The organism is Runella sp. MFBS21 (assembly GCF_029433105.1).
GTDB lineage: Bacteria > Bacteroidota > Bacteroidia > Cytophagales > Spirosomataceae > Runella.
In genome coordinates, this window is the sequence record NZ_JARNTW010000033.1 from 1 (window position 1) to 41,214 (window position 41,214).

Here is a 41,214-nt window from a genome sequence, read left to right on the forward strand (position 1 = left end):
GGGGGATTTGTGGCAGGGTCAAAGGGTGCAGGGGGTACTGCAAATAAGAATCGTTGTTGGAGTGGTCAAAAACGACGATAGACTTAGGGCAAACGGGACTCAAAAAAAACTCTTCGGCGAGCTGCATAGCCGTGAAGGTCTTACCCACGTCGCGGGAGCCAGTGACCAACCAAGTGTTACCTTTCAGGTTCATGGGTGTTTGGATTTAGGTTTGAACTTGGCAACGGCACCCGACATTTTTTCGGCGATGACCTCCTTCCCCGCGCTACCGATTTCGGCGACGGTGATGAGGGTCAAACTCCAAAAGAACTCGTTGGGGCTTTGGAGTTGGAGTTCGCCACGGAGGTTTTGTTCCCTCATTTGCTGAAAGATGATTTCCTCGTAAATGGCAATGACTTCAAGGTCAGAGAGGATCGCGGATTTGGCTTTTTCAATCTTACGACGTCGGTCGACGGCCTTTTGCATTCCCTGGGCCATCTCACGGTCGTGTTCAGAGAGGGCGGCATCGTTTGATTCGAGTCTTTCGACCATTTCGACCATGAGGTCAGAAGCGGCCATACCCCCCAACACGTCACGGGCAAAACGGGAAATGGTTTCGACGTATTTGAGGTTGACGGTGGCTTTCCACTTGGCCATGCTACGGAGCTTTTCTTCCTCGACTTGCGGTTTGACAACGGGAGCAGGAGGCAAGTAAGGAGCCAACAAGGGGTTGGGTACCGCCGTATCAGGCGGTGGCAGCTGGTGGGTAGTGGGGGTGGACGAAGCTTGAAAAGGTAAGGTCTCGACACGCGGGGGCGTTTGGGAGGGTAGTTCAGCTCTTTTTTGGGCGAGCGAACCTTCAAACATGCGTTTGGTGGCATTGGCGGCGGCTTGGGCGGCATCGTTAGCGATGATACCCAAATACTTTTGTTTAAGGTCAGGAAACATGGCAGTTAACGGGAGAGACGTTTGAGGAGATTGGAGAGCAGTCGGGATACCCCCGCGAAAGCATGGGATTTGAGCCAGTCGAAGACTTTTTCACGGTAGGCGTCGAGCGTATGGGCAGTTCGGGCAAGGAGTCCCTTTCGTTGCTGAAGTCGCATGATTTCCTCGGCGATGAAAGGCCGCATCCACAGTTGAATTGCTTGGGGGTTTTGGTGGAGCAGACCCATTTGGGCAAGGGTATCGGTGAGCAAACGGAGTTGGACTTCGTTTTGCACCATGATAGGGGGCAATTGCTGTTGGAATTCGAGGGCGGCGATGGCATCCACAAAAAAAGCCTTGGCTAAGTCAGGTTCAAACTCCCCAAAATCTTCCACAATGGTTAGGTTATCATCGATGATGACGAGTCTCATGGGATTTGAGGGATGAAGGTCATGAACTGATGAAGAATGGCTTCGGCATCAAGGTCGATGTCGGCGTTTTCGACGCGTTGGGCGATGTCGCGAATGGCTTCGATGACGGTTGGGTTACAGAAGGCATCGTAGGCGATTTGTTCAGCCGACAAGGGGGCAGGGATGAGCTGCCGAAGCTGTTGGTTTTCGGCTTCGAGGGCTTGCAATCGTTGGAGCAACTCGGGGGCGGTCGAATGAGCTTCTTGGGGATTGGCGACGAATTGGGCGAGGGCTTCGCGGAAAATGTTGTTGACGTGAGTGGCCCGCATTTGGGCGAGACGGAGGAACTTTTGTTCAAGGGAGATACCGATTTTGAGGGAGACTTGTTGGGTGTAAGACTCACGTGGAGCGTTGGGATTAGGGAGAGGGGGGAACATGGGCGTTAGGCTTGGTTTTGGGCGAAGTTGGGGAGGGGGAAATAAGCTTACAAAGGGGGATAGGGGGAAACATGGGAGAAGCGGGGGAATCCTAAGGAATCCAATGGGAACCGAAGGAATCCAAACAGGAATCGGATTCCTCAAGGAAATGGAGGATTCCTAGGAATCCAAGGAATCGGAATCCTCGAAAAAGGCAGGATTCCTTGAGGAATCCAAGGAATCCTAGGAATCCGAATCCAAAAAGGGGTATATATCAAACAGGAATCGGATTCCTAAATAAGTAGGTGTGTAGTAGGAATCGGATTCCAAAAACATAGTTAGGAATCCGCTAGAAATATGTAAGGTTATTAGTTGTAAATTACCCTAAAAGTAAGTTTTTTTGTTTGACAAATGTTAATGTAGCACAAAAGTAAACCTCCCTATAGTTCGATGAGACCGCTAGAAGAATTCCAGATACCTTATGAAGTAGAAGTGAATGCGAAGTTGTTAGACCGCAATGGTATATTCTCGACGAAGTATGCCGAATACAAGATGGCGAAAATACGTAGGGAGTTGGGGCTACGGTTGATTACGGTACGTACTTTCTGTGACTACTTCAAAATTGACCCTGTCAGGTTTAGTCGGTTGAAGTGAGGGGTATTTAAAAGTTTAGTAGTATTTTATCCCAGGCAATTTTAAAAAACAACTTAGGTTTTTTTTTATATTATTATAATTAAATTTACTAGCTGTAAATAATACTTGATTTTTAGCACGAGTGACAGCTACATAAAACACACTAAGTTCTTCAAGGAATTTTGTTTCATTTTCTTTGTCAATTGTAAAATTGCAATCTGTTCTATAATTACATGAACTACACATTCCATTATAATTAGGAAAAGAATCTTGTTCCATATCAGGTAAAATAATATAGTCCCACTCTAATCCCTTTGCACCATGTATCGTAGAAATAATAGTGTCAATATTTAAAGAACCAATATGTTGCTTTAATCCATAGTGTTCAAAAGTGTCTTTTATGTAGAAAATTTTTTCATCATTGTCAAATGATGAAAATTCATTAAATACCTTAAGCCAAAAAGCTTCCAAAAGTAAAATCATTGAGTCATAATTATTAGGCGAAGCAGGAGAGTATGATTTTTTGACAAAATTGATATGTTCTAAATATGATCTTTTTGATATTATATCTCTTGTAGATATTATGTCTATGAATTTTTCAAGACAAATGTTGTGGAATAAAATATAATCTGGGTCACTATCAGTAAATAGAGCATAAAAATAAGGGACGTTTTGATTGTCTAATTCTTCTATTATTAGATTAGTATTTTTGTTTCGTTGTTTAACTAATATGGCAATTTTTTTGTTTGGATACTTTTCAAGGATTTGTTTTGTGAAACGGGCAACATTCCATGCTTCGGTTTTTTGATCTGGGTATATTTTTAAGTGAATTTTGCATTCTTTATCTGTTGTTAATTTTTCTGTTTTTTTTGCATTTTCTCGTATAATGTTATCAAGTAATAACATTTCTTGATTAGATGAGAATCGGTAATTTTTTTCAAGTTTTATTGTTTCCATATTGAACTTGTGTGAAGATATATTTAATATGTTTTCTATTGCTCCAATAAAACCATATATTCTTTGAAGTGAATCTCCAAGTAAAACAACTTGTGTTTCTGATGTTATCAATAAGTTTAGTATTTCGAAACTTAAAATATTTGTGTCTTGAAATTCGTCAACTAATAGCGCTGAATAATATTTTGTGTAAAAAGATAGAACCTGAGGGTGTAGCTCAAATAAATATTTAGTTAGTGTTAATATAGAGTTGTGAGTTGTGTAGTTTTTAGGGGTTAAGTATTCTAAAACTATTTTACAGTAAACTGAAATATTCTCCTCTATATAAGTTTTGTTTTTTTTCTTTAACTCTTGGTTGAATTGAGCTAGTAATAATGCTTTTTCGTAAGGAATGGTTTCTATAATACTTTGTGTTTTTTGTTCCTCACTATCATCTATAGAATGAAACGTGTCAATATTGAAAAGATTAGGATTGAGTAGGTATCCATACTTTTTTAAAACGCCTCTGCAAAAACCATGATAATTTGATACAGTTACTTTGTTTGAAATAGATACCTCCTTTGTGGTTCCTAGTAAATGAGGTACCTGTTCTGTTACATCTCTTTTTATTTTATAGGCCGCATTAACACTAAACGTAAGAGCTAATAATTTCTTGGGAGTAGGTATTTTTCTTGTAGCAATCATGTATGCTATTTTACTTATCATCGTATTTGTTTTTCCGTAGCCTGCGGGAGCTTCTATAAGTAGCCTTTTTGAAGGAGAGAAAATGGCATTAAGTTGGTGAACATCACCTTGGTGCCTTTCTTTTATACGTTCTATTATAATTTCAAGATTGTGCATTTTTTGCTAAATTTTGGGCTTTTAATATAATTTCTTTATAAATAGACGGTATTGATTCTTTAGAAAGATGGTTTCCAATTAACAAACCCAAGGAATAAGATTTGTTAATAGAAAACCACGTAATATAATATGACTTTAAACTTTCTCTATCTGAATTTTTTATTTGAGATAATGTTAAATCATTTTTGTAGTTAGTTGTATTTAAATTGTATTTTTTGTTGCCACTTTTGTCTATTAATCTTTTATTAAGAGTTTCAGCTTCTATTTTTCTTTCTATGCCTTTTTCATCGTGTTCAATTATGATATTTTTTAAAACAACTTCCTTTTCAATGTCTATTAAAAATGATAATTCTTCTTCGAAGTCTCTCTTATTAGTAACATAATAATTTGCTTCTTCATTGCTTTGTTTTTTGCCATCGCTATCGCCTATTCCTATGCAGGGAATACTAAAATAACTTACAACTTGCATTAATTGTTGTATGCTATCTCCCCGCGCCTGAATTATAGAAATACCAAGGTCGTCTAACTCAACAGACATTGTGTTTGCAAATAGAGGAAAACTTGAAAATTCACTATCACCTTCAACAAAAATCACACATCTTGAAAAAAAAGCCTCTTTAATAAATGGAAAATTTATGTGAAGATGCTTATTTAGATGTGGAGGTATATGTATTTGAGTTCCTGATATAATGCAAGATTTTTTGTTTTCTGGAAAAAATCTTATTATTTGTTTGTAATTGTTGAGTAGAATATTGGGAGAGTGAGTGGCGATGATTATTTGTCCAATAAATTCATCTATATTAAATAGATCTTTAACTAACTCTTGAAATTCTTTATTCTCATTAAATATAATAGAGTTCAAGTATTTGATTAAAGATCTTTGCATGTAAGGGTGTAAATGAATCTCTGGTTCATCTAAGGCAATTACTAACGAAATGAATTTTTTTCCCTCTTTGTTTTCAAATATTCCTTTATCTCCTCTTTGGTTTTTTATGTACTGTAACTTTTCAAGGATTGATAGTGTAGCAAGTATTAAAAACTGAACACCATATCCTGCTCTTACTAAGTTACTACCCATGTCATCTTTAAATACTATGATTTTTGAGAGCATATTCTCTATGCTTTCATCTTTTGATGCTTCAATGTTAAAGTCTTTAAAAGATTTTATTTTGCTAATTACTTTATTAATTGATGCTAGTAGTTCATCTAATTTTTCGGTTTTTATAAAATCATATTCCTTGTTTTTGCCATTTTTGAAATGCTGAGATATTATATGTTTTAAGAATTTTCCAACACCTATACCTTTATCAAAATTTATTTCAGTTATAGGATTTCTTAAAGAATCGTAATATATGTAATTTATATTCCTAATTAAAGAATTGGGAATGTATAATCCTGTTTCTTTGTGGAAAAAATAGATTGAGTCCTCGACGGTTTCTTGTAAGGCATTTATGGTGATTCTTGAACACTCTTCTGGAGTAAACAAATCTTGAAAATGTCCTATTTCTTCTTGGTTGAGTTTTAGTTCTATTGTAAGGCTGATAGGAGATGAAATATCTTTGAAGTCATTTTCTTTGAAAGCTCTTTGAGTAAACAAAGTATTTAACAATAATATTAAGTTAGATTTCCCGAGATTATTTTCCCCAACAATAAAATTGCAATTTTCTTCAAATTGTATGAAGCAATTATCTAGATTCCTATAGTTATATGTTTGTATGCTAATAATTTTCATTTTGTTGAGTATTTTTGATTGTTTTTTGTTAAATATATTTTTTATTATTCTTCTGTTTTATTTGAAATGGTATTATTGTGCCATCATTGAAAACTTTATTTAATAAACAGAAGGAGAGCAGAGTTTTTTGCATGGTTCAATTTTTTTGAATTCTCTGTATTTACTGAAAATTTACATCTAGTAGATTTGTTTTGAGTTATTGTAAACTATAGTTGCAATTGCTATTAATTGTATTAGAACTATTTTAGTTCTTTTCATAAATTATACAACAAGTTTAACTTAAGTGGCTTTTCACTCAACTTATCAATAGTATGTGTTAGCTCACCACAGATTTCCTAGTACCGTCATAAATATTGCGGACTAACTATAATACTCACTACTAGCTTGGAAGCAAACAAAATCATGGTAAAGAGGTTTTAAAACAGCTGTGTTGTGTACTTTTCAAAGAATCGGGCTTGGTGGGTTTGCACCACTGGTGAAAACCCACCAAAAAATAGTTACAAAAGTAACAAGTTACAAGATAGCAATTTGTAACTAATTGTAACTTTTTGTAACTATTTTTTTTAAAAAAGTTACATGGCTAATAAAGTGATTATCTGCTACTTACTACTCATTGTAACTTTGTAACTTTTTTAGAGGTACTTTTTTGAAAATCTCACTTTCAGTCCTGCAACACCCCCTTTTGGCTTGTAACTTTGTAACTTTTCTTTTTGGGGATTTAGTTACAAAGTAGTTACACAAAAAAGCCAAGTATCTCATTTTGTGATACTTGGCTTTTTTCGTTGGCTTAAAACGGTAATTCTGGTGGTGGTTCTGGAATTTGTACTTTTCCAATTTCCCAAATTTCCCGATGGATGCAGTAACATTTACCCACCCGCGATACGGGAGAAAAATCATCGGGAACAATCGAAAAGGCTTTCAAACTGTAAAACTGGTACCGTGTAGATGTTGGGGTAGGCGTATATTCTAAGTCGTTTTTCAGACTCCTGACCAATGCTACACGGTCAATGAATTTGGAGTTGTCTTTTAGCTCATCGGCAAGGTCTTTGGCCGTAAAAGATAATTCCTTCAGATAAGGCCATGTATCGAAACAATCTTGAATGTAGTTTCTGATTTCACGCTCAACCACCGAAATGTTGGCATCAATGGCCTCGTCTAGCTCATTGGTTTTGTACACCTCAAAATCAAAGTACATACGCCCTTTTTGGGGGTAGTGTAACTCACGGTTCAAAAGAAAATGCAAAAAAGCGGGAATCTCCTCCCTGAGTTTTTGTTGCATGTGGGGGTCTTTTTTCTCCTTGGGGAAAGGTGGTACCGTAAACACGGCGTAGCGCGTTTCCCCCTTTCCGATGTAGAGCGAAGTACCCACGTTGTTGGTACAAAACACAAACTTACCAATCCAGTCCGTTTCGTACTCAGCTACGCTTTTCTTCTTGACGATGACCTTTCCCACTTCGGTCGACATGCGTTTGATAGCCTCGGAAGTGGCCTTCTTTTCCAAACTCGTTTCATCGACCACAATCAACAATTTTTCCACAAAAGCACTGTTGAAATCCCCCTGTAAATCGGCATTGCCAAGCTTGACGCTGTTGGACTCGAAAATATCCCTAAGCCACTGACCAAAAGTACTTTTACCCGTTTCGCGTTCCTTGGATTGGAGCAGCAAAATGGGTAACAATTGGGCGGGACGTTGGTAGAGAAGTTGCATGTAGTCCAGGGCAAATTCAAGCTTATCGCCAAAGATGTGTTTGAGCAGGTTGAGCGAGTTTTCGTAGCTACCCGCTTGGGGCTGATGACTCAACGGATAGTAAGTGTTGTAGCACTGGTTGATTTCGCGTCGGTAGTTGTGGTGAGAGGGAACGAGGCAAAATCCTTTGTAGCGTTTGATGAACAAATGGGCATCTTTACCGTAATCGTCGGTAATGGTGACTTTCTTTCGTTTGTCAAAGACGGTTTCCATTCGTTCCTCTTTGTTGGGCTTTTGGTAGGCTTCGTAGTAATCATCCCCAATGCGCACGAAGTTGTTGATAGCATCCGATACGAGCCGTTTAAGTTCGAGGCCGTTGTATTGGTAGAAATAGCCATTGAAGCGAAATTTTTTGTCGGTCAAAACCTCTTCGTACTTGGAATAGAAGGATTCGGCGTTGTCGATACCAAAGTAACTTTTGAGCTTTTTGAGGCTTTTATCCGTCACATTTTCGATGAAAAAGTAAGGATTTTTGAGCTTGAATTTGAGGAGTTCTTCGACGATTTGGGGGACTTTATCGGCTTGCTCACAAAACAAATCATCAATGCCCTTTTCGGGCCTTTCGGGGTTGAGATGCGCAAAGTAAACGTCACATTCGAGGTGTTTGGTGTACTCACGAAAATTGCGGACGGCACTGTAAAACAAGGTAGGTCTTTTGGCGAGGTCTTTATCTTCGTCATACTCGACGGTAAGGCAGTCATTATCAAGGAGAAAAATCAGGTTTTTGACCTGACATTGACGAATCACGGCTTGTAGTTCGGTGTTGAGGGTGTTTCCTCCATTGGGGTCTTTTTCGTGGGTGTTGTGAATACCTTGTACGCCCACGCAAGCGAGTCCGTGCATACAGGCTTTGAAGGCTTTGAACTCCCCTTCGGTGACGACGAGGGTTTTAAGCTCGGTAGCCTGATGATATGCCTCCAAAATCGTGGGCGGGAAGAAAACCTCCGTACCTGCCCCGCGTGGGGTGAGGTATTTGGGCATTCCGTTGGTGCATCGAGAGGGGTGTAAACGGGTACGTACATACGCGGCCTCTTGTGATTTTCCTTTGAAGAAGCTCTTCCAACCATTGATACCCGCGTATCGAATGAGAATATCGCCGCTTAGGTTTTCGGAGAAAATGGGGAAAGTTTGTCGGGCGTAGTCGTCGGTAAAAGAAGCGGCTGTCAACTCATTGAGTTCGGGGGTGATGGCCAATTGAGTCAACCGCTGTTGGAAATAGGAGGGGACAGACTCAGGAATAGGAGTAGATTCTATGGGCATTTTAGTATCTTTGAGGGGGGAGAAAGTCACTTCCCACTTTTTAGCTAGATTGATAAGATAAAGCCGATGCGTTACCATCGGCTTTATTGTTGTCCAGTACCTACTTAGATGGTGGTACTGGAGTGCAATGACAGTGGAAACGGTCTTGGTTTTTCTGAAGCTTCTCAAAGAAATCAATCAGGGACTCATAGGAGAAATAAAGCCCCGACCTTTCGGTGGCAAGTTTACCATTGATGTCTTCGGATTCAATCCAAACCCTCATGAAAGTTTTGAGCAAATAGAGGGCATCTTTGGGTTCAATGTCGGTCATTAATTGGTCAAGGATTTCGAGGTCAGTATGGTCGAGGGGAGGGGCGATAAAGTTTTGCATGGTATATATTGGTATTAGAGGTTATCATAGATTTTTTGTAGCTGTTGGGTATGTTTAGCTTCCCATAGCTCGACGATAGTTTTGAGTCCTTTAGCGAGTTCGTGAGCGTCAAAGCGATGGTCTGATTTGGAGCGCATGGCGGCCAAGTTGAGACAGGTTTTGAACTCTTGGGCATCGAGGTGAACCTGTCGGATTTGGTCTTGCAGGTTTTGGGCTTTACGCAGGGTATCAGGAGTCATGTTAGCAACTGATTGGAGGCTTAGGCAGGGGTGAGGGAGTTGGGAGCGGGAAGGGAGTAGCCAAACTCTTCAGGCATAGCGTTGAGGGTTCTAATGAAGAGGGTACGGAAGTGGAGCGGGTCAAATTTTGGGATAAGGTTGTCAATAACCCAATCGGCATCGGCTTCGGAGAGTTTAGCACCTTGATTCTCCATTTTACGAAGTAAGGTTCGTTCATGGCCGTATTTTTGGGTTTCGTAGGCTTGTTTAAGCCAAGTTCTGGTCGGGTGTCGGTCGCCGAAGTAGGAGAATAGAGCAGCGGCGAGCTGACGTTTTTGGTTAGGTGTAAGTTGGTTCATCATGGATTTAAACCGTTTGATAATAAATTAGATTTTACTTGACATTTTTTGTCGGTTTTTACGTTAATTTGTCAACGTTTGGCACTTAATGTCTTTAAATGTCGAACAAATGTAAGATTATAGGAGTTAAAAAGTCAAGTAATAGGAATAAATATATTTTCAATGGAAACACAAACTAAAAGTATAGGACTTATTATCAAGCAGTTAGCTAAGGAGAAGAACCTTTCTGCTATAGAATTGGCTGAACGTATGCAGATAACTAGACAAGGCGTTTATGACACTTGGAATAAACAAAACATGTCTATTGATAAAATTAGCCAATGGGCTACAGCTTTAGGAGTTACTTCAAAGTTTATTCTTGACAAATTGAATCAAGATGACAAGTTATATGCTGAAAAAGTGTATGAAGTAGCACAGCCAGATGGCTATTTAATGAGATACTTAGCAGAATTGGAAGCAACTGTAAAGGAACTTAGGGAAACTGTAAGGAGTCAAGCCCATACAATTGAAGTATTGGCGGGAAAGTCGGATAGTGTATCCTTAGCCAGATTTGCTATTTTTTTTATTGCTACAATGAGCAAATTTGGGTACACTATGTTAAGCTAAGGGCTTAAAATGGCTAGTAAACAAGAATATTAGCGTTGGTTCGAATCCTTGTCCGCCAACCAAAAGTTTAGTATAACTTATAGTGTTACCAAATAAGCCCTCATTAGAGGGCTTATTTGTTTTAAGGCCTATACGAATTCAGGTTATCTACTAAATTTCGTCAACACTAAATTAACGTTTCGATTGCTTGCTGAAAAATTTTGAACTTGTCTTAAGCTTTTCAAGTCGAGAGGAAAATTTGCTATCAAATACTCCTTAGGGTAGGTTGTGATGGTTTTTAAAATTCCTTGTTAGCAGTTGGGGTATTTTATTCAAGTCCCTTTTTGTCTGGATTCCAAAATGGTTTCGTTTTTATTAGTTTCGTGTCCCAATTTAACTCTCGTCTGAAGAATTGGTTTAGTGCAACACAAACTCTGCTGTCGCCACCAACATAAACTATCGTTTTCCCTTTCAATTTTGGAATAATTTCTTTGATTTTATTGATAATTTCTTCTGTCGGATTTTGAGGCAATTCGTAAAATTCAAAAGGTGTTGTTCCGTCAATGTCGGCGTATACTTCATTTTTGTGTTGGCTGTATAAAATGCTTTCAATTTGTCTGTCTTTGGGCAAGTTTCGTCTAATCATATACAAGTGAGATAATGCCGATAAGTCGCCAACCATTAAATAACTGTCTGCGCTTTTGTCTACAATGAAGTTTCCTTTTTTCCAAGTGAAGTAAACTTTGTCGCCTACTTTTCGTTGTTCAATCCATTTAGCACCTGAACCGTTGCTGTGTGTTGCGATTGCCAAGTCAAGCGTTCCGTTAGTTTGGTCAATCTCCCAAACAGAATAACTTCTCACAAAGTCCTGCATTGTCAAACTTTCTTCTGTCAAACCGATACCAACACGCAAAAAATAACCTGCAACAAATTCAGCGTTTTTTATGTCTTCACTTTTTACACGAATTTTGTAGGCCGTTTCCGATATTTTTTGTTTTTCAACGATTATGCTCTCTTTGAGGACCCGTTTCAATATGTTTTTAATAATTCCCATTTCTGTTTGTTTTAAGATGTATCATTTTTGCCTTCTGACTAACAGTGGGCGACTTGCCGAAGGCAGAGATTTTAGTGCAAATGATTATCCGAAGTCACCCTTCCTTACGCAAAACCGCTATTAGCCGCTGCCCTTGTTTCCATTCAGTCGGGCAATTCTGCACATTCATAGTCATTGTCTTCAAGTAGTTTTATGGTTGTTTCTCGTATTTCAAACTGGCTGTCAATACGAAGAATTTTGTCGCAGTCTTCCAGGTCAAAATTCCATTTAGAATTTGGAATAAGATGCTTAAATTTTGACACCAGTCCTTTTATGGCCTTTTTTGTTTTAACCGAGGTTTTAAATACATAAATCATATTTCATAATTTTAGTAGTTATAACCCTTTTTTACCTTCAAGCCAATATCCTTGAGAATAGACATTCCCTTGGGTTTTGTTTTTTAGCACTTTTCTGAATACCTGAACAGATTTGACGTTTCCTACTAACGCAAAATTGGCATTAGTCCATTCGTCAGTTTTGAACAAAGGCAAATTGCCTATCCATTTTTCGTTTCTGAATGAACCGTTTTTTTGGAAAACAGTGAAGTTTTCTAACCCCAAAAGTTCGGGAACGTTTTTGTTTTCTTCATCCAATTCAAAATAGAATTGAAATTGATGATTATTGTTTTTCAATAGGGGTAATAACGAACAAGCAAGACCCAACGAAGTTTCATCGCCAAAAAAGAATTGGTTTTCTACGCTGGGATCGTACAACTTTTTTCCCCTTGAGGGACCAATATAAGTTTCATCGCCTGCTTTTAGGGAATCAAAATAGTTACTTCCAACGCCATTGGTATGTATATGAAAGATGATATCTATTATTCCTTTTGCCTTGTCGTGATAAGCTGCCGTATAATTCCTGTATTCAGTTTCTGAAACACGAAGCACATTGGCATAGCCAATCTGAAAATTCATTTTTGATATATCTCCTTGAAAACGAATTTTCTTAATCTGTGAACTGATATAGGAAGTTTCTAAAACTTTTGCGTTTGTTCGAAGCGTGCCTTCGAACAAATTACTTACCCATTTTGGTATGCTTGAAATCATTGTTTATTGCATTTTAATTCAATGCAAAGGAACAGTGATTGAAAGTTTAGAACAATGCAAGAATAAGGTAAGTATTGGACTAATCGTGGTTTTTGTTTCGGAACGCCAAAGCGGTCATTCCGGAAACTTTGGTAAACAACCTTGAAAAATAAGGGTAGTCGTCATAGCCTAATTCTGTGGCAATTTCTTTTACCGATATATCAGAATGGTAAAGCAAGCGTTTGGCTTCTAAAATGATACGTTGCTGTATATGATGCGAAACAGAATGCCCTGTGGTGTTTTTCACGCATTCGTTCAAATAAGGTGAAGAAATATTTAATTGCTGGGCATATTCTGTCGGTCGTTTGGCAGTAGCAAAATTTCGTTCCAACAACGCTTTAAAGGCTTTGGTTACGATTTCATACCGTGAAAGCTTGTCAAATGGTTTTGATTGGACTAAATACTGTGAAATAACAAGTCCGGTTAAGGTATTGCAACTACCTTTTAGCAAAGAGTAATATAGCTTTTCGTTTTTTCGGTCAGATAGATTGATGCAAAGTGATACAGCTTTGGAAATAATAGAGAATGTATCTTGCTTTAATGCCAAAGGTTTTGCTGGTGTGATGTCTCCCAATAATTTTAGATATTCAGGATTCAAGTTTTCGTTACTAATTGCCCAAATACATACAGTTGCGTTCTTGAACTCCAAAATTCTATGCACTTGATTTTGGTGAACGAAAAGTACCGATGAGGGTTTTACGGTATGTTTTTTAAAGTCAATTTCAATAGTAGTAGTTCCTTTTTCTTGCAAGAAAAACAAGTGGTATTCGTCTCTGTGCGATTGTTTTATGCTGTTGAACTCCTCAAACTGTTCGTATAAATGAATATCCTTGCTCGCCATTTTTTCAATGAATATGCCTGTGCCGAATTCGGCTGTCATAGGATTTACAAGTATAGAATTTGTTTTCTTTGGCATTGTCTAATTTTCGTTTCAAATTTAAAGCAAATTTTCTTAGGCCTGTCAGATTTTGGAATGGTAGGCGGTCGGATTGAGTATCGTCTCACCATTACCGCCAACGGTTTGTGTATTGGCGCTGCTGAGACATTTGAAAACTTCAGCCCAACCCTGAAAGCTTTCGGGAGACAAATGCCCGATAAAATCATAGAAAGCGCTCCCATGTCCGCCTCACTATTGCCACTACGATGTTGGGGTTAGTTTTTATTTTGAAAGCACCACTTTGTTCAACCACTCTGACATTGCTTCAAAATAACCATCGCATGGCGGTTGAGATTTATTACTGTTTTCAATAGTTTCTTTCATTCCGCCTGTTTTACAACTTTTAAGGTTATGGTTACAATTAGGAAAAGTCTTTATTGTTAGCTTAGCTTTTGTCTTTTTTCCTATTGTTTCTTTATATAGAGCAATAGTTTGCCTCCAATTGACATTAGCGTCCTTTTCTCCAAAAATGGCTAATACAGGGCATTGGATTTTCATAAGCGTTTTTCGAAAATTGGGCACATATATCATTAGCCCTGTTCTTTTGTCAAACATATGACCTTCACTGATAAATTGTTTTTGCTTGGATAGATAGGACTCTTTAGTTTCTGAAGAACTGTTTAAAAAAATCCAAAATGGGTCTCTCCTTAGATTTTGTGTCGCTTTTTCATGCTCAGTAAATGTTCCACCTTTTCTAAATATATCATTACCTCGCTTCCATTCTGAGATCAATAGTTGTATATCGGTTTCACTTCTGCCTTCAATTCTAAGATTAGTTTCAAGCAAGTAGCCAAAACTCTCCTTGTCGTCTGTTCCACTCGCAGAAATCCAATAAGAAATTTTTGGGTATTGTTCAATAACCAACGGGCAAATCCATCCTGCACGGCTAATTCCCCAAAGTCCAATATTGTTAGCTCCTGCAATATTTTTACCTTCTATTTCTTTAATTGCAGCAAGAACCTCATCGGCACTACTTTGCACGGTTTGATTTATGTCAAAGTCGCCTTCACTTTTTCCACAACCGGGTTTATCCCAAATAACACAGGCAAGTCCAAGTTTTACAAAGTTTGACCGTAAATTGTAATACCCATTACCTTCTACAATATTACTTTTTCCATAACCTTGAATAATTAAAATTATTGAAGTAGGCGTTTGCCCAATTGGTAAATCCAGAAGCCCACTAAGTTTTTTACCATTATGAATAAACTCAAAACTTTCTGTTTTAATCTGTCCAAATGCAGAGTTGCAGACGAACATCATCAGGATAGTGAAGAATCGAAATGATATATTTTTTTTCATTTGTTAAGTGTTTTTTCTGCCGGAACTGTGCTACTAAAATTACCACCAACGTTTTGGCGCTTGGCGTTCGGGCGGTTGTACGAAGTTGAGGTGTAAGAAGAGAGGCCTTAAGCTCTTTGAAGCCGAAATGAGAAAAATATTTTGCAAATTTTAGATTTGAGAAGTCTTTTTCTCATGGTTTTTGGCTAACCTCGCCGCGCTTGAAAGCTCTGATTCCCACACCGCGTGGATTAGCTAAAAACCGGCTACTTGCTCTCGGCCTACTGCTGGCCCCACCTCAATTTTGTTCAACAAAATACAGACTAAACCCTTTCGCCTACACCCCAAATGTACCTACTTTCTATAAAATGCACCTAATTGTTTTATAAGATATGATGTAAATTTTTTCCCGAAGTGGGAAAAGTAGCGCATTTTACTTTCATTTTGTAGTTGAATAAACCTAGCTTCAGTTGAAGATTTGGGGGAATTATTAATCTAGGTATACAAGCTTTTTAAATCTGATTTCAATGCTTTATCATCATATCTATTAATACCCCCAAAAGTATTGCTAATAAGCAAAAAGTTAACAATCCCAAAATGTATGCAAAGAATGCCTTCACATAATTGATGATTTTGCCTTTTCCAAAAAATTGACCAATTGCCCAAGTGCAATATACAACTCCTACAATTCCGCCAATATTCATTAAGTTTATATTGGATATACCTTGAAGGAGAGAAAATAGCGCAAAAATCAGCATCGCCATCCCCATTACAAAACATAACAAGATTAATATTTCAAAAAAATTGTAGTGGAATTTCCTGAAAAAGATTTTTAGCCAAGCCGTAATGAATACACCCATTATGATATTTGCATATCCATAATGTTCTTGTATCCACTTGAAAATTTTAACGGGGGTGCTTAGTTTGTCGCCTTCAAATTTCACATAATTGTCTTCTATGTGAAAAAAGTTGGTCAAAATTGAATATATTAAGGAAGTTATAATTATAAAAATAATTGGCTTTACCAGTCTACTTCTATTTTCAGAAAGATAGCTTCGTATATTGTGACCAGGGTTTGTTATGAGTTCTCTAATAGTAAATAAAATCCCACGTTCAAAATGTAGAACGTGTTCAACTTCATGGATTATATAGTGCCCGTCAATTCTTTTTAGATTTTTAGGCTGTCCACAATTTGGACAATAGTTTAAAGTTACTTCAGTGTTGCAGTTTTTACAATTCATTTTTGTGAATATTTTTTTAGTGGGTTTTTATTTGTTTGTTGGTGATTGAATATAGTTTCTACTAATGGGTTGTAGGTGTGACGTTTATAGTAGTCTGAAAGCTTTTGGATATGGAATAAACGCATTCCGAAAACTAAGGGAACTGAGCTTATTACTTTACGTTCGGGCGGATTTCGGAGTATAAAGTTTCCATTTATTACTAAAGTTTAATAGTAGCATACATATCCAAGTGTTGTACATCACCCGGCCTGAAGCAGAACCCGTGTTAGTGGCAGTATATTTTCTTCTCATACTTTAATCGTTCCATTTGTCCACCACTCAATGAACTTTGTCAGGTTTGGAGCAACCCAGCTTCTACTGTCATCATCATGATTCCATATGAAAATGTCGAACCGGTCACACTTACCATTGAGCGTAACGAATCCGAACAAATCTCCATTTCCCGCGTCTGAAAAGAAAAGTAGTTGGTCAAATGACATATACAGTTCCTTAAAGTCTGGATAATTGCGATATTCCGTATTCGTTTCAATCACTCTCTCAACTGTCCAAATAAGTTCTCCAATTTTTTCTCCATTCAGATTCTCATTTATCCCATTTGTCTGTCTGTATAATTCAACGAGTTCGTTTGGTAACTCAGCAAGATTGAATTTTACTTTTAAGTTATTAAGCGATTTTTCAGTTGCAGGTAACGCAAAGCCGAATTCAGTTGTCTTGTCAAGTTGTTTAAGTTCGTTACCTATGTATTCCTTCCAGTTCATTATTGGAGTCGTGTTATATTGCCACTAACGTGAGCATCTACGCATACCGCCGCCTGCGTTGGCTTTGTGCGTTGGGCTTTGGCGGCGGTTGGCGTAGATGCGTTGTTCCATGCTTTTTCTAATTTAGTCTTTCACCGACTTTTAGCAATCCTTGAACTAATTGACCGTTTGCGTTAATCCAAAAATTGTGATTACATACAATTATCAGTTCTTCTTTTGCTCTACTAACGGCTGTGTTGATTAAATTTATTCCTTTTGATGTTTTGTTTTGACTATTAGTGAACCACATATCACTTGTATCTGAAATACTCAAAATCACTGTCTTCCATTCACGACCTTGTGAACCATGTACAGTTGATATTTTGTGTTCTTTTCTTAGGTCTGGCAATAATTTCCCTATTAATTTTACTTGATTTGAATAAGGTGTTAGAACTATAAAATCTTTTGTATTTAATTTTCCAGACATAATAAAGTCATGTATTGCTTGTGCTTCTCCATGATTTTCTCTCTTATTCGTTGGGGGGATGCTATTTGTCACGTGAATAAATTTTATTTTTGTTGTTCCATTGAGTTGTGCCGAGGAAAAACCATTTCTATATACAAACTGATTTAACACTTTGGCTAAATTATCTCCAAAACGATGTGTCTTCTTTAAATCACTTTTACTAACCTTTGAAAATGTAGGTTCATTATTGTTTAAGTAATCTAAGAAAATTTCGCCTTTTGATTTTTTGAAAATATCTCCAATGAATATTGCTGATTGAGACCAAATAAAAACATCCTTATATTCTTCTTTTGTTGTCAATTTGTCATCATTTAGTTCGCAAACTGGGGGTAGTTGTAAGTGGTCACCTAAAAACGTTACTGGTTTTTTTGACCTAAACATTGTCAACGCTTTAATTGCACACGCATAACCTGCTTCATCAAGAAAAAAATGAGCAACGGGTAACTCCTCATCCGCAAACCTGCCAATATAACAGTCAAGTGTACAGGCTACTATATTTACACCTTTCAAACGCTCTTCTGTCGTTTGCGACTTTAAAAATTCTTTTTGTTGCTCAAAATCACTCAGGATTTTATGAAGTTGAGCAAAAGAGAATTTTGTATATTCTTGGGCGATAGAGTTTTTAATTGTAAGTTCTGTGTGCAATTGTTCTGCAAATTCATCAACCTTTTTCTTTTTAAGACTTCTATTCCCAAGATTAATATCTGAAAGAAAATTGAAAATTTCTGTGTTAAATGTTATGCTGTCTTTTATAGTATTGAAACACTGGTTAAAGGTGCTTTCGTTTTTGTGTTCAAGTAACAAGTTGTTATAATGAACCTCGATTTTTTGTGTTTCTTGTTCCAAAATACCTATCTGCTTTGCTATTTCAAATTCTTTTGATCTAAGGGTTTGATTTGATTTTTCAAGTTCTTTTTGTTTTGACGGTAAGGTTGTCAATATTTCTGATAGACGATTTTCCTCTCTTGTCAAATTTGCACTTGAAAACACTTTTTTAATCGAATGAAAAAACGATGCAATGCTTTTTTCTAAACTTTTCTGTTCAAAATTTAACTTTTCAATATCTTGCTTTATTTTTTCATAATTCAAGTTTAAAATATCAAGTTCCCGTTGAAATTTATCTTTTTCTATTTTTAAGTCATTCTGTGCGATTGATAACTTTTGCTTAGTGCTATCAATATTAACTTTAATTTGGTTCTTTTTTTCAATTTCCGCTTCAACTGTTGAAAAGGCATTTATTGCAACCTTTACTTTTTGATAATTCTTGCTAATTGCCTCGCTTTCCAACACTTTTTGGATTATTTCGATTTGCTTTTCAATCTCACTTATCTTTTTCAAAATGCCTTTTGCTTCACACACTTCGGGGTACTGCTCTGCAAATGCTTTGGAAGGATTGCCAAGCCTTATAATTTGTTTTCTATCCACACCTTTTTTATCTGTCATTCTAATTACCCCCCTCAGTACTTGCTCAATTGCATTATTTGTTGGTGCTAATATTGCAACCTTGTCCCCTTGCTCAATGTATTGGGCAATTACGTATGAAAGTACGAGTTGAGTTTTGCCTGTGCCTGGTGCGCCCCATACATAAGAAAAAGGAGAAATAAGTATATTTTGAATTGCTTGTTTCTGTTCTTCGTTTGGTTGCTCAGCAAAAAAACTCGATGGAATATTGTTGCTTTCAGTTGTAATTGGTAGCCCTACAAGAGTTCCGTTTTTTTTATACCAATCTATTACCCTTTGAACTAAAAATTTGAGGTCGGATACAATTAATATATCTCGATGATGCAAAGCGATGATATTAAACTCGCTTTCTTTTGGCACTTTGATAATCAAATAATTGCCGTCTATATCATACTCAATTACTTTGATTTGGTTTGTATCATATTGTTTATTAGAAGTTTTGTCAATAAAAACAACAGCATCTAAATCAAATAATTTTTTGGCTAACCTTAATTTATGGATATTCTCGTCTTCTTTAACGATTTCTTTGCCATAAACCTCGACCACAACTCTCCCTAATTCATTTTCATCGAGATAGTTATAATAGGTTTGCGAGGCTTTTACGCACAATTCTTGAATTTCTTCTGCTGTCATTCGAGATTATATTTTTTATTTATTTTCTTTTTTTGATTGCATGGAATATGGAATAGCCGAAGTTCCCTGAAATAAAGACCGATTAGGTCGAAATGTAAGGGAATTTTGGCTATTCCCTGTTGGACGAAGTTGAGGTGTAGGAAAAGAGGCCTTAAGCTCTCTAAAGCCGGAATGAGAAAAATATTTTGCAAATCTTAGATTTGAGAAGTCTTTTTCTCATGGTTTTTGGCTAACTTCGCGGTGTGGGAAGCAGAGCTTTCAAGCGCGGCGAAGTTAGCCAAAAACCGGCTACTTGCTCTCCAAATGGCCTACTGCTGGCCCCACCTCAATTTTGTTCAACACAATATAGACGCAACCATTGCGCCTATACCCCAAATATACCCAATAATTTTATAGGAAATTATGCTCATTTTTTCCCAAAATGAGCAACAACTAAACATACATAGCGCTTTTAGCGTAAAATCGCTCATTTTACTATTATTATTGTTTTTTGGGGAGCCTATTTGCTTTTTATGATTTTTCCTTGGTCGGTGATGAGGACGTAGCGGTAGAGAGGAAATTGTTTTAAGAATTGGATGCCTTCTTTTTCGCCAAGTACCATAACAGAGGTGCTGAGGCCGTTGGCAAATTCGGCAGAAGGGCCTATAATGGTAGCACTTACCAAACCCGTAGCAGGATAGCCCGTCTTGGGGTTGATGATATGCGAGTAGCGGACGTTGTTGATTTCAGCGTATTTCTCATAACTACCCGATGTAGCAGCAGCGCCAAGACCTAGCTTGAAAGTACGGACGATTTTGCCCGATTCAAAGGGGTTGTTGATACCGATAAGCCAAGCTTTTTGGCTGGGCTGTGTACCCCAGGTAGAAAGGTCGCCGGAGGCATTGACGATTCCGCCTGGTACGCCCAACGACTGCATAAGTTCCCGGCCTTTGTCGGCTGCATAGCCCTTTCCTATAGAGCCAAAGCCGATTTTCATGCCTTGAATGGGAAGGTAGATAGTGGAGTGAAGGCTGTCTAGCAGGATGTGCTGGTACCCAACATGCCTAATGGAGTTTTTGATAGCGTCTTCGGGAGGCATTTCGGTCATGCTTCCGTCAAATTTCCAGAGCCGATCAAGGGCCGCGATACTGATGTCAAAAGCACCGCCTGATAGCTTAGAAAACTCAATACCTCGGCGGGTAAGTTCAAATACTTCACGGTCTACTTTGACGGGTTTGATTCCGGCATTTTGATTGACTTGCGAAATTTGAGTTTCGGGTTTCCATTCCGAAATCAAGTTTTCGATGCGGGTTACTTCGGCTATTACTTGGTTGATGCGCTGCTGAGCCAGAACGGTGTCTTTTTCTACAATGGTAATATCAAATCGAGAGCCCATCAAAACGACATTGCGTTTGAGTAAAACTTGCGCCCAAGCACAAGAGCCACCCAATCCCCAAATAGTCAGCATGAGTAAGGACTGGCGGACTATTTTTTTGACACATTCGCTGTTCATACTAATAGCAATCCGTTAAGATTTGATTTTGGGCAATGTAGTGGCTGATATTCTTGTTGTTTCTCTCAAAACAAAGTTGGTCTAGTACTATTTCTACGTCTTTGTGCATGGCTAGTGAGCCACATATCATGATGACGCCGTTGTTTTCCAGTAAATCCGTAAAAAACTGACAATCTCGACGAATCAGATCCATTACGTATTGGGGAGTAGCCTCGCGCGAATACGCTATTTCAAATGTTTTGAGGTGTTTTTTGGCTATTTGGTCTTGTGCAAACTCTTGATATTGAATGGTTTGTTCGTTTTTTTGCCGAAATCCTGCGTACACGTGAATAGGTGTATGGGTGTGGTTGTTCATAATCATCCCCAAAAAAGGAGCGATGCCCGTACCATTGGCAATCATAGCTACGGCAGTAGCTTTTTCGGGAAAATGAAAACTTGAATTACTTACAATCCGTGCTTGAAGGGTCTGATTGGGAGAAAGCTCGTAAAGATAGCCCGATCCCAAGCCTTGAGGATGTAACTTGACGATGAGCTGAATACTATTGTTGTTTTGAGCGATAGAATAAAAACGCTCGCGGTTGTCGTTGGCGGGATAAATAGCCAGTAAATCACCCGACTGAAATGCGGTTTTAGATTCGGGTTTCAACACTATTTTGAAAGTGGAGTTGGTTTCACTCACTAGGGTTTTTTCCACCACTTTCAGTTTTTTCAAACCAGCGATTTTGGTACTGTAAAGTGCAGGGGCGGTGGCGAGTGCGATGAGGGATTTTTCGCTCCAAGCATGAACCCACTTCACAAACTCATCGACGGATTTGTCATTGACCATAAACATATCCAAATAACGCGACGCCCAGCTGTATTGTTGAAGTAGCTGGTCAACGTGCTTTGCATAGGCACAAAAATCTGGATAAGCTTTAGAGCCAAAACCTACCACGGCAAACTGTACGGCTTGCGAGGGTGAAAATGAGTGCAGAAGTTCCTCAAAATGAGTGGCGTTGGTGGGGGCAGTTCCTAGTCCATAAGTGGATGTAAAAACCAAAAGATGCTGAAGGCTAGGGTAGTGGCCAAATTTGTTCATCTCCGTAAGGTAAGAACGCTTGCCTGCTGCTAACAATTGCTGATGAATCTGATTGGCAAAAAACAACGTACTGCCATTTTCTGAACCCACCAGAAGGACGATTTCGGCGTTTTGGTGGTTGAACTTATTTTTGATTTTGGTGCGACTGCGCTTAAACGTAATCACAAAGCCTGTATAAATAAAGGCAAGGATGTTTAAAGAAGCAAATCCCAAAATAATAGCCCAAAGGGCATTGGTTCTGCCGGTGTGGATGTCGAGACTCAATTTTTCGAGTATCACTGTGAAGGGATAACGCGTCTCTTCTACAATAGCACCCGTAAGTTGGTTGACCGAAATTTCCCGATCTTTTAGTTTCAACACAAAAAACTCCTCGGGGTCGTCTTCCATAAATGGAAACTCAATTTTTGAGACTTCGGCTAATTTTGTTTGTTGAAAAATAGAAAATTCACTGAGTTTTTTTAGGGGTAACTCCTCTGTGGATGGAGCCTGTTTGATTTTTTGCTCCGTTTGTTTGATGATTTCGATACGAACCAAAAACAAATGAGTACCCGTAAGGGCCAGTGCTAAGATAGGAATGAGGAGTAATCGCCCGCCTGCTACGTGAAAATACTGCGCAAAAAAATCACGGTTGATTTTGGCAAAAAAATGGCGTAATCCTTGCTGTCGTTTGGTAATAAGGATAATTCCACTAATACTAATCAGTAAAAGCAAAAAAGACGTAATACCAATGATAATCCGCCCCGCTTCGTGCAAAAACAAAGAGCGGTGCAAGGCGAGATTCCACTGAATGAAGGCGCTTTTGGGTTTTACGGGTCCTAAAATCTTTCCATTGTGAGGGTCGATATAGGCCTTTATGTTTTTGCCTTCTTCGTCGGTGGCATCTAGGATTACAAATTGGTTGTGATCAACTGATAGCTCGGTAATCTCGGGATAAACCTTACGCAAAGCGGGTAGGGATTGCGCAAGGTTTATGGAATTAAAGTTGTCTACTCGGTATGCGGGAATTTTTTCGTTGACAGCATCGACGGCCAAGATGACCCCCGTTATAGAGAGAATCAGTAAAAACAGGGATGAAACAATAGCTAACGTTAAGTGGGCATACCTCCAGATGGATAATGTCATCGCTAATTATTGTACTTTACTAAGTTTGACAAAGCGGATATAGCCATTTCCTACGGCACGTTCGGTAAGGGCGGTAGTGGTCAGAGGGATTTCAACGTCGGTTGTGTGGTATTTTTGGTCTTCCACGGCCGACTCAAAGCGGAGCTTATAACCTTTGTCTATTTTACTATCTTCTATTTCAATGGTTTTCATGGCTCTGTCTCCTCCTGATACCGAAGCGCCCGTAATAGCACTTAGTTTTTCTTTACTTTTGGTTTGGAATTTGTGCCAATCTTTGAGGGTTTTATACCATTGTTTGTCAGGGCCTAGTAGATAAAGCGTTTTTTCATAAGCACCTTGAGGGTTGATTAAAGAGATAACTATATAGGCACCTTCGCCTTCGTAGCTATTCATTTGTACTAGGCATTTGTATTTGCTCGACTGGGCGAAAGAATTTGTTGAGATGAATAGGGTGGTAATCGTCAAAAACAGAAGTTTAAAAGAAGTATTCATTGTGTTTGTTTTCTTACTAAAAAATTGATTGGGTGGATTGGTTAATTATGTAAAGAGCCCTCCTTTCTAAGACTTAAAATCTTCAAAAGGAGGACTTAAGAAATGGGTTTGTTTATTTTAAGAAATCCAATCCTACTTTATTCTTTGTTAAGAAGCCATTTTCTTTAGCTAAGTCGAAAGCGGTTTCGTCCAGCTCGGTTTTTAGCTCTTTTTTAGCTCCTAATTCAATCAAAGCCTTGAGGACTTTGTCGTCTTTAGCGATAAGAGCCGCTTTGTGCAAAGGTGTCATTCCTTCTTTGTCTTGGGCATTGATATTGACTCCAAGTTCTGAAGCTTTCTGAATCAATTTTGCACTTTCTTTCGCTACAGCTAAGTGGAAAAGCGTGTTGCCATTTTTCTGCGGCGCAGCTACATCTAAACCATTGCTTTTTAGTAGTTCTAGTTTTGCGTCAAAATCAGCATTAGGATTAAATCCACCAGAGCCACCACCTGGACGAGCTCCCGGACCTGCGCCTTGTGGTCCTCTTTCTCTGAATGATTCAAACCAGTAATAAGCCAAATTGTTGCCGTCTTTGCTAACTACTTTAACATCAGCACCATTTTTGAGAAGAAGAGAGACAGTTTCGGCTGAGCCATTCGCAACGGCTTGGGTAAGAGCTGATTCTCCTTTTTCATTTACCGCATTTATATTTTTAACTTGAGGTAATATGGCTTGAACAATCTGAATATCTCGGCCTCCCGAAGCTAAAATCAAAGCCGTATTGCCTTCATTATCAGCTTTATTGACATCTACACCTTTGCCTAAGAAATAATCAATAATTTCTTTGTTGGGGCGACGTACCAAAGAATGCAGAATTGTGGCGCCTTCATTATTAATGAACTTAGGGTCAAGTTTGAGGGTCTCGACTAGGTATTTGTAAGTCTCAATTCCCGCAGAACCTTGTCTTGAACCTTGAGCCGCAAAAAATAGGGCATTGCTAGTAGGTTTGATACCTTTGCTTATCAATTTATCGATGAGTTGCTGATTGGCAGAGCGGGCGGCATAATCAGCAACCGTACGGCCAAAATCATCTTTGTCTTTTAAAGATAAACCTTTGGACACAAAAAAATCGGTCAAAGTCAAGTCACTATCTGCTCCTACGGCTAGCATTAGCAAGGTAGCTCCATTGTCATAGCGTTGTTTGGGGTTGAGACCTGCTTTAAAAAGTGCCTCATACACTTGGGGGTTTTTGTTGCCACCTGCGGCAAAGGTAGCGGGCGTATTGCCACGGCTATCTTGGTCGTTGATATTTGCTCCTTTTGAAATTAGATATTCTACAATTTCCGAATTACCACTCGAAGCGGCCCAGTGAAGATAAATACGACTATCGTGGGTTTTTTTGTTGACATTATTGCCTTCTTGCTCAATTAAGTATTTGATAACATCGTTGGACGCCCGGTTGTTGATAGCGAGGGTCACAGGGTCAAAAGAGGCTGGATTAAACTGAGAAGGGCTATTTCCTTTTACAATTTCAGCCTTTACAGCTGCTAAATCAGGCTTACTTTTCCAAAACTCGGCACTTAATAGTGTATTGGTTTGCTGAGCATTTCCGACTAATGTATAAAACAAAAGGGCCGTCAAAAAGATTTTTTTCATAATATACTAGAAAATAAGTGGGATAAATCTTATTTGGACTAATTTTAAATTTTAAGCAAAAGTATAAAAAAAAGCTTTTCGTGTAAAGAAAATCCTGATTAATTGGGTGAAGAGTTTTCTAAGGAAGTAATAGTCAGAGAGGAGGGAAACACATTAGGAAAAGGCAATGCTACTTATTACCCTTTCCTAATGTGTTTGAGATTATACAAATTGATCAAGAATCAAAACCCCAACGAGCCCCACAATGGAGACGATAGTTTCCATTACTGTCCAAGTTTTGAGGGTGTCTTTGATGGAGAGATTAAAATATTCTTTGAAGAGCCAAAAGCCGCCGTCGTTGAGATGCGAGCAAATCAAACTTCCTGAGCCAATGGCCAATACCATCAACTCTGGTTTTACGCCTTGGCTTTGAACCAATGGTGCGATGATACCCACAGCAGTCAGCCCTGCAACTGTAGCTGAACCAACACATACTCTGATGACGCCCGCAATTGCCCAGCCCAATACCAAAGGAGAAATGTCAACCCCTGCCAATAATTCACCTATGTATTTGCTAACTCCTCCATCAGTGAGAATTTGTTTGAATCCTCCTGCGCCTGCCACAATAAGTAGAATGACCGAAACACTTTTGAATGCTTCTTCGAGTGATTTCATTACACTTTTGGTGCTACGTCCTCTCTTAATTCCTAAAAAATAAATAGCTACTAACACTGAAATAAGCATCGATATGGAGGGGTCGCCCAAAAAGGCAAAAAGTGTATGCAATGTAGCGCCTTCTTCAAAATGCCCTTTGATCCAAGGCATGAGTGTTAGTAATATCAAAGGCAATAACGCCACACTTAGACTTACTCCCAAAGAGGGCATTTCGGCTTCGGTAAATTGTTTGGTCTGAAAAAGCGTAATATCTGGTTTGGGATTGTATTTTTTGAGTGTTCTCCCAAAAATAGGTCCTGCTAAAATAATAGCTGGAATCGCCACTATGATGCCATAAAAAAGGGTTTGGCCTACATTGGCGTTGAATTGAGTAGCAATAGCAGTGGGAGAGGGGTGGGGAGGAAGATACCCATGAGCTACTGAAAGTGCCGACAACATCGGAATAGCTACGTACAACATTGGCAAGCCTGTGGAGGCAGCTATGGTAAAAATCAAGGGAATCACAATCACAAAACCTGCATTATAAAACAAAGGCAGTCCTATGATGAACCCCGCTAATGCCAATCCCCAAGGGAGATATTTGATACCAAAAATATTCATCAAAGTAGTAGTAATTCGCTGGGCAGCTCCACTATCCGCTACTAATTTTCCAAGCATAGAGCCAAACCCAATGATGATCACTAGGGAGCCTAAAGTGCTTCCGATTCCTTTTTCGAGAGATTGGCTTATGGCTGTCACATTCATGCCACAACTGAGCCCTAGCCCGATACTCACAATGACAAATGAAATAAAAGTATCTAAATGAAAATAAGCAACCAAAATTACTAGCGCCAATATACCTAGTAATACATAGAGAAGTAACATAAGGTTAATCAGGGTTTGAGGTTAAAAAAATGGTTAGGTTTTATAAAATCAAGGATAAGGCAAACTTTAAAAGAGGAATTCTTTTGCCACAATGATACTAACTAAATTAGAAGGATTTGTACAAAAACCGTAAATGAAAAATTTTACCCCTTTAAAGGGAGGCTTGAAAAGTAAGCGGCCGAATACTTTAATCTACTCCCATACCAACTAAACATCTCGCCATCTACCAGCAAAATTTGAGCGTGGGGGCATAGTATCTGCATTTCTGTTACGTGTTTTTCTTTAAAAGGGTAAGGTTCTGAAGAAAGAAAAATGATTTCTGGCTGAGCAAGTTGAAGCTGTTCGGGGGTGATTTCGGGGTAGCGATTAAAATCTTCAAAAACATTTTGGAAGCCCGCTTTTTCCATCATATCATCAATAAAAGTATCCCTAGCTGCGACCATATATGGTTTACGCCATATAAAATAGGCTGCTTTTTTTGATGAATAAGGGATGAGATTCTCAAATGATTGGAGAATTTGTTGAACTAGGGTATTGGCGAGGGGGCTTTTCCCAACTACTTTTCCAATACTATTTATCATGGCTAAAGCGTCGGAAAGATTGTAAATATCTGACATCCAAACTGGAAAAAGTTGTTGGAGATGCCTGATACCTGCTTGTTCGTTTTCTTCTTTATTCCCAATGATTAAGTCTGGTTTTAAAGATTTGATGAGTTCAATATCAAAGTTTTTGGTGCCTCCGACTTTTATTTTGTCCGTAATTTTGGTGGCGGGGCGAGTGCAAAACTTTGTAATACCCGCGATTTGCTCATCAAGGCCTAGATCAAACAATAGTTCTGTCTGAGAAGGCACCAGAGATACGATGCGTTGGGGTAGAGAAGGAAGTTTTATGACATTGCCAAGCTGATCTTGCTCGCTATACATATTCAAATATTGTTACCATCTCTTACTGATTCCAATGCGCGTACCGATTGAATTATGATAGAGTTGGCCATTGTCCATGGCAAAAGCCGCATTCCAGTATATATCTTGCCAACGCTTTATAGTGCCTGTAAATTGGAGTAAAGCAGAAAATTGTTTGGGAACTTCAGCGTAAGGAAAATTGTAGGTGCCATAATTATGACTTAAGGATAGTTTACTCAAAAACTGGATATTTTCTCCAATATTTCCTTGTAAGCCAAGATGATATACCCTGACACGGTTGTTGTTAGCAATCTCATAACCATTTTGCGGGTCAGTATTTTTAGTGTCTTTGGCATTAGTAAAAAAAGGCGTACCAATAATTTCCCCCTTGTAAGACCAGCCGTCGTAGTATTGTTGGTGGTTGAAGTAGTTATCGTTACCGATGGTAACAGTTGATACACCTGCCGCATCCCCTTGACTTAAAGTGTATAAAAATTCAAGCACTAAACGTTCAAAGTTAACTTTCCCTTTTTCCTTACTGGGGAACAAATTTCTTACAACTAATCCATTTAATCCGTCCGCAATATTGGTAAGATAATAAAGTGAGCCGTCTTCATAGATATTCTGTCTATAGAGGGTTAACTCATATTTTTTTAAATCGAAGGTAATCCCCATATCAATTGTTCCTAAGTGATTGCCAACTCTATTGAGCGAGTCAAAAGCATTTACTCCTTTAACATCTCCAATAAGAGCCCCCCACCCAGTAACTGCATAAACATAATCTCCAAAAGAACTGGGTAGTTTTCGATTTACTACTGTAGCTATATCAATATTAGTTTTACCGCCCCACTGAACTTGATGATTGAAGCCACCATATAAGTTGACCGCCCAATTTTCACGTCCCATCCTGATATAGAGCGATTTTTGATGAAGATAGTAATCATAAGCATATTGACTATTTCCAAACCATCCATGTGCATAAGTACCTTTGAATGCAAAAAGGTTTTTGAGGAACTTTAAGGGAATGTAATCAGTAATTTCAAATTGAATTTTAGGCATAGGAAGGGCATTCCCTGACCAGCTATAAGAGCCTGTCCCTAAGGTAGTATCTGAAAAACCAAATTGCTCTCGTTTGCGACCCACATATAGAGCGAGTTTTTTAAATTGGATTCCTGCATTTACTACCGGAATGAACAATTTGGTAGAGTTTCCGACGTTTCCCACTACTCTTGCTTCTCCAAAAGTTTTCCAATGAGTGTTTTTTTTTGATAAAATGCCTTCATATCCTATATAACCTTCTAACGATGCTGCGGAATGAGTGGGTACAACACTCATTTGATTGGCTTTTAGCCAGAAGGGTGTCTGAGCACTAGAAATGAATGCGTTGACTTTCACCTCACCTTTTATGGAATGTTTAGCGGTGCTATCTTGTGCGTGAACTATTTTTAAACTTAAAAATATGATAACACAATAATAGCCAAACCTTGAATGATTTTTCGATGTAGAGTAGCGCACTTAAATAATTTGATGATTCAATTAAAGGATTGGATATGTATTAGAAAAACAAAAATATTAAAAATTTCCTCGTTTCCGAAGACCTAGCTGTATCGCTACTGAAGATTTGTAGAGTCTACCAACATCTATACCGAGGGCTGTGCTCCATTCAATACCTCCTAGCCAAGAGAGTGATTTTTGAACTTGTAAAATGCTCGAAAATTGTTTAGGATTACCTATCAAGGGGTAATCATAAAGTCCGTAATTGATACTAAATGACGTTTTTAGGAACCAATGACAGTCTAAATACTGGCCACTAGCCCCTAAATGAAGTAATTTGACGCGATTGTTGTTTGTTAATGAATTCTTAAGATGTGGCCATCTGCTGTTCAAATCGCTTTGTGGGGCGATAAAAGGTGTTCCTATTGTTTTACGATTATATGACCAACCATTGGTATAAACATAATGATTGAAATAGTTGTCTTTCCCAAATACTCCTGTACTTAAATTAAAAACATCTCCTCCTTGGCTAGTAGTATTCAAAAATTCAAAAAGCATACTTTTGACTGAAAATGCATTTTCTGATTGTTGGACGGGACGGTACACGACTCCATTTAACCCATCGCCAATGTTTAAGAAGGCATAGAGAGAACCGTCCTCATATATATTTTGCCGATATAAAAACAACTCTCCTTGTTGAAGTTTCCATTTTAGGCCCATATCAATAGTGCCGAGGTGGTTCCCTACGCGACTTCCCATCCATGATTTACCCAAAACAACTCCCCACCAAGCTTCTGTAGGCGAAAGGCCATTGGGCCAGATTTGATTTTCACCACCCCACTGCACTTGATGGTTGAACCCTATAGTGGCCTGGAAGCGTGATTGGGGTTTGCCAATTGTAGCATATAAGTTTTTTTGATGAAATAGACCGTTGACTGAGGTCACTCCTTGGCCTCCATAGCCAACAGCCATTGAACCAAGCCACCCATAGGAAAAGCAGGCTTTTATTGCAATCAACTTATTGGTAAAAGGAACAACAAAATTACTGGTGAGTTTAATCTGAGGAATAGGTAGTGTATTACCTGACATAGCGAATGAGCCAGAAGTAAGTAGAGAATCACCTATGAGACCAATTACTTCGCGTTTTCTTCCAGCCAATATTCTAAAAATGCCATATTTGATTGAGGTATACCCTTCAACTAAAAAAGTTTCTGTGCCATTTTTATGAGTACTTAAATATGTTTCAACTCCATAATTGACGTTGATATTTCGCCAATTGGGTAAGAGAGAATCAGATGTTGGAGAATATAAAGAGACATTGAACAAGGCATTCGGCGCAGTTGTAGAAACAGTACCAAATGTATTAGCATATAACCAGAATGGGGCTCGCTGAGATGCTAATGTGGTTTTGACTTCAGCTTGATAATGAGGGCGACCAAAGGTAATAAGCTGAGCATGAGCCTTGTAAGAGTTAAGCTCAATGTAAAAAATAATAATAAGTATTGGGAGAGGTTGTAAAAATTTTATAGGCATGATTTATCTACCTAATCCAGAAAACACTACTTTGACAGTCTGTAATATTATTTTAAAATCAAACCAAAATGATTGATGTTTGATATAATACATGTCGTATTTGTGTTTCCACATACCATCTTCTATAGAAGCACCATAGGGGTATTTTACTTGTGCCCATCCAGTAAGACCAGGTTTGATTACATGTCTAAATTCATAGTAAGGAATAGCTGTCTTGAGCATGTCAATAAAAACTTGCCGCTCAGGACGAGGTCCAATCAGTGACATTTCGCCTTTCAGTATATTGAATAATTGAGGCATTTCGTCGATACGAGTTTTTCGAATAAACTTTCCGACCTTGGTGACGCGAGGATCGTTTTTGGAAGCCCATTGAGCGCCATTGGCTTCAGCATTAGTAGCCATTGATCTAAATTTGATGACTTCAAATTCAATATTATACAGGCCCACCCGCCTTTGACGATAAAAAATAGGTCCTTTTGATTCTAGTTTGATTGCAATTGCGGTAAGTATCATGACAGGAGCAAATACAACTAATAGAATGAGCGTATAAATGATATCAAAGATACGTTTGGTAGCTATTTTGGTTTTATTACGGAGCACTGAGAAGTCTTCCTTCGTTAGGAAATAGTCTCCATTGAGTAGACTCACTTCAGTAAAACGATTTTTGTTTTCCAAGAAATCAACTAGAGGCATTACTTCTACTCCATTTTCAATGTTTTTTAACAAAAACTCCCGACTTTCATCATTTAAATAAGCTGCATTGTAGTATGTGATGGTTTCATCCTTCCTAAAGATTCTACTGCAATTATTAAAGACAGGGTGCAAGGAGTATTCACTTAGCACTTTATCAATTAAAACAATACTTTTAGGAGGGCAGAAAATATAGAGAGGTTCGTATGCTTCAGCTGGCTGAGGTATTAGCTTATTAACGTAAGATACCAGAATAGAAAGTTCTTCATCCTCTTTTAAGAAATCGTCGTCAGTGGCTATTGAAAAATGATCTTTAGTAAATTTGTTCATACAGGTTTCCTGATGGTATTACTCTTATGCATTCAATTTTGCTAAACGGTATATATATATACTTGAATAGCATATAAATACATATTAATATAAATAAAGCAGTAAGCTGCTATAAAAGTAGGGGGCTTTTTTGGGAAAAACAAGCCCCAAAATGACCGTTTGATAAGTTTTAAAAAGATTGATTAGTAAGAGCTTGAGGTATCATCATTTTTTGAAGAAGCGGTTTTTGCATTTCATTTTTTTAAAATTACATTTGCACGCTATTGAGATGACGTTTTACAAAACAACTAAGGAATGAAAAGAGCAATTGTTTGTGGAGCCGGAGGATTTATTGGCGGCCACTTGGTAAAAAGATTAAAATCGCTTGGTTATTGGGTGAAAGGTATAGATGTAAAGTACAATGAGTTTGAGGAAAGCGTCGCAGATGAGTTTGTAATTGGAGATTTGCGGGACCCCCAAATATGTGAAAGAGAGATTGTGAAGGACATTGATGAAGTATATCAATTGGCTGCTGATATGGGAGGGGCAGGTTACATTTTTACGGGAGATCACGATGCAGTAGTGATGCACAACTCCGCCCTTTGTAATTTAAATGTTTTAGAGGCAAGTAGATTGGCAGGGGTAAAAAAGATATTTTACTCGTCTTCAGCTTGTATTTATCCTGAATACAATCAACTTGATCCTAATAATCCTAAGTGTTCGGAGGAGTCGGCGTATCCTGCTGCACCAGATAGCGAGTATGGGTGGGAGAAACTTTTTAGCGAGCGTTTGTATTTGTCATATGGGCGTAATTATGGAATGGAAGTCAGAGTTGCTAGATTTCATAATATTTTTGGTCCTCAAGGAACTTGGCGTGGAGGTAGAGAAAAAGCTCCGGCAGCAATCTGCCGTAAAGTAGCCGAAACCGAAGACAGTGGTGCTATTGAGATATGGGGTGATGGACTTCAAACAAGATCCTTTTTGTATATTGATGAGTGCTTGGATGGTGTATTAAGACTTATGGAATCTAACGAAACGGGTCCTTTTAACATTGGTTCAGAAGAAATGATATCACTCAATGACTTCGCAAAAATGGTAATTGGGATTTCGGGTAAAAATTTGTCAATTAATAATGTAAAAGGGCCTCAGGGTGTAAGAGGTAGAAATTCAGATAATGCTCTCATTAAGAAATCTCTTCAATGGGCCCCTTCTCTGCCGCTTAAAATAGGAGTAGAAAAAACTTATGAATGGATAAATAGTCAGGTCGAAAGCCTCAAGCTAATTTCGTTATAAAACTAAACAGAGGAGTTTTCATGAGGCAACAAAGAATCTTGGTTCTGTGCCAGCACTTTTACCCAGAAATGGTTTCAACTGGGTTGCACATGACTGAGTTATTTACTAATCTGGCTGAGTTTGAGCACAACAAAATAACTGTGTTCTGTACATATCCTTCGAAAGAGGAATTTGTTCAGAAGGATTTACTACCTACCCAAGAAAGGTATAAAAATGTAAAAATCTATAGGGTTTCTAACTTGGGCCAACAGCACGGCTCTATTTTTCAGCGGTTACTTTTTTCGATTTCTTATTTTTTAAAGGCTTTTTGGTTTAGTTTGAGATATAGAAAATCCTTTGATTTAATAATCATCTCCACTAATCCTCCATTCATCGGCTTTGTTGCGTATATACTAAAACGTTTTTTTTGTATTCCATATATTCTTATAGTATATGATATATACCCCGAAATAGCTATTTTGCTGGATGTTTTAAAACCTTCCTCTGTGACAGCTAAGATTTGGTCATGGTTTACAAAATTAATTTACAATCATGCAGATAGGCTAGTGGTGATTGGAGAGGACATGCGAAAGATTGTAATGGAAAAATTAAAGCTTCATTTGTGGGAGCGTATTGTGTTGATTCACAATTGGGCTGATTCGAGAGAGATACAACCTGTAGAGAAAGAAAAAAATAATTTCCTAAAGCAGTATCACTTACAAGACAAAATTGTATTACAATATTCTGGAACCATGGGCAGAACTCACAATATAGAACCTATTTTAGAAGCAGCATTGGAACTCAAAGCAGAGCAAGATATTGTATTTATGTTTGTGGGTGGAGGTAATAAGAAGAAGATAGTAGAGCAGTTTGTAAAAACACACGAACTAAACAATGTTATAGTACTACCTTATCAGCCTTTTGAAGTATTACCTCAGACTTTATCGGCAGCTACTTTTTCCTTTGTCTGCTTGGAAGATGAGTTTACGGGCTATTCTGTTCCTAGCAAATCCTACGGAATTATGGCGAGTAAGTCGCCTATCATAGGCTTACTAAGGGAAGACTCTGAAATTGCGGATACTATCCGTCAGTACGATTGCGGAGTACTTTATTCAAAGAATAATAATCAATCACTAAGTGATTTTTTGCTAGAGCTTCTTAAAAACAAAGAGAGAATTCAACAAATGGGCGAAAATGGTTATAAGGCTTTTCTACAGCATTTTGATTTACAGATTTCTGTGGGGAAGTATCAAAAGCTAATTGAGTCAGTGAGTACTAAGGCATAATATCGACTTCTTTGAAAAGCTTTTGGACTTTGTCATTAAACTTATCTATTGAGAAGTTTTGTACATGATTTAAAGCATTTTGACTCATGCGAGTATATTCTGTAGGGTTTTGGACAATCTCTGCAATGCGTTGTGCGATGGCTGTAGGGTTATTATAAGGTACCAAGATACCCGTTTCGTTATCAATGACCATATCTGGTATGGCTCGGTAAGATGTAGATATTACTACCGAACCATACGACATTGCTTCTAAGATGGAAACAGGTTGACCTTCACTGTTATAATTAGTTGGGAGTAGGAAGAAATCAGCTAGTTGAAGAAAATTCTGTTTTTTTTCTCCCGTTACAGATCCGTGATAGAATACAAATTCTTTTAATTGATGTTCATTAATATAAGATTCAAAAAGACTAAAGGCTTGTTTCTCATTATTAGTGTTTTGGTCATCACTGTGTGAGAAGAAGGTTCCACAGAAATCACACCTCACATTTAGCTTATAATCTTTGTGTAATATTGATACTGCCTTTAAAACATCGAAATACCCTTTACTCTCAATAAGATTGGATAAATATAGTAGTCGAATCGTTGGTTTGCTTGTATTGATAGTCCGTGGAAGCGCAAGAGGAAGGGGGATACCGCAAGGAATAGCTACTAATTTTTGAGGAGGGATACCTGGAATATCGAAGAGAGATCGTAAACTTTCGCCTAATATGATTATTTTGTCAGTATATTTAAATGAAAAACTGAGAATGTTTTGGATTATGTTAGGTTGATTTTGATAAAAATCAATATACTCGCCACAATGGAAGTGAAGGATTACTTTATGATTAAAAACACACTTTGACCATAGAATAATCGGTATATTTCTTAACGCCCCTAATTGGCTTCGTGCACCGCTTAAATAAATGATTTTGCAGCCAAATGCACTTTTATACATACATTTGATAATAAATAAAATGTACGATATAGTTTTTCGAAATTTATGAGTAATGTTTTTTGCGTATGATTCGTAAGGAAAAGCAAGTTTAATAATTTGCACTCTTTTGCTGATGAAGTCAGCGTAAATTTGCTCAGTGATAACTGATTGGCCTGTGATTGGGGGAGAAAATAAACCAATAAAAATAACTTTTCGATTTAACATAGTCTGTTTAAGAAAATGGTATTTAGCGGTTATTAGGTGAATAGTTAGATAGCAGCAGCAAAGTTTAATTATAATTGACTAGTAGCTTGAATAGCTTCTAATGCACCTTGGGCAAATCGTTCAGGAGTCCATTGTTGAATATGACTGAATGCTTCTTTGCCAATTTTAGCAGAAAGTGTAGTGTCGACTGCAAATTTTTGCATGATATTTGCTAATTCTTTTTTCTTTTGGGGATCAAAAATGAACCCTGTCTTAGAGTCAATTACCAAATCTTCTACACACCCAACATGTGATGATACAACGACAGGTGCTTCACATGACATTGCTTCGTTGATCACTAAACCCCACTCTTCTTGAAGGCTTGGAAGTATAAATGCCTCACAATAAGTAAAGAATAAGGGTGTAGTGTCAATTTGTTGAAAAGGGAAAAATACTATCTCTGCTTTGGGAATTGATGGGTTACTCGATTCAAGACCCTCGCGGATAGAAATGCCTAAATTGGTTGCGAGTGTGCGGAGCTTATCTTTTTCTGGGCCTTCTCCAACTAATACAAGAGCTATTTCAGTTGAAGGATGCTCACTAACATAAAGGGCGTATGATTCTATGAGAAAGCCTAAATTTTTCTTTTTAACAAATCTTCCTAAATTAAGGAAGTACTTCTTGGGTAAACCTGGGTGTGGGTGTGAGGGCTGAGTTAGATTTTTCCATTTGATAGCTTCACTGTGGAAATATTTAACATCTACGACATTGCTAGCTAAAAATACTTTTTGAGGTGAGATTCCATATTTTGTGATATATCTTATATGAGGTGCACCTGCCACTAATGCTGCGTCAAACATTTTGATAATTATACCTTTAATTTTACGACGTATTTTACCTTGCTTTTCTGTATGATCCCATGAGTCACACATTAATATTGTTTTACAGTTGCAAAGTTTAGAGACTAAAAGACACAAGAGGTAAGGTAAGGGAGAGTAGCTTGGTAAAAATATTACCTCAATTTCATGCTTTTTAAGGACTTTGTAGAAATAATATGCTAATTTAAGTGATTTTAGGATTGTAGCGGGCTGATTCTTACAGAAAGTAGTTACTGGTAACTGTGCTGGATAGGCGGGTTCCCAAGCGTATATATCACTAACTTTTGCAAACTGGTAGGCATGTAAAATGCATTTTTGATTTACTAATGCGTTGTTAAGAGCTTCTATTCGGGCAACATGGTAGGGGCCAAAATCAGCGTATAAAATTGATATTTTTAAATGTTTGTAACTCATTGGTAATAATGAATTTCAGCAAAAAGAAAAGTGGTTATATACTCATTCTTGGCCTGTTTTAGAGGTAAGGAAAAGTTATATATCTATGAGCTTTATCAGAGGTGTCATGAAAAAGATTACTAGAAATGCGACCATTATAGGGAATGATTCTGGGAGGGGTTTTACTTATACTTGCTGATTGATAAATAGTTACGTATTGATTTTATAAAATATGTAATTGAATACTTTGATAGGAGATATAATTTTTAAGTTCGAATATACAATGAAGAAGGGTAAACAACAAACCCACTAGTACTAATGAATTTACAATTTGGCTACTGGGGAATATAAATCTAAATCAAGTTTAAGATTATATATAAATAAAAGCTGTATATATAGAAATCAGAAAAAGAGTAGGGATATAAAGTAATAGAGCTAGGTATACACCTAGCTCTATTATAAATTAGCTAAATACCATTCTGAGTAATAGAAAATGAGTTGTTATTACCAGTTTGAGTGCTAGTGAAGGTGTTTCCGCCCCCGTTTTGAACAGCGAAGATAGAGTTCCCGTCACCATTTTGGGTAAATGTTGCGGTGTTGAGGCTCCCTAATTGTTCCAGCGATGCAGAGTTAGAATTACCAGTTTGTGTTATTTCAGCCATGTTTCCTTCTGCAAGTTGGGTAAGATAAGCAAAGTTTTCATTACCTGTTTGAGTAACCTTTCCAGTTTGGTTTATTCCAGCTTGGCCAATTTGAACACTGTTATCCATTCCTGTTTGTGTGATAGAGGCATCGTGACTAGGACCTTCTAATTGAGAAATATCAGCGCTGTTGCCAGTACCAATTTGTTTGATATAAGCTACGTGTTCATCATTGGATTGCGAAATAGAAGCCATATTAGGAGAGCCTAAAGCATCGGCATTTTGTTCGATAGTTGCCGTAGAACCATGTGAAGCAGCTTGTGCAATTGTGGCTTCATTGGCTCCTCCTCCGATTGCATTTTGGGTAATAGAAACCATACTATTAGCCCCGCCGGGGGTATTCTGGTCTACAGAAGCTTTGTTAGAAGAGCCTTCTCCATCCGCTGTTTGTTTTACAGTTACAGTTTCAAACCAGCCGTTTTGGACTACAGTAGCTTCGTTAGATGAAGCTGCTTTTGCATCTTGTGTAATATCAGCTGAAGCTTGGTAACTTCCCCCATTTTGAGTTACATTGGCTGTATTACTAGAACCCATACCTGTACTAGTTTGATTCAAGAGTATATTGCCAATAGCATCGGCTTGTTGAAGTATAACAGCTGTGTTACTACTAAAATCTGTGGCATTTTGTGTTACATCTGCGGTTGAACCAAGATTAGCATCTTTTTGGGTAATTTCAGCTGTGTTGGCGCCACCGTGAGTTGCCTCTTGATTAAGAGTAGCTGTTTCAGTATTTCCTTCTTGAGTAACTGTCCCAGTATTTGCTCCAGCAGTGTGTGATTTTTGATTGATTGTAGCAGTAGTTCCTTGACCACTAGTAGGTGCTTGAGTAATAGTTGCAGTATTGCTACTACCATCGCTATCCGTATTTTGATCAATCGTAGCTGTAGCACCAGCACTGTTTTGATCAATTGTCGCAGTGTTGTCAGCACTAGCGGTAGCTACTTGAGTAACTTTAGCTGTGTTTTGGTCAACAGTGCTAGTTTGTGTAATTCCTGCGGTGTTTGTAGAACCATCACCGTCGGCTGTTTGATTGAGTTCGCCCGTATTCCCAACCCCTCCACTAATGGTTTGTGAAATAGTTGTAACCGTGTTTGAACCTCCATTGGTAGCAGTTTGATTGTTGGTAAATACATTTTGAGAATAAGCAGCTATGGCAAAAAGTAAGCTAGCTACAGTAAGTGTTAATTTTTTCATAAAAAAAATGGATTTAAATTGATATTTTTTGTGACTTCTATTATGCTTGAGAACTTTATACATAATGAAGCGTTGCAAATGTATAAATAAAAAGTATAATTTATCTCTATAATCTATTTGAAAAATACCGTAAAATAATTGACGTTTTTTTTGAATTTAACTTTTTTTAGTTACTTTTTTTGTGAAATTATAGTTATGTATTTTTGTGAAAATTGTTTTTTTAAAAACAATCCGTTTTATGGAATATTAATTGTTTTTTTGGTATTTTATTTTATTAATATGGTATATTATTTTTTTGAAAAAAAATAATATATTTTTGAAGTAATAGTGTTATATAAATCTTTAAAATATGATTTTATTTAGAATACAGTTTTTGTCTTTTTTTGGAATACCAAAAGGTAATATATTCATACTTGACGTTAACAATATACAAGCGGCTATTATTGTGTTATCGCAATACATCTATAAAAGAGTCTTATATTATTGTTTCATAGTGAGTAAGGTTATGTGGTAATCACTATGATTGTACCTATCAAGGCTTCCTTACAAAAAATTAAATACCTATAAGTTAGGGTCTTATCAAACTTAAAGTATTTGCTTGTTATTAAAACTACTAAACGAGTAAGAAAATCAAGGATTGAGCTATCACACTCCCTAAAAAGGCGAGATTTATTATAGAAAATATCATTTATAAGTGGAAGAATTAAAACCTTGTCTCATTACCAACTCAGTCAAGTAATGGCTTACCTTGAAGAAGTTTTTGGGTTTTCGGGCTTAAGTGTTTTGTTTAGCCTCTATGGCATTAAACTCAACACAGCTCTTACTAGTAATATCGACCTAGTTGAAGGTACTAGTGAAACTTTAAGAAAACTTCAGGTAATAGCGAATTTCCATGATAATGATTAGTTTAAAGGTGAAACCAGTGCATGCCCTTGTATTCAATACGCTACGGGGTGCTCCGCTTCCTAATGGATATGAAAACCCTCATTTCTATCGCTCGGGCGACCCCGTCGAGTTTTGGCAAGTAGCAAAGGGCTTTCCTCTGAATCAGCCAGCACAGGCCGCCCTATATGAATCTCTAACTTTGCCGAGTGATAGGCTATGCCATCGGAGCGCCGATACGACCCCGTTTGCTTTCCGATTCTTGGAATAATCTTACAAAACAAATTTAAAGGCTGCCACAGAATATAGTGTGTACTCGTAGTCTTTGACGATCCGCCGAAAAAAACTTGTCTATGCAATGCTCCTGTCCTCGATCCATCGCTTAGTAACGACCACAAAGCCCTGAGCTGATTCTGGACGGGAAGTTCACTCAAAATCAATGTTCTAATCAACCAGAGCTTTTGCAAAAAACACAGCCATATAACCCATCGTCAAAGACCTTTTCAACCTGGTCACCAGACCAAAAGATATCCCTCACCAAGACTAAGGTCATCTGTTCAGCATTGTCATTGGCAGCGTGTACATGAGTGGCCCAAAAGTAACCACCGGTATCGACCAATAACTGGCCCTTGCGTCCGTTAACTTTTTTGTGTAGGTCAAAACCTCGATATTTACAAATCACAGAAGTAAGTTTAACACTTTGATTACCAGTACAAAACACTGATGTGTACGATTCACGTTTTTCCTGTCTTTAATCCAGTTGATTCAATTTTTGGTTGATCCGTTCAAGTGTTCCATCTGTTTTCCAACAGTTAAAATAATACGGGGCCGGCCTTCCGGTAAACGGCCTGCCAATGTGGGTATTCTGAAGACACATTTCTCCATTGACATCCCGTGGGCAATAATCATAAAATCACATTCATTACTTGGCATAAATCAAGTTTGCATTTAAGGGGCAAAAAGTGCGATATTGCACCCCACTGAGAGTCACGGAGCGGCCCGTGGCGTCAGTTTAGAAAATTATTTGCTCATTTCTTTGCATTTTGCCAGGCCGTTGGAGCCGTCGATACAAAGATGATACGATTCTCAGACTTTATCAATTCCCAAACATGTTCTTAGATTTATTTTCACGCTGTTTCTCAAGAACCTCCTTTCAGGTCAATACGATGAGTATTCGATAAAATTCTATCCGATGTATTGCTCAAATGCGTATTTATGCCAATTATATTGTATAGTTCCATTTATAAAAAAAGCTACGTACTTATACGTAGCTTTTTTTATAAATGGAACTATACACTGGGAATTAGATACCCGATTGAGTAATATTAACGGAGTTATTATTACCCGTTTGGCTACTATTAAAAGTATTACCACTACCATTCTGGGTAATTCCAATCGTATTATTATTACCGTTTTGGAGAAGTTCTAACACGTTATTGTTACCACCCTGTAAAACATTGCCGCCCATAGCACCTTCAATCAAGTTATTATTGCCAGTTTGAGTGAAAGTAGCTTGGTTTGTTGAGCCAGTTTGGTCAATGCTAGCAATATTACTATTACCAGTTTGCGTGAGAGCGAATGTATTATCTTGAGAAAGCTGAGAAGCGTATCCAAAGTTATCATTACCCTCTTGTGTAATTGAGCCAGTGTTGTTAAGCCCAGCTTGTCCAATTTGAGCAGTGTTACCGATTCCATTTTGTGAAATAGAGGCATCATTAGCCGGCCCGTCAAGTTGGGTGATGCTAGCTTCATTACCTGTACCTGTCTGAGTAATAGAGGCTACATGGTCGCTATTAGATTGTGAAAT

General features: G+C 37.9%; 35 protein-coding genes and 1 pseudogene. 6 read left to right on the forward strand and 30 right to left on the reverse strand.

Annotation, left to right across the window (positions count from 1 at the left end):
- The 4 genes from P1X15_RS30925 to P1X15_RS30940 all read right to left on the reverse strand — a co-directional run.
- Nucleotides 1-193, reverse strand: a 193-nt coding sequence (locus P1X15_RS30925; protein WP_277341974.1) for a hypothetical protein, incomplete at its 3' end; no start/stop codon positions are given.
- Nucleotides 190-927, reverse strand: coding sequence for a hypothetical protein (locus P1X15_RS30930; RefSeq protein WP_277341975.1), 738 nt, complete (start codon nucleotides 925-927; stop codon nucleotides 190-192). The genes P1X15_RS30925 and P1X15_RS30930, both read right to left, overlap by 4 nt.
- A gap of 5 nt (nucleotides 928-932) precedes the next feature.
- Nucleotides 933-1,334, reverse strand: a complete 402-nt coding sequence (locus tag P1X15_RS30935) for a hypothetical protein (RefSeq protein ID WP_277341976.1) — start codon at nucleotides 1,332-1,334, stop codon at nucleotides 933-935.
- Nucleotides 1,331-1,750: a hypothetical protein gene (locus P1X15_RS30940; RefSeq protein ID WP_277341977.1), complete on the reverse strand. Its 420-nt coding sequence runs from the start codon at nucleotides 1,748-1,750 to the stop codon at nucleotides 1,331-1,333. The genes P1X15_RS30935 and P1X15_RS30940 overlap by 4 nt, the downstream gene beginning before the upstream one ends.
- Nucleotides 1,751-2,179: 429 nt before the next feature.
- On the opposite strand from P1X15_RS30940, the gene P1X15_RS30945 reads away from it, so the two are divergent.
- Nucleotides 2,180-2,383 (forward strand): hypothetical protein, encoded by a 204-nt coding sequence (locus tag P1X15_RS30945; RefSeq protein WP_157585752.1) that lies wholly within the window; start codon nucleotides 2,180-2,182, stop codon nucleotides 2,381-2,383.
- Between the two features lie 15 nt (nucleotides 2,384-2,398).
- Here P1X15_RS30945 and P1X15_RS30950 read toward each other — a convergent pair whose 3' ends face one another.
- The 6 genes from P1X15_RS30950 to P1X15_RS30975 all read right to left on the reverse strand — a co-directional run bounded on the left by P1X15_RS30950 (nucleotide 2,399) and on the right by P1X15_RS30975 (nucleotide 9,845).
- Nucleotides 2,399-4,156 (reverse strand): UvrD-helicase domain-containing protein, encoded by a 1,758-nt coding sequence (locus tag P1X15_RS30950; protein WP_277341978.1) that lies wholly within the window; start codon nucleotides 4,154-4,156, stop codon nucleotides 2,399-2,401.
- The gene (locus P1X15_RS30955) at nucleotides 4,143-5,888 is read right to left on the reverse strand and encodes an ATP-dependent endonuclease (RefSeq protein ID WP_277341979.1); all 1,746 of its coding nucleotides are present in this window, start codon (nucleotides 5,886-5,888) and stop codon (nucleotides 4,143-4,145) included. The genes P1X15_RS30950 and P1X15_RS30955 overlap by 14 nt, the downstream gene beginning before the upstream one ends.
- A gap of 787 nt (nucleotides 5,889-6,675) precedes the next feature.
- A complete protein-coding gene (locus P1X15_RS30960) occupies nucleotides 6,676-8,973 on the reverse strand; it encodes a DUF5906 domain-containing protein (RefSeq protein ID WP_277341980.1) in 2,298 nt (765 codons plus the stop codon).
- A 22-nt stretch (nucleotides 8,974-8,995) separates the two neighbouring features.
- Nucleotides 8,996-9,265 (reverse strand): hypothetical protein, encoded by a 270-nt coding sequence (locus tag P1X15_RS30965; protein WP_277341981.1) that lies wholly within the window; start codon nucleotides 9,263-9,265, stop codon nucleotides 8,996-8,998.
- Between the two features lie 14 nt (nucleotides 9,266-9,279).
- Nucleotides 9,280-9,504 (reverse strand): hypothetical protein, encoded by a 225-nt coding sequence (locus tag P1X15_RS30970; RefSeq protein WP_277341982.1) that lies wholly within the window; start codon nucleotides 9,502-9,504, stop codon nucleotides 9,280-9,282.
- A 20-nt stretch (nucleotides 9,505-9,524) separates the two neighbouring features.
- Nucleotides 9,525-9,845, reverse strand: a complete 321-nt coding sequence (locus tag P1X15_RS30975) for a hypothetical protein (protein ID WP_277341983.1) — start codon at nucleotides 9,843-9,845, stop codon at nucleotides 9,525-9,527.
- Between the two features lie 159 nt (nucleotides 9,846-10,004).
- Between P1X15_RS30975 and P1X15_RS30980 the strand changes: the two genes are divergently transcribed.
- On the forward strand, nucleotides 10,005-10,448 hold the full coding sequence (locus tag P1X15_RS30980) for a helix-turn-helix domain-containing protein (protein ID WP_277341984.1): 444 nt from the start codon (nucleotides 10,005-10,007) through the stop codon (nucleotides 10,446-10,448).
- A gap of 307 nt (nucleotides 10,449-10,755) precedes the next feature.
- Here P1X15_RS30980 and P1X15_RS30985 read toward each other — a convergent pair whose 3' ends face one another.
- The 16 genes from P1X15_RS30985 to P1X15_RS31060 form a co-directional block, all read right to left on the reverse strand.
- Nucleotides 10,756-11,481, reverse strand: a complete 726-nt coding sequence (locus P1X15_RS30985; RefSeq protein ID WP_277341985.1) for a siderophore-interacting protein — start codon at nucleotides 11,479-11,481, stop codon at nucleotides 10,756-10,758.
- Between the two features lie 374 nt (nucleotides 11,482-11,855).
- The gene (locus P1X15_RS30990; protein WP_277341986.1) at nucleotides 11,856-12,566 is read right to left on the reverse strand and encodes an FAD-binding oxidoreductase; all 711 of its coding nucleotides are present in this window, start codon (nucleotides 12,564-12,566) and stop codon (nucleotides 11,856-11,858) included.
- Nucleotides 12,567-12,645: 79 nt separating this feature from the next.
- The gene (locus tag P1X15_RS30995) at nucleotides 12,646-13,485 is read right to left on the reverse strand and encodes a helix-turn-helix domain-containing protein (RefSeq protein WP_277341987.1); all 840 of its coding nucleotides are present in this window, start codon (nucleotides 13,483-13,485) and stop codon (nucleotides 12,646-12,648) included.
- A 279-nt stretch (nucleotides 13,486-13,764) separates the two neighbouring features.
- Nucleotides 13,765-14,841: a S9 family peptidase gene (locus P1X15_RS31000; RefSeq protein WP_277341988.1), complete on the reverse strand. Its 1,077-nt coding sequence runs from the start codon at nucleotides 14,839-14,841 to the stop codon at nucleotides 13,765-13,767.
- 503 nt (nucleotides 14,842-15,344) lie between these two features.
- On the reverse strand, nucleotides 15,345-16,061 hold the full coding sequence (locus tag P1X15_RS31005) for a DUF3667 domain-containing protein (protein WP_277341989.1): 717 nt from the start codon (nucleotides 16,059-16,061) through the stop codon (nucleotides 15,345-15,347).
- Nucleotides 16,062-16,348: 287 nt separating this feature from the next.
- Entirely contained in the window at nucleotides 16,349-16,819 is a 471-nt protein-coding gene (locus P1X15_RS31010; protein ID WP_277341991.1) for an SMI1/KNR4 family protein, read from the reverse strand.
- Between the two features lie 118 nt (nucleotides 16,820-16,937).
- The gene (locus P1X15_RS31015; protein WP_277341992.1) at nucleotides 16,938-19,418 is read right to left on the reverse strand and encodes an AAA domain-containing protein; all 2,481 of its coding nucleotides are present in this window, start codon (nucleotides 19,416-19,418) and stop codon (nucleotides 16,938-16,940) included.
- Between the two features lie 499 nt (nucleotides 19,419-19,917).
- On the reverse strand, nucleotides 19,918-20,865 hold the full coding sequence (locus tag P1X15_RS31020; protein WP_277341993.1) for an FAD:protein FMN transferase: 948 nt from the start codon (nucleotides 20,863-20,865) through the stop codon (nucleotides 19,918-19,920).
- Nucleotides 20,866-20,911: 46 nt separating this feature from the next.
- Entirely contained in the window at nucleotides 20,912-23,110 is a 2,199-nt protein-coding gene (locus tag P1X15_RS31025; protein WP_277341994.1) for a PepSY domain-containing protein, read from the reverse strand.
- 6 nt (nucleotides 23,111-23,116) lie between these two features.
- On the reverse strand, nucleotides 23,117-23,602 hold the full coding sequence (locus tag P1X15_RS31030) for a DUF2271 domain-containing protein (RefSeq protein WP_277341995.1): 486 nt from the start codon (nucleotides 23,600-23,602) through the stop codon (nucleotides 23,117-23,119).
- 112 nt (nucleotides 23,603-23,714) lie between these two features.
- Nucleotides 23,715-25,238 (reverse strand): ankyrin repeat domain-containing protein, encoded by a 1,524-nt coding sequence (locus P1X15_RS31035; RefSeq protein ID WP_277341996.1) that lies wholly within the window; start codon nucleotides 25,236-25,238, stop codon nucleotides 23,715-23,717.
- 201 nt (nucleotides 25,239-25,439) lie between these two features.
- Nucleotides 25,440-26,756 (reverse strand): gluconate:H+ symporter, encoded by a 1,317-nt coding sequence (locus P1X15_RS31040; protein ID WP_277341997.1) that lies wholly within the window; start codon nucleotides 26,754-26,756, stop codon nucleotides 25,440-25,442.
- Between the two features lie 143 nt (nucleotides 26,757-26,899).
- The gene (locus P1X15_RS31045; RefSeq protein ID WP_277341998.1) at nucleotides 26,900-27,679 is read right to left on the reverse strand and encodes an ABC transporter substrate-binding protein; all 780 of its coding nucleotides are present in this window, start codon (nucleotides 27,677-27,679) and stop codon (nucleotides 26,900-26,902) included.
- 12 nt (nucleotides 27,680-27,691) lie between these two features.
- Nucleotides 27,692-29,173, reverse strand: coding sequence for a capsule assembly Wzi family protein (locus P1X15_RS31050; RefSeq protein WP_277341999.1), 1,482 nt, complete (start codon nucleotides 29,171-29,173; stop codon nucleotides 27,692-27,694).
- 57 nt (nucleotides 29,174-29,230) lie between these two features.
- Nucleotides 29,231-30,685, reverse strand: a complete 1,455-nt coding sequence (locus tag P1X15_RS31055) for a capsule assembly Wzi family protein (protein ID WP_277342000.1) — start codon at nucleotides 30,683-30,685, stop codon at nucleotides 29,231-29,233.
- A gap of 3 nt (nucleotides 30,686-30,688) precedes the next feature.
- Nucleotides 30,689-31,705, reverse strand: coding sequence for a sugar transferase (locus P1X15_RS31060; protein ID WP_277342001.1), 1,017 nt, complete (start codon nucleotides 31,703-31,705; stop codon nucleotides 30,689-30,691).
- Nucleotides 31,706-31,999: 294 nt separating this feature from the next.
- On the opposite strand from P1X15_RS31060, the gene P1X15_RS31065 reads away from it, so the two are divergent.
- Both P1X15_RS31065 and P1X15_RS31070 read left to right on the forward strand, forming a co-directional pair.
- Nucleotides 32,000-32,977 carry an NAD-dependent epimerase/dehydratase family protein gene (locus P1X15_RS31065; protein WP_277342002.1) on the forward strand — a complete coding sequence of 326 codons (978 nt, stop codon included), beginning with the start codon at nucleotides 32,000-32,002 and terminating at the stop codon, nucleotides 32,975-32,977.
- Nucleotides 32,978-32,997: 20 nt separating this feature from the next.
- Entirely contained in the window at nucleotides 32,998-34,242 is a 1,245-nt protein-coding gene (locus P1X15_RS31070) for a glycosyltransferase family 4 protein (protein ID WP_277342003.1), read from the forward strand.
- Here the strand turns inward: P1X15_RS31070 and P1X15_RS31075 are convergent.
- The 3 genes from P1X15_RS31075 to P1X15_RS31085 all read right to left on the reverse strand — a co-directional run bounded on the left by P1X15_RS31075 (nucleotide 34,232) and on the right by P1X15_RS31085 (nucleotide 38,525).
- Complete coding sequence (locus P1X15_RS31075) at nucleotides 34,232-35,380, reverse strand: glycosyltransferase family 4 protein (RefSeq protein WP_277342004.1); 1,149 nt, start codon at nucleotides 35,378-35,380, stop codon at nucleotides 34,232-34,234. The two genes, P1X15_RS31070 and P1X15_RS31075, sit on opposite strands and share 11 nt — an antisense overlap.
- 68 nt (nucleotides 35,381-35,448) lie before the next feature.
- Nucleotides 35,449-36,651 (reverse strand): glycosyltransferase family 4 protein, encoded by a 1,203-nt coding sequence (locus tag P1X15_RS31080; protein ID WP_277342005.1) that lies wholly within the window; start codon nucleotides 36,649-36,651, stop codon nucleotides 35,449-35,451.
- Nucleotides 36,652-37,097: 446 nt separating this feature from the next.
- Complete coding sequence (locus tag P1X15_RS31085; RefSeq protein WP_277342006.1) at nucleotides 37,098-38,525, reverse strand: hypothetical protein; 1,428 nt, start codon at nucleotides 38,523-38,525, stop codon at nucleotides 37,098-37,100.
- A gap of 711 nt (nucleotides 38,526-39,236) precedes the next feature.
- Here P1X15_RS31085 and P1X15_RS31090 point away from each other — a divergent pair.
- Both P1X15_RS31090 and P1X15_RS31095 read left to right on the forward strand, forming a co-directional pair.
- Nucleotides 39,237-39,431: a hypothetical protein gene (locus tag P1X15_RS31090; RefSeq protein WP_277342007.1), complete on the forward strand. Its 195-nt coding sequence runs from the start codon at nucleotides 39,237-39,239 to the stop codon at nucleotides 39,429-39,431.
- Entirely contained in the window at nucleotides 39,424-39,678 is a 255-nt protein-coding gene (locus P1X15_RS31095) for a hypothetical protein (protein ID WP_277342008.1), read from the forward strand. The genes P1X15_RS31090 and P1X15_RS31095 overlap by 8 nt, the downstream gene beginning before the upstream one ends.
- Nucleotides 39,679-40,710: 1,032 nt before the next feature.
- Here the strand turns inward: P1X15_RS31095 and P1X15_RS31100 are convergent.
- Nucleotides 40,711-41,214: pseudogene (locus P1X15_RS31100) on the reverse strand (hypothetical protein); the annotation flags it as partial.

Bases quoted from the DNA above. Each gene is read 5' to 3' on its own strand.
- P1X15_RS30995 (WP_277341987.1), bottom strand. From the start codon at position 13,485: ATGACAGCCGAATTCGGCACAGGCATATTCATTGAAAAAATGGCGAGC.
- P1X15_RS31080 (WP_277342005.1), bottom strand. From the start codon at position 36,651: ATGAGTTACAAACATTTAAAAATATCAATTTTATACGCTGATTTTGGC.
- P1X15_RS31085 (WP_277342006.1), bottom strand. From the start codon at position 38,525: ATGAAAAAATTAACACTTACTGTAGCTAGCTTACTTTTTGCCATAGCT.
- P1X15_RS31030 (WP_277341995.1), bottom strand. From the start codon at position 23,602: ATGAATACTTCTTTTAAACTTCTGTTTTTGACGATTACCACCCTATTC.
- P1X15_RS30935 (WP_277341976.1), bottom strand. From the start codon at position 1,334: ATGAGACTCGTCATCATCGATGATAACCTAACCATTGTGGAAGATTTT.
- P1X15_RS30975 (WP_277341983.1), bottom strand. From the start codon at position 9,845: ATGATGAACCAACTTACACCTAACCAAAAACGTCAGCTCGCCGCTGCT.
- P1X15_RS30950 (WP_277341978.1), bottom strand. From the start codon at position 4,156: ATGCACAATCTTGAAATTATAATAGAACGTATAAAAGAAAGGCACCAA.
- P1X15_RS31010 (WP_277341991.1), bottom strand. From the start codon at position 16,819: ATGAACTGGAAGGAATACATAGGTAACGAACTTAAACAACTTGACAAG.
- P1X15_RS31025 (WP_277341994.1), bottom strand. From the start codon at position 23,110: ATGACATTATCCATCTGGAGGTATGCCCACTTAACGTTAGCTATTGTT.
- P1X15_RS31020 (WP_277341993.1), bottom strand. From the start codon at position 20,865: ATGCTGACTATTTGGGGATTGGGTGGCTCTTGTGCTTGGGCGCAAGTT.
- P1X15_RS30930 (WP_277341975.1), bottom strand. From the start codon at position 927: ATGTTTCCTGACCTTAAACAAAAGTATTTGGGTATCATCGCTAACGAT.
- P1X15_RS30965 (WP_277341981.1), bottom strand. From the start codon at position 9,265: ATGCAAAACTTTATCGCCCCTCCCCTCGACCATACTGACCTCGAAATC.
- P1X15_RS31015 (WP_277341992.1), bottom strand. From the start codon at position 19,418: ATGACAGCAGAAGAAATTCAAGAATTGTGCGTAAAAGCCTCGCAAACC.
- P1X15_RS31000 (WP_277341988.1), bottom strand. From the start codon at position 14,841: ATGAAAAAAAATATATCATTTCGATTCTTCACTATCCTGATGATGTTC.
- P1X15_RS30985 (WP_277341985.1), bottom strand. From the start codon at position 11,481: ATGGGAATTATTAAAAACATATTGAAACGGGTCCTCAAAGAGAGCATA.
- P1X15_RS31055 (WP_277342000.1), bottom strand. From the start codon at position 30,685: ATGCCTATAAAATTTTTACAACCTCTCCCAATACTTATTATTATTTTT.
- P1X15_RS30940 (WP_277341977.1), bottom strand. From the start codon at position 1,750: ATGTTCCCCCCTCTCCCTAATCCCAACGCTCCACGTGAGTCTTACACC.
- P1X15_RS31045 (WP_277341998.1), bottom strand. From the start codon at position 27,679: ATGTATAGCGAGCAAGATCAGCTTGGCAATGTCATAAAACTTCCTTCT.
- P1X15_RS31075 (WP_277342004.1), bottom strand. From the start codon at position 35,380: ATGTTAAATCGAAAAGTTATTTTTATTGGTTTATTTTCTCCCCCAATC.
- P1X15_RS31065 (WP_277342002.1), top strand. From the start codon at position 32,000: ATGAAAAGAGCAATTGTTTGTGGAGCCGGAGGATTTATTGGCGGCCAC.
- P1X15_RS30960 (WP_277341980.1), bottom strand. From the start codon at position 8,973: ATGGTAACGCATCGGCTTTATCTTATCAATCTAGCTAAAAAGTGGGAA.
- P1X15_RS31095 (WP_277342008.1), top strand. From the start codon at position 39,424: ATGATTAGTTTAAAGGTGAAACCAGTGCATGCCCTTGTATTCAATACG.
- P1X15_RS30970 (WP_277341982.1), bottom strand. From the start codon at position 9,504: ATGACTCCTGATACCCTGCGTAAAGCCCAAAACCTGCAAGACCAAATC.
- P1X15_RS30945 (WP_157585752.1), top strand. From the start codon at position 2,180: ATGAGACCGCTAGAAGAATTCCAGATACCTTATGAAGTAGAAGTGAAT.
- P1X15_RS31040 (WP_277341997.1), bottom strand. From the start codon at position 26,756: ATGTTACTTCTCTATGTATTACTAGGTATATTGGCGCTAGTAATTTTG.
- P1X15_RS30990 (WP_277341986.1), bottom strand. From the start codon at position 12,566: ATGATTTCAAGCATACCAAAATGGGTAAGTAATTTGTTCGAAGGCACG.
- P1X15_RS31070 (WP_277342003.1), top strand. From the start codon at position 32,998: ATGAGGCAACAAAGAATCTTGGTTCTGTGCCAGCACTTTTACCCAGAA.
- P1X15_RS30955 (WP_277341979.1), bottom strand. From the start codon at position 5,888: ATGAAAATTATTAGCATACAAACATATAACTATAGGAATCTAGATAAT.
- P1X15_RS31005 (WP_277341989.1), bottom strand. From the start codon at position 16,061: ATGAATTGTAAAAACTGCAACACTGAAGTAACTTTAAACTATTGTCCA.
- P1X15_RS31035 (WP_277341996.1), bottom strand. From the start codon at position 25,238: ATGAAAAAAATCTTTTTGACGGCCCTTTTGTTTTATACATTAGTCGGA.
- P1X15_RS31060 (WP_277342001.1), bottom strand. From the start codon at position 31,705: ATGAACAAATTTACTAAAGATCATTTTTCAATAGCCACTGACGACGAT.
- P1X15_RS30980 (WP_277341984.1), top strand. From the start codon at position 10,005: ATGGAAACACAAACTAAAAGTATAGGACTTATTATCAAGCAGTTAGCT.